Source organism: Streptomyces sp. ISL-87, assembly GCF_018614095.1.
Lineage (GTDB): Bacteria > Actinomycetota > Actinomycetes > Streptomycetales > Streptomycetaceae > Streptomyces.
The window spans coordinates 55,017-111,693 of record NZ_JAGGOY010000024.1 but is presented as its reverse complement, the minus strand read 5'-3'; the positions used below and the strand labels follow the sequence as shown (position 1 = coordinate 111,693).

Sequence of the window (56,677 nt, the reverse complement as noted above, 5' to 3'; positions counted from 1 at the left end):
CGCAGGAGCGTGCCGCGCGTGCGGAGTTCGCCCGCGCCGCCGGCCACGAGGTGCCCGCGCCGACCGGCCCGGACGCCGTGGTCGTGCCCCTGCTCGCCGGTCCGGACGCCGATCTGCTGCGCCGCTTCCGCCAGGCCCTGATGGACTCCCCGGCCGCCGCCGAGCTGGCCGACGTACTCGGCCCGCACCCGCTGCTGGCCGAGGGCCTGCACGTACGCCTGTCCGAGGCGGGTCTGGCCCGCGCCGACCGCGCCCGGCTGTTCACCGTCACCACCGCCGCCGACGGCATCGTCGTGGCCACCACCGGCGGCGAGGAGGCCGTCCAGGCCGCCGCGGTCACCGGCATGCTGCTGGCCGCCCGCCTCGCGGTGCCCGTAAAGGCGGCCGCGCTGGACCAGGAGGGCTCGGTGGCCGCGGTCGCCGAGCAGCTGCGCCTGGAAGGCTCGACGCAGCTCGCGCTGGCGCCGTACCTGATCGGGCCGGAGGCCGCCGAGGGGCTGCTGGACACCGCGTGCAAGGAGGCCGACTGCGCCGCCGCCGAGGTGCTGGGCGCGTACCCGGCGCTCGGCAAGCTCGCCGTCGCGCAGTACTCCGCGGCCCTCGGGATCACCCAGGGTGCCGCCACGAACTGACCCGCTCACGACACGCTACGAGGGCCCGCGCCCGGGATCTTCCGATTCTGGGCGCGGGCCCTCGTACGAGCCGGGCCGGACCGGCGGCCAGCGGCGCCGGGCGTCAGCCGTCAGCCGTCAGCCGAAGACCACGCAGGTCGCGGCGGGCACCGCCACCGAGCCCGCCCGGCGCGGCTGCCCGGTCAGCGGGTCGACGTCGAACCAGGTGACGTCCCCGGAACGCTCGTTGGCCGCGTACAGCCGGCGCCCCGAGGGGTCGGCGGCGAGATCGCGCGGCCAGCTGCCCCCGCACCCCACGGTGCCGGTGAGCTCCGGCTTCTCCGCCCCGCCCGCGAGCGAGAGGGTGGCGATGGTATCGGCACCGCGGATGGCGACCCAGACGAAGCGCCCGTCGCGCGAGGCGACGATCGCCGAGGGGTAGGCCCGTGCAGCCCCTGGATGGCCCCCTGAGGCGACCGGGACCTCACCGAGGATTTCCAGGTGTCCGCTCCCCGGATTCCAGCGGCAGACGGTCAGCTGCGGCTCCAGCTCGTGCAGGACGTAGGCCACCCGGCCCTCGGGGTGGAAGGCGAGGTGGCGCGGCCCGGTCCCGGCGCGCAGCGCGGTCTCGGAGTGGACCCGGAGGGCAGCGGTGGCCGGGTCCGGCGCGCAGACCCGTACCGAATCGGTGCCGAGGTCCACGCTGAGCACCCAGCGGCCGGTGGGGTCGGGCAGCGCCTGGTGGGCGTGCGGGCCCTCCTGCCGGTCGGCGTCGGGTCCCGAGCCCCGGTGCGCAAGGACCGAGGCGGGCCCCTCGATGCTGCCGTCGGCGGCGAGCGGGAGGACGCTGACGCTGCCGGAGGTGTAGTTGGCGGTGATCAGCCGGCGCCCGGCGACGCTGAGATGGGTGGGGCCGGCGCCGCCGACGTGGACGGCCGTGCCCAGCGGGACGAGTCCCTCGCCTGCGGTCCGGAAGACGCCGACCGCGCCCTGGCCGGTCTCGCTCACCGCGTAGAGCACCCCGGTGCGGCGGTCGTGGGCGAGGTACGAGGGGTCCCGGACGGCGTCGGTGGCCGCGAGCGGGGTCAGCGCGCCGGTGAGCGGATCCGCGGCCGCGGTGGTGATGCCGCGGCCGCCCCCCGAGGTGAACGAGCCGATGTAGGCCCGGTGTCCGCCGCCTTGGTCCGTGCTGTCGGCGCCGCCCACAGGATGCCCCTCTCCCTACCCGTCCCGGATCCGTCCTGAGCGACGTTAACAGAAGGTCTAGACCAAATCCCGTCCTTGGGCCCTTTCTTGTGCGCCCTCGTGGTGTACGTACGCCGTCGAGCTCTGCCGGTCCTCGTACGTGCGGTGGAAGACCGGGGTCGCGGAGCCGGAGATCGGCGGCACGATCCAGGACCAGTCGGCCCCCACCTCGCGCCCCTTGCGCTCCTCCCTTTCCATGTGACTGAGGAAGCGCCGCGACTCGGTGTGGTGGTCGGCGATGGTGACCCCGGCCCGGTCGAACGAGTGCAGCACCGCCCGGTTGAGCTCGACCAGCGCACGGTCCTTCCAGAGCGAGCGGTCGCTGGAGGTGTCCAGTCCGAGGCGGCGGGCCACGGCGGGGAGAAGGTTGTACCGGTCGGTGTCGGCGAGGTTGCGGGCGCCGATCTCGGTGCCCATGTACCAGCCGTTGAAGGGGGCGGCCGGGTAGTGGATGCCGCCGATCTCCAGGCACATGTTGGAGATGGCGGGCACGGCGTGCCAGCGCAGGCCCCAGTCCGCCCATCCGTCGCCGTCAGGATGCTCGATCGGCACTTCCAGCACGGCGTCGGCGGGGGTGTCGAACCACCGGGGCTTGTCATCCACGCCCTGGACGACCAGGGGGAGGAGGTCGAAGGGAGTGCCGGCGCCGCCGGCCCAGCCGAGGCCGAGCAGGGCCCGTGTGAGGGGGGCGTTGCGGGCGTCGCCGACCGTTATGGAGGGGTGGTCGCCGTAGCCGGCGTACCGGACCAGCTGCTCGCTCCAGATCAGCGGGCCGGGGCGGTCCGGGGTGTCGGGGGCGAAGACGGTGATCGTGGGGCGGACCCTGCCGCCGTTGGTCGCCTCACGCAGGTGCTCGAAGCACTCGGCGGCGATCTCGTCGGATTCGGTGAGCCCGCGGCGGTCGCGGACCCGCAGCGAGCTCCAATAGAGCCTGCCTATGCAGCGGTTGCTGTTGCGCCAGGCCACTCGGGCTCCGTGGACCAGCTCCTGCGGGGTGTGCCGATAGGTTCCGGTCTCCGCGAGCTCGGCCCGTACGGCGGCGAGCCGGGCACGCGGATCACCGGCCTCCGCGTTCTCCCGGTGGAAGAGCCGGATGAACTCCTCGGCCGCTTCCCATACTTGAGCGGTGATCGACTGCCGTTGCAGTATTTCCATTCCGGGCGGTTACCCCCTGTCCGGCCAGATCCACCCTGTACATGCCGGATGAATGTGCAGTGAACAATCACCCGTTGTACATGCCGCAGGTCAGCAGCGTGACGATGGCCAGCACGGAACACTCCACCGTGTGATCTTCACGGATTGGCCTGCGGCGAGGACCTGACGGGCCGTAGCATTCGCCGCAACGCTCAGGGGTAACCGGTCCCGTCAGGCGGGGAGCAGCGGGGACCGGGGGTCGGTGCGCAGCGGGGTCGCAAGGGCTGCGAGGGCGTGCTCCAGGCCGTGCAGGTGGGCCAGGGCGGGTTCGGCGGCGACCGGGTGGGGGGCGGGCGGAGTGTTGAGTTCCGCCGTGCCCCGCGGGGCGGTCAGCGCCTCGACGGCTGCCTCCACGCGCCAGCACGCGGCGGCCAGCCGGGCGTCGTGCGAGGCCTGCGGATCCGCGGCCACGACCACCAGCCCGCGGACCTCCCGGGCGCAGTCGTCGAGCAGGCCGAGGACCTGCCGGGCCCGGGCCTTGCGGGCGCGCAGCGGGCTCAGCGGGTGGACGAGGGGCGCGAGGGCCATCCGTACCCGGCCCAGCAGCAGTTCGAGCTCGGCGGCGTGCGGGGCGGGATCGGCCTCGGGGTCGCCGGCGAGGCGGTCGAGGGCGGCGGCGGTGGATGCCCGTACGCAGTGCAGGGCGCGCTGGATCCAGGCGTCGTTGGCGGCGTGGGTGGTCACCGGGAGGACGATCACGACGGCGAGGGCCGCGCCCAGCGCGCCGACCGCGGTCTCCTCGAAGCGCAGGAGCAGCAGTCCGGGATGGAGTACGCCGAGCAGCCCGTACAGCAGTCCGGCCATGACGGTCACGAAGAACATCATCCAGGAGTACGACGGCGCGGCGGTGTAGAAGATGCCGAAGACGCATACGGCGACCAGCGCGGCGGTGGGCGCGGGCGCGCCGTGCAGCGGGACGGCGATGAGCAGTCCCGCGGCGATCCCGATCACGGTGCCGAGGACCCGCCTGAATCCCCGCACCAGGGTCTCCCCGCGGGAGGTGGTGTTGACGAACACCCACCAGGCGGTGCCGACCGCCCAGTACCAGCGGTCCTCGGAGAGCACCTGGCCGATGGCGAGCGCGAAGGCGCAGGCGGCGGTGGCCTGGAAGGCCTGCCGGGTGGTGGGCCGCGCCAGCCCGGTCCCGGGGAGCCCGGGCGGGGCGGCGGCGGGCGGGGTCCGCCGCTCGATGGGCCACAGCACGAACCGAACGGCGCCGGCCGAGGCGAGCGCCAGCCCGACGGCGGCGTACAGCTCGGGCAGCTGACCGGGGACGGCGTGCAGGAACTGGGTAACGAAGAACATCATGAAGCCGAAGATCCCGAGCGCGTGCCCGCGCGGCCCCCAGCGGCGGGCGTAGACCCCGGCGAAGACGATGGCGAGGAAGGCGGCGTCGCGGGCGAGCGGCACCCCGTGCAGGGTGGTGGCCAGGGCCAGGACGGGGAAACCGGCGGCGGGCAGCAGGGCAGTGGTCACCCGCTGCGCGCGGACGCTGGAGTCGACGACGGTGAAGAGGGCGAGCAGGGCCGCCAGTCCCCCGGTGATGGAAGCGGTGAGGGAGAGCCCGCAGGACTCGGCGACGGTGACGGCGAGCGCGACGCCCATCACCGCTCGCAGCGAGTTCCTGAGTCTCATACGCCCCGGATCCGGAGCCACGAACATCCTCTTCACGGCGGTGTGCCGCCCCCCTTACGACGGTGCGCGCCGTCCCCGCGTCCGCCCGGGGTGGTGGGCGGCAGGCAGGCACGGCGAAGGCACCGCGGTCCGGACCGGCCTCATTGCCGTCCGGCGCTGCGCGGCGCCGAAAGTACATGGATGCGACACAGATAAACACCTGCCAGCCCAATGGCTCAACTCGGCGCCGCCGCACTGTGCCATTGGCTCAGCCGCGTGGCCAGTCTCTCGGCCAGAGGGAGGCCAACGGGCCAGGGCGGCGGGGAGGGGCCGTCACTCGGCGTGGTCCTGGGCGCCATCGCCGGCGCGGCGGACCCGGGCGAGGACGAGGACCGTGTCGTCGGTCGCGGTGTCGGGCAGCAGGTTCGAGAGGATGCGGTCCGCCGCCTCCTCCAGCGAGCCCAGGGGGCCGCGCAGCTGCTCGCGCAGGGCGTCCATGCCCGTGTCGATGTCCTGGCCCCGCGCCTCGATGAGGCCGTCGGTGTAGAGGGCCACGGTGGCGCCCTCGGGGATCTCCGCCTCGATCGACTCGAAGGCCACGCCGCCCACCCCCAGGGGGACGCCCAGCACATCGCCGATGGTGTCCACGGTGCGCCCGTCCTCGTGGCGGATCAGGGGCGGGGGGTGGCCGGCGCTGGCGATGCGGGCTCGGCCGGTGTGGGGGTCGTAGAGGATGTACAGGCAGGTCGCCAGCTCGATGCCGGCCTCCTGGGCGCAGGCGTCGAGTTCCGCGAGCACGGCCCCGGGGTCCCGGGTGTGCCGCGCGAGCGTCTTCGCGGTGATCCTCAGCCGGCCCATGGCCGCGGCGGCCGGGACACCGTGCCCCATGACGTCGCCGACGACGAGGGCGACCCGGTCGCCGGGCAGGTGGATCACGTCGTACCAGTCGCCGCCGACCTCGGTGACGCGGCTTCCGGGCAGGTAGCGGTGGGCGATGTCCACGTACGGGCCGGCCGCGGGTGCGTTGGGCAGGAGTGCGCGCTGGAGGGTGAGCGCGATGTCCTGGACCCGGCTGTACAGGCGCGCGTTGTCCAGGCACAGGGCGGCGCGGGAGGCGAGCTCACTCGCGAGGCTGAGGTCCTGCTCGGTGAAGGCGGGGCGGGCTGCCGAGCGGCCGAACATGGTGATGCCCTGGACCGTGCCGCGCGCGATGAGCGGGGCGATGAGGATGCAGGCCAGGCCGCTGTCCAGGAGCAGCTGCGCGCGTTCCTGGTGGATGACGGTGCGGGTCACGAACTCCTCGTTCACGGGGACCCAGAGCGGGCGGCCGGTGCTGAGCATCTGGTGGATGCTGGAGCCCGGCGGGTACCTCACCTGTTCGAGGCCGCTGACGAGTTCGACGGCGGGAGCGGCGAGCGTGGTGCCGGCCGCGATCCGCCGGGTGAACAGGGGCAGGCTCGGGTCGAACTCCGCGCTCTCGTCCATCCACTCCACGAGTTCCACGACGGAGCCGTCGCAGAAGTCCGGCACCACCGCCTCGACCAGCTCGCGCGCGGTGGTGTTCAGGTCCAGGGTGGTGCCGATGCGGGCGGCGGCCCGGTCCAGCAGCGCCAGCCGCTGCCGGGCGGCCGTCGCCTCCACGATGGCCAGCTCCCGGTCGGTCACGTCCACCAGCAGCCCGCCCACCCCGCGCCGGGTGTCGCCCACCCCGCTCAGCGGGAAGAAGCTCACCGACCTCACCTGGTCGCGATCCGGGTGGCCCGGGGTCCGCAGTCCCACGAGCGCGCCCACCACGGGCCGGCCCTCGTCTGCGACGCCCCGCAGCATGCGCTGGTAGGCGCCGTCGTCGGAGGTGATCATGATGTCCGCCATATGGCGTCCGAGGTGGTCGGCGAGGGGGATCCCGTCCATGTCGGCCAGCGCCTGGTTGAGGTGGACGTAGCGCAGTTCCTCGTCGAGCATGACCAGGCCGATCGGGCAGGTTTCGAAGAGGGCGTCGAGGAAGACGAGGTTGGTCTTCACCCGGTCGAGTTCGACGCCCCGGCTGGCCAGGGCCATCACCACGGAGCCGCCCTCCGCGCCGGTCACGGGGAAGACCCGGAAGCCGCAGTCGAAGACCGTTCCGTCCCGGTGCAGCGCGGGCAGCCGGACGCGCCAGTACCCGAGGGTCCGCGCGCGCTCGGTGAGGGCCTGGGCCGCGCCCGTGTCCTGCGCGGGGAAGAGGGCCGCCGCGGGGCGGGACAGTACCTCTTCGGCCTCGTGGCCGAAGAGGTACCGCGCGCCGGGCCCCCAGTAGCAGACCCGGTCCTCGTCGTCGATGCCGAACACGGCCACCGCCACGTGCTCCAGCAGGGACCCCGGTTCGGACCGGATCGGGCCGCGGTCCGCCTCGCCCCCCAGCCGGTCCGGTGGCATCGAAGGCCCCCTTCTGCGCGCGGAACGCGCCGGTGGCTGTACGGCGGCCGCGCGGCGGGCGCGGGCTGCCCCTTCAATTCTGCCTGTGATCCCCCGGCGGGACATCACGGCGGGCGAACGGGCGGCCCGTCGAGGTGCGCGGGGTTTCGCGGCTGGTGAGACTGGACCCATGACAACCAAGGCGGCACTCGAGGGCGGGCCGGACGATCTGCGGGAGCGGATCGTGCCGGTGCCCGCGCCGGGCGAGGATCTGAAGATCGCGCACCGTGGCGGATACGAGCACTTCAAAGCCACGTCGCGGGTCCAGGACGGCGGCCCGGAAGGACAGCTCCCCGTCTACGAGTGGTGGGAACGCACTGAAATCGCCGAGTAGCGGCTCGTAGCAGCCCGGGCAGCATGGCCCGGCAAGGAGGAAACGCCCGTGACCGACGACGAACCGCACGCCGAGCTGGACGAACGCTACAGCGACCGGGGGGCCACCTCCGTCCCGTGGCAGGAGGCCGTCGCGCTGCTGACGGGGGCCGAGCTGTACTGGCTGACCACCGTGCGGCCGGACGGCCGACCCCATGTGACTCCGCTGATCGGCGTCTGGGCGGACGGCGCGCTGCACTTCTGCACCGGCGGGGAGGAGCGCAAGGCGAAGAACCTGCGCACCAATCCGGCCGTGGTCGCCACCACCGGCTGCAACACCCTCCGCGACGGCTACGACGTGGTCGTCGAGGGCGATGCCGTGCGGGTCGAGGACGAGCCGCGACTGCGGGCGCTCGCCCGGGCGTGGGAGGCGAAGTACGGGGCCGAATGGCACTTCGACGTCCAGGACGGGGCGTTCGTCAACCCCGAGGCGGGGCAGGCGCTGGTTTTCGCGGTCGCCCCGCGCACGGCTTTCGGCTTCGGCAAGGGCGGGTCGTACAGCCAGACGCGCTGGCGGTTCTGACGCCCGCGGGCTGGGGTGGGGGCTGGGGCTCGGACTCGGACTCGGACTCGGACTGCGACTGGGACCGGGGGCAGGAATCGGCCCGTGCCGAGCCCTGCGGAAATCGGCTGGTAACGGGCCTGCTCGCGACCTAGCATGGCCCGCCGTGCCTAATCATGAACAGATCATCAAGCAGGCCCTGGGTCGGATCGACGCAGGGTACGTCTTCCCCGAGAAGGCCGTGGACATCGACGCCGCGATCCGGCGTCGGCTCGCGGCCGGCGAGTACGACGGCCTGGACGGGCCGGCGCTGTGCGAGACGGTCACCGCCCACCTCCAGGAGGTGTGCCCGGACAAGCACCTGCGGCTGCTTTGGGTCGAGGAGCCGCAGTCGCTGGAGCCGGAGGACCAGGACGCCGGGCGCGCCGCGTTCCTCGAGCTGCTCCGGGCCGAGAACCAGGGCGTGCGCCGTGTCGAGCAGTTGGACGGCGGCGTAGCGCTCGTCGACATCCGCCGCATCCCGGCCGCCGACGAGGGCGCGGCCGTGGTCGGCGCCGCCATGCGACTGGCCGCCAGCAGCTCCGCCCTCGTCCTGGACCTCCGCGAATGCCGTGGCGGCGCGCCCGAGGGGGCCGCCATGTGGTGCAGCTACTTCTTCCCCGACGACCAGGTCCACCTGAACGACATCTACGACCGCGCCACCGGGACAACCCGCCAGTTCTGGACGTCCGCCCACCTGCCCGCGCCCCGCTACCTCGACCGGCCGGTGTACGTGCTCACCAGCGCGATCACCTTCTCCGGGGGCGAGGACGTCGCCTATACCCTCCAGGCGCACGGCCGGGCCATCCTCGTCGGCGAAACCACACGGGGCGGTGCCCACCCCACGGACCGGCACGCGGTCACCGAGCACATACAGGTGACCGTGCCGACCGCCCGGACCATCAGCACGGTGACCGGCGGCAACTGGGAGGGGGTCGGGGTGGTTCCCGACGTTCCCGTACCGGCCGACCAGGCTCTCGACACGGCGCTCAAGGCCATCCGGGCCACAGAGGCACGGCCTAGCAGTTGACCGTGACGAGGAGGGTGCGGGCGGCGGGCGCCGTCGGGCCGGGCAGGCGGCAGCGGTGCGGCACGTTCCCGCGGTGGTGGGCGCTCTGGCCGGCGCGCAGGGTCAGCGGCTCCTCGCCCTCGACTTCCAGGACGATCTCGCCCTCCAGCACGTAGATCTCGCCCTCCAGCACGTAGAGGAAGTCCTCTCCGGGGTGCTCGAACCAGCCGCGCTCGCCCTGCCGCGGCTCGAAGTGGTGCTCGTACGCCTCCATCAGGCCGCTGCGGCCTCCGGGAATCAGCACGCACGCCACCTGGCCCGCGGCCTCGCTGACCCGGATCACCTGGGGGTCGCTTTCGTGGCTGACCGTGCCCGGGCGGCCGGGGGGCCGCAGGAAGGTACCGGGCATCACGTCCGCAGGCATGCCGTCCGCGCGGCAATGGCCGCGGGGCGGCGCCTGCGCTACGGCGCGGCGTCGCCCTCCGTCGGCACGCACAGTACGGGGATCCGCGAGAGGTTCAGCAGTTTGTGCGGGGTGGGGCCCAGCAGGGCGCCGCGGACCGGGTGGTCGCCCCAGCTGCCGACGATGATGACCCGCGCCCCGTGGCGTTCCGCGGCGTCGAGCAGGGCCTGGGCGGGCTTCTCGTCGACCACCTCGGCCGTCGACGGCACGCCCGCCTCGTCGGCGGCGGCCACGGCCCGCGCGAGGGCGCTGCGCCCCGCCTCGCGGACGGCTTCCCGGTGGGCGCGGTACTCCTCCCCGGTGTCGCCGGGGGCAGCGGTGCCGTAGACGAGGACGAGGTGCTCGCCGAAGGCGGAGGAGACTGCGAGCGCCACGCGCAGGGCCCGTTCCGCGCCGGGCGATGCGTCGTAGCCGAGGACCACCGTCATCGCGGGCTCCTCAGGACTTCTCGCCGTGGACGAGTTCCGGGTCCACCACCCCGCGCCGCTCCTGCCAGAACCTGCCGTCGCGCACCCGCCAGAAGCACATGATGAGCACGCCGGCGACGGCGATCGCGATCCCGATGACCAGCGGCGGTCCGAGGCCGAACCAGGAGACGCCGCTCGCTGAGTTCTCCGGGTGCGACATGTCCCGGACCGACTCGACCAGCAGCCAGGTCAGCAGGCCCGCCCCGACCAGCGGGCCGACACCGATGAGCAGGAAGTTGTGCAGGCTCTCCCGCAGGTGGCGGCGGTAGTAGAGCACGCAGGCCACGCCGGTGAGCGCGTAGTAGAAGGCGATGAGCAGGGAGAGCGCGGTCAGGGAGTCGAGGAGCGCGTTCTCGCTGATCTGGTTGACGACGAGGTACCAGCCGATGGCGATGCCGGCCACCCACCAGGTGCTCACGTCCGGGGTCCGGAACCGCGGGTGGATGTGCGCGAGCGGCGGCGGCAGCGCGTGGCGGCGGGCCATGGACAGGGCGGTGCGGGAGGCGGGGATGATCGTGGTCTGGGTGGAGGCGAGTGCGGAGGTGCAGACCGCGAGGAGCACCATCCAGTCCCAGCCGCCCATGACCTCGTGCGCGAGGACGGCGAAGAGGGCCTCCTCCTCGCCCGCGTTCTCGGCGAGGAAGGTGGTCCCCGCGTAGCCGACGACGGCGAAGCCGACGGACAGGTAGGTCACGAGCAGTACGACCGTCGACCAGATGCCCGCCTTGCCGGGCGCGGTGGCGGAGTGCTCGACCTCCTCGGTGAGGTTCACCGCGGACTCCCAGCCCCAGTAGATGAACACGCCGAGCAGCAGCCCGCCGGTGAGGGCGGCGCCGCCGGCGCCGAAGGGGTTGAGCCAGTCGACGGTCGGCTCGATCGAGTCGAGGGTGCTGTTGCCGGCGTAGACGCGGTAGATGGCGACGACCGCGAAGGCCAGCAGGAAGAAGACCTGGGCGAGGATGAGCACGTCCTGGACACGGGCCGACATCTCGGTGCCGATGACGCAGACGGCGGTCATGGCCAGGATCACCACGACGGTGAGGGTCTGCCGGATCACCTCGTTCGCGGCCCAGTCGTCGAGGCCGGCGGCCAGCAGGCCGAAGTGGACGGCGACATCGGCCAGTGAACCGATCACCAGTACGCCGGTCATGGCGATCGCCCAGCCGCCGAGCCAGCCCGTCCAGGGGCCCATGGCGCGTGTCACCCACGAGAAGGTTGTTCCGCAGTCCTGGTCGACCTTGTTGAGGTAGTAGAAGGCGGCGGCGATCAGCAGCATCGGCACGAAGGACGCCAGCATCACGCCCGGCGCGTAGATCCCGGACAGTGCCACGATCGGACCGATGACGGCGGCCAGCGAGTACGCGGGTGAGGTGGAGTTCAGGCCGATGACGAGCGCGTCGAGGAACCCGATCGCGTTGGCCTTGAGCCCTGCCTCGGGGATGCCTGTCGCCGGTCCGCCGCCCGCGCCGTCCTGGGCCATACACGCATCGTCACGCACCCGGCACCTGCACGCGATGCGGAAGCCGCTCAGGGGCGGGTGTTCCAGCCGGCGATCACCGGAAGGCCGTGCTCGGTGGACAGGATGCTGACCGTGCCGGTCTGGAGCAGGAAAAGGCGGCCGTCCGCGGGCGGCAGGCCCAGGTAGCGGGCGGTCAGGACGCGCAGGAAGTGGCCGTGGGCGACGAGGACGGCGTTGCCGCGGTCCGCGCGCAGCACCGGAGCCACCCGGGCCAGAGCGCGGTCGGCACGGGCCCCGACCTGGCCCGCGCTCTCGCCGGGGTGCTCCGCGTCGCCGGGCGGGACGCCGTCGGTCCACAGCGACCAGGCCGGCCGGGTCCGCCGGATCTCGGCTGTGGTGACGCCTTCGTAGCCGCCATAGTCCCACTCGTACAGGTCGGGATCGGTGGTGCCTGCGGTCAGCCCGGCGAGCTCGGCCGTGGCCACGGCGCGGCGCAGCGGGCTGGTGAGCACCAGGGCGGGGCGCCGGTCGCGGAAGAAGGGGGCCAGCGAGACGGCCTCCTCCTCGCCATTTGCGGTCAGCGGCACATCGGTCCGCCCGGTGTGCCGTCCGTTGGCGCTCCATGCCGTCTCGCCGTGCCTCACCAGCAGCAGGTCGCTCACCCTCCGGACGATATGCCCTCTGGCACACCGGTGCCGGGGAAAACTGGCCCGGTGTGTCGCTGTGGGCGACGGGCGCGGCCACCGAATCGGTGACTCCGCTTGCGCCTGGGCCATTGGTACAGTCGCGGTATGGCGGTGGACGAGCTCGACACCCGGATCCTGCGCCTGCTGATCGAGCAGCCGCGCACCAGCGTGCGCGAGTACGCCCGACTGCTCGGCGTCGCGCGCGGCACCCTCCAGGCCCGGCTGGACCGGCTGGAACGCACCGGGGTGATCACCGGGACGGGGCCCGTACTCTCGCCGGCCGCGCTCGGACACCCGGTGCTGGCCTTCGTGCACATCGAGGTCACCCAGGGACACCTGGACGAGGTGGGCGACGCGCTGGCCGCCGTACCCGAGATCATCGAGGCCTTTTCGATCACCGGCGGCGGCGATCTGCTCACCCGGGTGGCGGCCCGGGACAACGCTCACCTCGAAGACGTGATCCAGCGGCTGATCCGGCTTCCGGGCGTGGTCCGCACCCGTACCGAGGTGGCCCTGCGCGAGCGGGTCCCGCACCGCCTGCTGCCGCTGGTCGAGGCAGTGGGACGGGCAGCGCGCAAACACTGACAAGATGGTAGAGACACGTACACGACCGGCAGGACGGGCACAACGGATGATCTCCGTGATATTCGATCTCGACGGAACCCTCGTGGACAGCGAGCCGAACTACTACGAGTCCGGACGCCGCACCCTGGAGCGGCACGGCGTCCCCGATTTCACCTGGGAGCAGCACTCCCGCTTCATCGGCATCGGCACCCTGGAAACACTGGACCTGCTCAAGAAGCAATACCGGATCCAGGCGCCGCTGGAGCAGCTGCTGGCGGAGCAGAACGCCGCCTACCTGGAGCTGGCCCGCGCCGGGACCGAGGACTTCCCCGAGATGCGGAAGTTCGTGGAGCGGCTGCACTCCGAGGGCGTTCCGATGGCGGTGGCCTCCGGCTCCTCCCGCGAGGCGATCGAGGCCGTCCTGGCCGGCACCGGGCTGGACGCGCTGCTGACGACGGTGGTCTCCGCCGAGGAGGTCGCGCACGGCAAGCCGGCCCCGGACGTGTTCCTGGAGGCGGCCCGCCGGCTCGGCTCGGACCCCGCCGACTGCGTGGTCGTCGAGGACGCGGCGCCGGGCGCGCAGGCCGCCCGCGCGGCGGGGATGGGCTGCATCGCGATCCCTTACGTGAGGGACACCGCCGTCGACGCGGCCTTCGCGGGCGTGGGTCTGCTGTTCCGGGCCGGGCAGCGGGAATTCAGCGCGGACACCGCCTACGAGTGGGTCAGCGAGCACCCGGCTGCCTGAGCCCAACTGCCCCTGAAAACTGCCTCTTCGGACCTTTCGCCGTACCTAGGGTCGTCCCGGTACAGGACAGGACAGCGGCGGAATCCCGCCGCGCCACACCGGGAGAGGCCCCATGAAGAAGAACAAACTGGCAGCCGGCGGCGCCGCGGTCGTGATGGCCGCGGGGATCGTCATCACGGCGGTCGGCTCGGCCAACGCCGCGCCGACAACCACGGACCGCATCACGTCCGTGAGCCAGCTCCACGAGAGCCTCGCGCAGGCGGTCGCACAGGAGGAGGCCCTCGGACTGCAGGGCACGATCGGCGACCCCATCGGCCGTGAGGTGCTCCAGTCGCCTGACGCGATCGACGGCTGACGGGACGGGTGAGCACCGTGGGATCCGAGCAGACAGCAGCCACACCGTCGACCTGGTGCCCCAGCGGGGAGGCCCGGGCCCCGGAGTCCGTCGTCCTCGGCGTCCGCTCGGCGGCGGACGGCCGGGTGACCTACCTCGCCGACCCGGTCCCGGCGGCGGAGGTGCTCGGCTCGATCCCCGAGGGAATCGAGCCGACGCGGGTGCTCCGGTTCGCCTCGCACTGCGTCTCCAGCTGCGTCAACCGGCGGGGCGACGACTGCGCCCTGGTGGAACGGGTCCTGGCCCTGCCGGCCGCACCCGAGGCGCGCGCGGTCCCACGGTGCCACCTGCGCTCCCAGTGCCAGTGGTGGCAGCAGACGGGCGTGGACGCCTGCCACCGCTGCCCGGCCGTCACCACGGCCACCTTCCAGGAGGACGAACTGGCCACACTGGTCGCCGACCCGTCCACGACCCCGGAACAACTGGCGGCCTGGATCGCGGCGTCCGCCTGAGGGGAAGATCTCGCCTCAGCTCCGGGTTAGTAGAACCGTGAACTATTTTGTGGAGCGGGACACGGCTGGAGCGGACGCGGCGCAGGCGGTGGACGTGGTGGTCATCGGCGCTGGACAGGCGGGCCTGTCCAGCGCGTACCACCTGGCCCGGGCCGGGACGGAGCACGTGGTCCTGGATCACGCCCCCCGCCCGGGCGGGGCCTGGCAGTTCCGCTGGCCCTCGCTCACGTACGGCAAGGTGCACGGGATGCACGCCCTGCCCGGCATGGAGCTCGGCGGAGCCGACCCGCTGCGGCCGTCGTCCGAGGTGATCGGCGAGTACTTCGCCGCCTACGAGGAGCGCTTCGGCCTGCGTGTGCGGCGCCCGGTGGATGTCACGGCCGTACGGGCGGGCGCCGGCGGGCGGCTGCTGGTGGAGTCCCCGGCCGGCGCCTGGTCGGCGCGGGCCCTGATCAACGCCACCGGGACCTGGGACCGGCCGTTCTGGCCGCGCTACCCGGGCCAGGAGACCTTCCGCGGCCGCCAGCTCCACACCGCGAACTACCCGGGGCCGCAGGAGTTCGCCGGGGCCCGGGTGATCGTGGTGGGCGGCGGCACCTCGGCGGTACAGCACCTGCTGGAGGTTTCCGAGGTGGCCGCGGAGACCACCTGGGTGACGCGCCGGCCGCCGGCGTTCCGCGACGGGACCTTCGGGGAGGCCGAGGGCCGGGCGGCGGTGGCGCTGGTGGACGAGCGGGTGCGTCAGGGGCTGCCCCCGCAGAGTGTGGTCAGCGTGACCGGACTCCCCCTGAACGAGGCCGTCCGGAACGGTATCGCCTCGGGGGTGCTGGACCGGCGGCCCATGTTCGACCGCATCACCGCGAACGGGGCCGCCTGGGCGGACGGCCGGCGGGTGGAGGCCGATGTGATCCTGTGGGCCACCGGGTTCCGGGCCGCCGTCGACCACCTGGCCCCACTGCGCCTGCGCGAGCCGGGGGGCGGCATCCGCGTCGAGGGCACCAGGGCGGTGCGCGACGAGCGAATCCACCTGGTCGGCTACGGCCCGTCGGCGTCGACCATCGGCGCCAACCGTGCGGGGGGCGCCGCGGTCCGCGAGATCCGCCGCCTCCTTGCCCGCGAAACCCGCGAATCCCCGGAAGCGTGGGAAACGTTGGAAACCCTGGAAACGTTGGAAACCGCGGAAAATCGCGAAACCCACGAGCCCGCCGCGCTCTCCCGTACCTAACCGGCCTTGGAGCCCGCCTTGGCCCGCCCCGCGGCGCGGATCCGGTTGAACTCCGCCACGTGCTTCTTGTGCTCCTCGTACGTCACCGAGAAGCGCGTGTCCCCCGGCTTCACGGTGACGAAGAACAGCCAGGCGCCGGGCGTCGGCGCGACCGCGGCCCCCATGGCTTCGAGCCCCGGACTGTCGATCGGCGTGGGCGGCAGCCCCTGGCGCTCGTACGTGTTGTAGGGGTGGTCGAGCCGGGTCTCGCTCAGGGTGGTGTCCAGCGTGCTGCGGTTCAGCGCGTAGTTGATGGTGGAGTCCATCTGGAGCGGCATCGACTTGGCCAGCCGGTTGTGCACCACCCGCGCGACCTTGCCCATGTCGGCGCGGGTCTCGGCCTCCGCCTCGATGATGCTGGCCAGCGTGGCCGTCTGATACGGGGTCATGCCGTGCACCTTGCCGCCGTCCGCGACGGCCTTGGTGGCGAGCTTCTGGTTGGCCGTCTTCACCATGTACGCGAGGAGCGCGCCCGGAGTGGTCTTCGAGGTCACCGGGTAGGTCGCCGGGAAGAGGAAGCCCTCCGGATTGCCCTTCGCCTCGGCCGGCAGCGCCATCCCGGCCGTGGGGACGGCCGCTTTGGTGGAGCCCGCCGGGAGCCCCAGCTCCCGGTCGATGGCGGCGTAGACCTGCGGGGCCCGCCAGCCCTCGGGGATCACCAGCCGGCGCGGCTTCTCGGGCGGCGGTGCCTGTTCCCCGCTGGGCAGCAGCGGAATCAGGACCAGTGCCCCGAGCGCGGACAGGGTGCCGAAGAGGAGCGCCATCCGGCCCCGGCGGGTGAGCCGGGTACGGCGCTGTCGTGGCGGCCGGTGCTCATGACGCATGCCGGCACGCTAACCCGCGAGGCGGCACAATCCGGGCATCCCACCCGTATGCCAGTCATACGATCACACATTCACCGGGGTGGGCTCGTCGAGCCGGTCGCTCCCGGCGCCCCCCGGCGCTTGGGCGGCGTCCCGGTCCCGGCGGACCAGAGCGGCATACCGGCCCTCCGCCGCCAGCAGTTCCTCATGCGTACCGCGCTCGGCTATGCGGCCGCCGTCGAGGACCACGATCTGATCGGCGTCGCGGACGGTGGAGAGGCGGTGCGCGATGGTGATGGTGGTGCGGCCCTGGGAGAGGTTGTCGATCGCCCGCTGCACGGCGTGCTCCGTACGGGTGTCCAGAGCGCTGGTGGCCTCGTCGAGGATCAGCACCGGCGGGTCGCGCAGGATGGTGCGGGCGATGGCGAGGCGCTGCTTCTCGCCTCCGGAGAAGCGGTAGCCGCGCTCGCCCACCAGGGTGTCGTACCCGTCGGGAAGGGACGCGATGTGATCGTGGATCTGGGCCGCGCGGGCCGCATCCGCGATCTCCTCGTCGGTGGCGTCCGGCTTGGCGAAGCGCAGGTTGTCGGCGACCGAGGCGTGGAAGAGGTAGGTCTCCTGGGAGACCACGCCGATGGAGCGGGCCAGCGAGTCGAAGTCGAGGTCGCGCACATCCACGCCGTCGAGGGCGACCCGGCCGGCGGTGACGTCGTAGAGCCGGGGCACGAGGTAGCTCAGAGTGCTCTTGCCGGATCCGGTCGGGCCGACCACGGCGAGGGAGCCGCCGGCCGGGACGGTGATGTCGATCCCCGTCAGGGTGGGCCCGCTCTTGGCGTCGTACTCGAAGTGGACGTCCTCCAGCCGGATCTCGCCCTTGGCCCGGTCCAGCCGTACCGCGTCCTCGCGCTCGGTGATGTCCACCGGCAGGTCGAGGTACTCGAAGATGCGGGCGAACAGGGCGAGCGAGGTCTGGATCTGCACGCCGGTCGACAGCAGGCTCACGGCGGGCCGGAACAGCCCCTGCTGGAGGGTGACGAAGGCGACGAGGGTGCCGACGGAAAGCGAGGGGGCGCCGGTCTGCAAGGCGATGCCCGCGGCCCAGTAGATGAGCGCGGGCATGGCGGCCATGACGATGCCGATGGTGGACATCCGCCAGCGCCCGGCCATGCTGGAGCGCACTTCGAGGCTGACGAGCTTCTCGGACTCCTCGGAGAAGGACTGGGTCAGCGAGTCGGCGCGGCCCATGGTGCGGCCGAGCAGGATGCCGCTGACCGACAGGGACTCGGTGACCGTCGCGGCCATGGCGGCCATCTGCTTCTGCCGCTGCATGGTGATCTTCTTGCGCTCACGGCCGACCCGGCGGCTGATCCACACGAAGACGGGGAGCAGGAGCAGAGAAACGAGGGTGAGCCGCCAATCGAGTGCGAGCATCGCGACGACGGAGGCGATCACGGCCGTGAAGTTGGAGACGAGCGAGGTCGCGGTGGAGGTGACGGTGGCCTGCATGCCGCCGATGTCGTTGGCTATGCGGGACTGCACCTCGCCGGTGCGCGTGCGGGTGAAGAAGGCCAGCGGCATCCGCTGGAGCTGCGCGTAGACGGCGGTGCGCAGATCGTGCATGACGCGCTGGCCGACCGTGGTGGAGATCAGCGTCTGGAGGACGCCGAAGACGCTGGTCACGACGGCGGTGAAGATCATGCCGAGCGCGAGCAGGCTGAGCAGTCCGGTGCGGCCCTGGGGGATCGCGACGTCCAGGATCTCCTTGAGCAGGAACGGCGAGGCGACGCCGACCAGCGAGGAGGCGCCGACGAGCACGCCGACTACGGCCAGCCGGCCGCGGTAGGGCCGGAAGAGGCCCATGATGCGGCGCAGCTCACGCGGCTGGTCGGCCGGGGCCGGGCGGTTGGGGTCGAGCGAATCTTTCGATGGCGTCCACTTCGGTTCTTCGGGGCGCATGGGCCTCCTTCTGACGAGACTCGAATGAGCATAGCTCATTGTTACCTATGCTCACAATGAATCCGGTCCTGATACTGTTTCCCATTATGAGGACCGCAGCATGAGTACCGCTTCCGAGACCGACAGCACCGACGGTGTGCTCGCCGAGCAGTTGCTGCGGCTGACCCGCCGGCTCCACCGCATCCAGAAGCACCACATGGAGCCGCTCGGGATCACCCCGGCGCAGGGCAGGCTGCTGCGCACGGTCGCGCACCACGAGGGCGGGCAGCCGCCCCGGATGGCCGATCTCGCCGCCCGTCTGGAGGTCGTACCCCGCGCCGTGACCACCCTGGTGGACGGCCTGGAGGCGGCCGAGTGCGTACGCCGCGCGCCCGACCCCGCGAACCGGCGCGTCGTCCGGATCGAGCTCACCGAGACCGGCCGCGCCACGCTGCGCCGGCTGCGCAACGCGCGAACCGAGGCGGCAGAGGAGATCCTGGCTCCATTGACCGCCGAACAGCGCGAGGTGCTCGGCGGCCTGCTCAACGCTCTGACGGACGCCCCGGCGGAGCACCGCTGCTGAGTCCACCCGCCCGGCCAAGGGGGCCCGCATGCCGCTGCTGGAACCGAAGCCGGGAGCCCTGCGCCCCCACACCGTCAGCGGCCCCGCACCCGACCGGGTGCCCGAGCGGCTGGCCTCCGGCACCCCGGAGCTGCTGCGCACGGAGCTGACCGCGCTGCTGGGCGCCGAGAAGGTGCTGTGGAAGATCTCCGACCTGGTCCGCTACGCCTCCGACGCCTCCCCGTACCGGTTCGTGCCGCAGGTCGTCGTGATCGCCGAGGACATCGATGACATCTCCACCGTCCTCTCGTACGCCCACGGCCACCAGCGCGAGGTGGTCTTCCGCGCCGCCGGAACCTCGCTCAACGGCCAGGCCCAAGGAGAGGACATCCTGGTCGACGTCCGCCGCCACTGGGCCGGCGTCGAGGTGCTGGAGGACGGCCTGCGCGCCCGGATCCAGCCCGGCACCACCGTCCTGCGGGCCAATGCCGCCCTCGCCCGCCACGGCCGGATCCTCGGCCCCGACCCGGCCAGCGCCATCGCCTGCACCCTCGGCGGCGTCGTCGCGAACAACTCCTCCGGCATGACCGCGGGGACCACGAGGAACTCGTACCGCACGCTGTCCTCGCTCACCCTCGTACTGCCGAGCGGCACCGTCGTGGACACCGCCGACCCGCTGGCCGACGAGGAGCTGGCGCGCGCCGAACCGGACCTGTGCCACGGGCTGATGGACATCAAGCACGAGATCGAGGCCGACCCGGAGCTGGTGGCCCGGATCCGCGCCAAGTACGAGATCAAGAACACCACGGGCTACCGCCTCGACGCCTACCTGGACGGCACCACCCCCGTCGAGATCCTGCGCGGGCTGATGGTCGGCTCGGAGGGCACCCTCGGCTTCATCTCCGAGGTCGTCTTCGACAGCCTCCCGCTCGACCGCGAACTCACCACCGCCATGCTGTTCTTCCCGTCCCTGCCCGCCGCGGCAGCGGCCGTGCCCCGGTTCAACGAGGCGGGCGCCCTCGCCGTCGAGCTGATGGACGGCAACACCCTGCGCGCCTCGGTCAGCGTCGCGGGCGTGCCCGCCGACTGGGCCGGGCTGCCCAAGGACACCACCGCGCTGCTGGTGGAATTCCGCGCTCCGGACGAGGCGGGCCGCGCAGAGTACGAGAGGCGCGCCGCCGAGGTCCTCGCCGGGCTGGACCTGATCGCGCCGGTGCCCTCGGTCACCAACACCTTCACCCGCGACCCGAAGACCGTCAACGGCTACTGGAAGGCTCGCAAGGCCTTCGTCACCGCCGTCGGCGGAGCCCGCGCCTCCGGCACCACGCTGATCACCGAGGACTTCGCGGTACCGCCGTCCCGCCTTGCCGAGGCCTGCGAGGCCCTCCTCGAACTCCAGGCGGAGCACGGCTTCGACGCGGCCGTCGCCGGGCACGCGGCCCACGGCAACCTGCATTTCCTGCTCGCCTTCGACGCCGCCGAGCCCGCCGACGTCGAGCGGTACGCCGCGTTCATGGACGCGTTCTGCCGGCTGACCGTGGAGCGGTTCGACGGCTCCCTGAAGGCCGAGCACTCCACCGGCCGCAATATGGCACCCTTCCTCGAACTGGAATGGGGACCCCGGGCCACCGAGCTGATGTGGCGCACCAAGCGGGTCGTGGATCCGGACGGGGTGCTCGCCCCGCGGATCCTGCTCGACCGCGACCCGCACGGGCATCTGCGCGGCCTGAAAACGATTCCGCGGGTGGAGGCGGTGGCCGACCCGTGCATCGAGTGCGGATTCTGCGAACCGACCTGCCCCAGCGAGGACCTGACGACCACTCCGCGCCAGCGCATCGTGCTGCGCCGGGAGATGATGCGCCAACAGCCGGGCTCCCCCGTGCTGGCGGGGCTGCTGGACGCCTACGGATACGACGCGGTGGACACCTGCGCGGGTGACTCCACCTGCAAGCTCGCCTGCCCGGTCGGGATCGACACCGGCGCGCTGATGAGGGATTTCCGCCACCGCCGGCACAGCCCGCGCGAGGAGCGGGCCGCCTGGCTGGCCGCCCGGCGCTTCCGTACGGTCGAGGCGGCCGCCCGGCTGGCCGTGACCACCGCCGACAAGGTCACCGACCGGGTCGGGGACCGCCTGCTGGGGGCGCTCACCGGGGCCGCGCGCAAGGCCGTACGTCCGGACCTGGTTCCGCAGTGGCTGCCGCAGATCCCCGGCGCCGCCGCCCGGAAACCGCCCGCGACCCGGCGGGTGGGCGCGGCGGCCGTGTACTACCCGGCCTGCGTCAACCGGATCTTCGGCGGGCCCGCCGACCGGCCCGGCCCCTCCCTGCCGGAGGCGGTGGTGGCGGTCTCCGAGCGGGCCGGGAAGCCGGTGTGGATCCCCCGCGATGTGACCGGCACCTGCTGCGCGACGATCTGGCATTCCAAGGGCTACGAGGCCGGGAACCGGGTGATGGCCAACCGGATCGTCGAGGCCGCCTGGGGCTGGACGGCCGGCGGACGGCTGCCGCTGGTGGTCGACGCGTCCTCCTGCACCCTGGGCATCGCACACGAGGTGGTCCCGTTCCTGACCGACGACAACCGGGCGCTGCACGCGGATCTCACCATCGTCGACTCAATCGTGTGGGCGGCGGAGGAGCTGCTGCCGCACCTGGAGATCCGGCGCACGGTCGGCTCGGCGGTGCTCCATCCCACCTGCTCCATGCAGCACTTGGGTGACGAGGCGCAGCTGCGGGTGGTCGCCGAGGCCTGTGCGGAGGAGGTGGTGGTGCCCTACGACGCCGGCTGCTGCGCCTTCGCGGGCGACCGGGGCATGCTGCACCCGGAGCTGACGGCCTCGGCGACGGCGCGCGAGGCGGCGGAGGTGACGGCGCGTGAGTTCGACGCGCATCTGTCGGCCAACCGGATGTGCGAGGTGGGCATGGATCGCGCCACCGGGCGCAGCTATTACTCGGCGCTGCTCGAACTGGAGCGCGCGACGCGCCCCTGAGCAGGCGGTACGTCCACGGGCAGGGCCGTAAGCCTCACTGCGTGAGGCCTTGGCCAACGCAAAATCAATTGCCTTGGACCGGTCCGGAAGGCGAACCTTGCACGGTTTGAACCACTCGACCAGTCATGGGGCGTCATGCAGATCAGCGATCTTCCGTATCCGGACCCTGGGGTACCCGACGCTCGCTCCGGCCCCCGTTTCCTGCTGTGGCTGGGGCGGGGCCAACTCGGCGGACAGCTCAAGAGCCTGTGCTGGGGGATGCTGCACTTCTGCGGCATCGCCGGGCTGCCGTACGCGGTCGGCCTGGGTGTCGACGCGGTGGTCGACGGCGACGGGAACCGGCTGCTGCTGGTCGGCGCACTGATCCTGCTGATCGGCGCCGCCATCTCCGTCGGCGACTCGATGCTGCACCGGACCGCCGTCACCAACTGGATCACCGCTGCCGCCCGGGTGCAGCAGCTGCTCGCCCGCAAGACCGCCGAGCTGGGCTCCGCCCTGACTCGGCGGGTCGCGGCGGGTGAAGTGGTCGCGGTCTCCACCGGCGACGTGGAGAAGATCGGCTGGTTCGTCGAGGCGGTCTCCCGCTTCCTCGCCGCCGCCTTCGCCGTCGTCCTCATCTGCGTCGGCCTGCTGTTCTACGCGCCCGCAATCGGCGTGGTCGTGGCCGTCGGCGTGCCGGTGCTCGCCCTGGCCGTGCTGCCGCTGCTGCCGCGCGCCACCAAACGCGCCGACATCCAGCGGGAGAAGGCGGGCAAGGCCACCGAGCTGGCCTCCGACACCGTCGCGGGCCTGCGCGTGCTGCGCGGCATCGGCGGCGAGGAGCTGTTTCTCGGCCGCTACCGCGAGGCCTCGCAGGACGTGCGCAAGGCGGCCGTGCGCAGCGCCCGGATGTGGGCGCTGATCTCGGCGATCCAGGTGCTGCTCCCGGGCGCGCTGCTGATCACGGTGGTCTGGTACGGCTCCACGCTCGTGCTGGACGGCCGCCTGGCGGTCGGTGAACTCGTCGCGGCGTTCAGCGCGGTGGCCACGATGCTCTACCCGCTGCGGCACTTCGAGGAGATCGCCATGGCGTACTCCTTCTCCCGGCCCTCCGCCAAGCGGGCCGCCCGGGTGCTGTCCCTGACGCGTACGGACGCCGATGCGGAGCGGCCGACGGACGCCGAGGTTCCGGACGCGCCGGCTCCGGGGGGCGACCTGTACGACCCCGAGACCGGACTGCTGGCTCCGGCGGGCCGGTTCACCGCCGTCGTGTGCGGGGACCCGGACCTGGCGGGCCGGCTCGCGGAACGGCTCGGCGGCCACCCCATGGACGGCAACACCGGTCGCGCCGTCCTGCTGGGCGGGGTCGCGCTGGACGAGCTCGCGCTGGACACGGCGCGCACGCTGGTCCTCGTACAGGACAAGGACCCGGTGCTGCTGTCCGGGACGCTGAGCGAGCTGTTCGACGTACCGGGGTCCGGGTCGGTGGACTACGCGGCGGCGCTGGCCGCGGCCCAGTGCGCGGACGTCCTGGACGCGCTGCTGCAGTCGGCGCCGGACGGGGTGACCGACCCGATGCTGGCGCGGATCACCGAGCGCGGCCGGTCACTGTCCGGCGGGCAGCGCCAGCGGCTCGCGCTGGCACGGTCGCTGGTCACCGATCCGGAGGTACTGGTGCTGGACGAGCCGACCTCGGCGGTCGACTCGCACACCGAAGCGCGGATCGCGGACGGGATCGCGGCCCTGCGCGCGGGACGCACCACGGTGGTACTGGCGTCCTCGCCGCTGCTGCTGGACCGCGCGGACCGGGTCGTCCTCATCCACGAGGGCGCCGTCGCGGCGGTCGGAACGCACCGCGAGCTGCTGCACGGCGAACCCCTCTACCGGGCGGTCGTCACCCGCGAGACCGATGAGGAACAACGGGTCGCCCACCTTCACCTGGACCAACTCGGAGAAGTACTCACAGAGATCGAGGAATCCGCATGATCGGCGTGGCGCCGCCGCAGTACGATCCGGCGGCCCCCGAGTCGGCCGCGACCCTGCCCGTGGGCACGGCCGCGACCGTACGGGGCTATGTCCGCGACCTGTTCCTCCGGCACCGGCGGGCCTTCGTGGTGCTGGTGACGGTCAACGCGGTCGCGGTGATCGCGTCCATGGTCGGCCCGTACCTGCTGGGCGGGGTCGTGGACGATCTCGCTGCGGGGGCGCGCGAGCTCGATCTGGGGCGCGTGGCGCTGCTGTTCGCGCTGGCGCTCGCCGTCCAGACGTTCTTCGTCCGGCTGGTCCGGCTGCGCGGGGCGATGCTCGGCGAGGAGATGCTGGCCGACCTCCGCGAGGACTTCCTGGTCCGCTCGGTGGGTCTGCCGCCCGGTGTGCTGGAGCGGGCGGGCACCGGCGACCTGCTGTCGCGGATCACCACCGACATCGACCGGCTGGCCAACGCGATGCGCGAGGCCGTGCCTCAGCTGGCCATCGGCGTGGTCTGGGCGGGGCTGCTCTTCGGGGCGCTCGCGGTGACCGCGCCCCCGCTGGCGCTGGCCGCGCTGGTGGCACTGCCGGTCCTGGTCATCGGCTGCCGCTGGTACTTCAGGCGGGCGCCGTCGGCGTACCGCTCGGAGGCCGCCGGGTACGCGGCGGTCGCGGCGGCTCTCACGGAGACGGTGGACGCGGGCCGCACCATCGAGGCACACCGCCTCGGCCCGGGCCGGATCGCGATGTCGGAGCGGCGGATCAAGGAGTGGACGGCGTGGGAGCGGTACACGCTGTTCCTGCGGACGGTCCTCTTCCCCGTCATCAACGTCACCTTCGTGACGATCCTGGGCTCCGTGCTGATGATCGGCGGCTACTGCGTCCTCCAGGGCTGGATGTCGGTGGGGCAGCTGACCACGGGCGCGCTGCTGGCGCAGATGATGGTCGACCCGATCGGGCTGATCCTGCGCTGGTACGACGAACTGCAGATCGCCCAGGTCTCGCTGGCCCGCCTGGTGGGCGTCCGGGAGATCGAGCCCGACGCGGGTGACGCCGCCGTGTCCCCCGAGGGGCGGGCCGTGCGGGCGCAGGAGGTGCACTTCGGCTACCGCGAGGGCGTGGACGTACTGCACCAGGTGTCGATGTCCGTGCCGCCGGGCACCCGGATGGCGCTGGTCGGCCCCTCCGGCGCGGGCAAGTCCACGCTGGGGCGGCTGCTGGCGGGCATCTACGCGCCTCGGACGGGCGAGGTGACGCTCGGCGGAGCACGGCTGGCGCACATGCCGGCGGAGCGGGTGCGCGAGCACGTGGCGCTGGTCAACCAGGAGCACCACGTGTTCGTGGGCTCGCTGCGGGACAACCTCCGGCTGGCCCGGACGGGAGCCTCGGACACCGAGCTGTGGGCGGCGCTGAGCGCGGTGGACGCGGACGGCTGGGCCCGGGCCCTGGAGTCCGGGCTGGACACCGAGGTCGGCTCCGGTGGCAACGCGCTGACCCCGGCGCAGGCGCAGCAGATCGCGCTGGCCCGGCTGGTGCTGGCGGACCCGCACACGCTGGTGCTGGACGAGGCCACCTCGCTGCTCGACCCGCGGGCGGCGCGGCACCTGGAGCGCTCGCTGGCCCGGGTGCTGGACGGCCGTACGGTCATCGCGATCGCCCACCGCCTACACACCGCGCACGACGCGGATGTGATCGCGGTGGTGGAGGGCGGCCGGATCACCGAGCTGGGCTCCCACGACGACCTCGTGGCGGCCGACGGCGCGTACGCGGCGCTGTGGCGGTCCTGGCACGGGTGACGTGACCCGATGTTCCCGGAGCCGGGCCCCGGCCCCCGCAGCGGCGGGGGCCGGGGCCCGGCTCGTCCGGGGTCCGGCCGGCCAGCCGTGAAGGCGTCGTCTAGGAGTCTGATGAAGATNNGGGTGAATCGGTCGGCCGGAGCAAGATTTTCAAGAGCCTCCTAGATGAAGTCGAGGGCCGCGGCGCCGCCCAAACCGCCGAGCAGCATGAACACCGGCATGAGGACCTTGAGCTCCACCCAGCTGCCCGCGCGGAAACGCATCATCTTCGGCGGGCCGATCGGGTACCAGCGCTTCCCGGCGATGGGGAGGGGCCACAGGATCGGGCAGCCGGAGACGGTGAGCGCGTCGCCGATGTCGTGGACCAGCGCGCCGAGCAGGATCGGCAGGCCGAGCCAGAGGTACTCCTGGCCGGGGCCGGTGAACAGCCAGCCCGCGCCGTTGCCGGGCTGGTCGAGAACTCCGGCCAGTATCCAGGCGCTGGTCGCACCGAGCAGCCACACCAGGATGTCGCTGGACATCCGCGCGGCCCGCCACAGCAGGCCCTCGACGGCCAGGACCAGGTGGACGAAGAGCAGGGCCAGCACACCCCAGCGGTCGGCAGTGACTGCGAGCGCGGAGGAGCCGCCGCCGATCAGGACGGCCCAGAGCCAGGTGTGCGTCAGGGTGCGATGTCCGCCGGTGCGGCGGGCGTCCTTCGGGGCCCGGGTGGCCTTGTAGACGGCGTAGGAGATCTTGTCGACGACCTCGCACAGGCCCCGGGAGAGCGGTCCGAAGGCGCGCGAGATCGTCGCCGACTTGTGGTCGAGGTCGGGGGCGAGGGCGGCGCCGGCGCAGATGAGCGCGCCGACGACGAGGACCGGCCACGGCATCGGGTGTCCGGCGGCCGCGGTGGCGGCTCCCACCCCCAGCCAGGCCGCTGCCCCGGACAGTGAGTGCGCCGGACCCATCATGCTCGTTCCCGCCCCAGTTCTGTGGTGTTCGGGCCCTGTTGACGGTTTCATTCGGGCCCGGTCAACGGCACAGCGTACCGGCGGTGATCTTCCTCCCGTCCGCCGGTTCCCTGATCCGGGGGGAAGCCAGGCAAGATGGGGGGTGTGACCCTCATTGATCAGCTCCCGCCGACCGCCGACCCCGATGCCCTCTTCGAGGCTTTCTCCTCGTGGGCGGAGGACCAGGGCATCACCCTGTATCCGGCGCAGGAGGAGGCACTGATCGAGGTCGTCTCCGGGGCCAACGTGATCCTTTCCACGCCGACCGGCTCCGGCAAGAGCCTGGTCGCGGCGGGCGCCCACTTCACCGCGCTGGCCCAGGACAAGGTCACTTTCTACACCGCTCCGATCAAGGCGCTGGTTTCGGAGAAGTTCTTCGACCTGTGCAAGCTCTTCGGCACCGAGAACGTCGGCATGCTGACCGGCGACGCCTCCGTGAACGCGGACGCCCCGGTGATCTGCTGCACCGCCGAGGTGCTGGCCTCCATCGCCCTGCGCGACGGCAAGTACGCCGACATCGGCCAGGTCGTGATGGACGAGTTCCACTTCTATGCCGAGCCGGACCGCGGATGGGCCTGGCAGATCCCTCTGCTGGAGCTGCCGCAGGCGCAGTTCGTCCTGATGTCGGCGACCCTCGGCGACATGAAGCGGTTCGAGGAGGACCTGACCCGGCGCACCAGCCGGCCGACCTCGATGGTCCGCTCCGCGACGCGTCCCGTCCCGCTGTCGTACGAGTACGTCACCACGCCCATCACCGACACCATCACCGAGCTGCTGGAGACCCGGCAGGCCCCGGTGTACATCGTGCACTTCACCCAGGCCCAGGCGGTCGAGCGGGCGCAGTCGCTGATGAGCATCAACATGTGCACCCGCGAGGAGAAGGACAAGATCGCCGAGCTGATCGGCAACTTCCGCTTCACCACCAAGTTCGGCCAGAACCTCTCCCGCTACGTCCGGCACGGCATCGGTGTCCACCACGCGGGCATGCTGCCCAAGTACCGGCGGCTGGTCGAGAAGCTCGCGCAGGCCGGTTTGCTGAAGGTCATCTGCGGTACCGACACCCTCGGCGTCGGCGTCAACGTCCCGATCCGCACGGTGCTGTTCACCGCGCTCACCAAGTACGACGGCAACCGGGTCCGCACGCTGCGCGCCCGCGAGTTCCACCAGATCGCCGGCCGGGCCGGCCGGGCCGGCTTCGACACCGCGGGCTATGTGGTCGCCCAGGCGCCCGAGCACGTCATCGAGAACGAGAAGGCCCTGGCGAAGGCGGGCGACGACCCGAAGAAGCGCCGCAAGGTGGTCCGCAAGAAGGCCCCCGAGGGCTTCGTCGCGTGGTCCGACACCACCTTCGAGAAGCTCATCGCGGCCGACCCGGAGGCACTGACCTCGCGCTTCAAGGTCACCAACATCATGCTGTTGTCGGTCATCGCCCGCCCGGGCGATGCCTTCCAGGCGATGCGGCACCTGCTCGAGGACAACCACGAGCCGCGCAAGGCCCAGCTGCGGCACATCCGCCGGGCCATCGCCATCTACCGCTCGCTGCTGGACGGCGGCGTCGTGGAGAAGCTCGACACCCCGGACGCGGAGGGCCGCACCATCCGGCTCACCGTCGACCTCCAGCAGGACTTCGCGTTGAACCAGCCGCTGTCCACCTTCGCGCTGGCCTCCTTCGACCTGCTCGACCCGGAGTCCCCCTCCTACGCGCTGGACATGGTCTCCGTCGTCGAGTCCACCCTGGACGACCCCCGCCAGATCCTGGCCGCCCAGCAGAACAAGGAACGCGGCATGGCCGTGGGCGCGATGAAGGCCGACGGGATCGAGTACGAGGAGCGGATGGAGCGGCTCCAGGACGTCACCTATCCCAAGCCCCTCGAAGAGCTCCTCCTCCACGCCTACGACGTGTACAGCAAGAGCCACCCGTGGGTGCGCGACCACCCGGTCTCCCCGAAGTCGATCATCCGCGACATGTACGAGCGCGCGATGACCTTCACCGAGTTCACCTCCTATTACGAGCTGGCCCGCACCGAGGGCATCGTGCTCCGCTATCTGGCGAGCGCGTACAAGGCGCTGGACCACACCATCCCCGACGACATCAAGTCCGAGGACCTCCAGGACCTCATCGCCTGGCTGGGCGAACTGGTCCGCCAGGTCGACTCCAGCCTGCTGGACGAGTGGGAGCAGCTGGCGAACCCGGAGGTGGAGACGGCGGAACAGGCCCAGGAGAAGGCCGACCAGGTCAAGCCGGTCACCGCGAACTCGCGCGCCTTCCGCGTCCTGGTCCGCAACGCCATGTTCCGCCGGGTGGAGCTGGCCGCCCTGGACCACGTCAACGTGCTGGGCGAGCTGGACGGCGACTCCGGCTGGGACGCCGACGCCTGGGGCGAGGCCATGGACGGGTACTGGGACGAGTACGACGACCTCGGCACCGGCCCGGACGCGCGCGGCCCGAAACTGCTGATGATCGAGGAGGACGCCGAGCACGGCCTGTGGCGCGTCCGCCAGACCTTCGCCGACCCCAACGGGGACCATGGCTGGGGCATCAGCGCCGAGGTCGACCTCGCGGCCTCCGACGAGGAGGGCCGGGCAGTCATCCGGGTCACCTCCGTCGGTGAACTCGGAGCCCTCTGACAGACCCCCGCAAGCGACCGGCTCCGCCGGACCCGACAGTGGAGAACCTCTGATGACGAACCCAGCCGAGAGACTGGTCGATCTGCTCGACCTGGAGCAGATCGAAGTCAACATCTTCCGCGGCGCCAGCCCGCAGGAGTCCCTCCAGCGCGTGTTCGGCGGGCAGGTCGCCGGCCAGGCGCTGGTGGCCGCCGGCCGCACCACCGAGAGCGACCGCCCGGTCCATTCGCTGCACGCGTACTTCCTGCGCCCCGGCATCCCCGGGGTGCCGATCGTGTACCAGGTGGAGCGGGTGCGCGACGGGCGTTCCTTCACCACGCGCCGCGTCACCGCGGTCCAGCAGGGCAAGACCATCTTCAACTTGACCGCCTCCTTCCATCACCCGGAGGAGGGCAGCATCGAGCACCAGCTGCCTCCTCGCCTCGACTTTCCGCACCCGGACACGCTCCCCAAGGTCGCGGACGAGATCCGCGAGCACCTGGGCGAGCTGCCCGAGGCACTGGAGCGGATGGCCCGCCGCCAGCCCTTCGACATCCGGTACGTGGACCGGCTCCGCTGGACTCCGGAGGAGCTCAAGGACGCCGATCCGCGCAGCGCGGTGTGGATGCGCGCCGTCGGCCCGCTGGGTGACGACCCGCTCGTGCACACCTGCGCCCTGACCTACGCCAGCGACATGATCCTCCTCGATGCCGTGCGCATCCCGGTGGAGCCCCTGTTCGGCATGCGCGGTTTCGACATGGCCTCGCTGGACCACGCCATGTGGTTCCACCGGCCGTTCCGCACGGACGAGTGGTTCCTGTACGACCAGGAGTCACCCATCGCGCACGGCGGCCGGGGCCTGGCCCGCGGCCGTATCTACGACCTGGAGGGCAGACTGCTGGTCTCCGTCGTCCAGGAAGGCCTCTTCCGTCCCTACCCGTCCCGGTCCTCGAAGCCGGCCGAGCCGTCCCCGAAGAGCTGAGCCCACCCATGCCCACCCCGGCCCTCCCCTGCCCCTGCGGGCTGCCCGCCGCCTACCCGGACTGCTGCGGCCGGTCCTGGCACCCGACCACCCGCCCGGCCCGGCTCGACCTGGACCCCGGGCAGCGCTGGGAGCGGCTGGAGATCCTCGCCACCGAGCGCGGCGGGATGTTCGAGACGGAGGGCTCGGTGGAGTTCCGGGCGCACTACCGCGAGGGCCGGCACACCGGGTCGCTGCACGAGCACAGCGGTTTCTCCCGGGAGGGCGGGGCCTGGGTCTACGTCGGCCCCCTCTCCCCCGTCGACTTCGACTGACCTCGGGCGCCGCTCAGGGCGAAGTCCAGGCTGGTGCGGTACCAGTCGATCTCGTCCTGCGGCCCAGCCCGCAACAGCCGCATCGCCACGGCCGCGGCCTCCGGGATCTGCGGGTGCCCGTACGGCGGGGGCGGGGCGAGCGCGGCGAGCACGATCCGCTCCGCCGGATCGGGCACGGCCTCCCGCACCTCGTCCTCCGGGAGTGCGGAGGCCAGGACGGCGGCCCGCTCCCAGGGGTCGGCGGTCCGTCTCAGCAGCAGTCCCACATGCCGCTCGCGCCACTTCCGCGGGCGCAGATCCGCCTTGGCCGCCATCAGTTCCCGGTCCTGCTCAGGAGCGATCCCGCGCAGTATTCCGGGTTCCCTTGCGGCGAACTCCCGTAGCTCCGCCGCCAGATAGAGCCACACCACGGCCCGGTACCGGTTGATCCGGTAGCCGACCGGAGTGACATGCCCGCAGCGCGCGAGCCGGGTGAACCGGCTCGGGCTGATGCGGAGCACCTCGGCCGCGGCGTCGGCGCCGGCCACGGCCTCGACCCTCGCCCTCAGTTCCTCCGGGAAACCCGCGGCCGACCTGACCCTGTCCAGCTCGGCCCGTGTGAAGCGGGCGGCGCCGCCAGGTGTCCGTGGGCCGGCGCGCACCATCCCGAGCTGAACGGCCCGGGCCAACTCGGCCCGGCGCAGCCCCAGTTCCCCCGCGGCCTGCGCCCCGCCCACCAGAAGCGCCGGCGGCGCGGCCCTTCGTACATCCACGTTCCCGGCCATGTCCCTGGCCACGACCCCGGCCTTGTCCGTGGCCACGACCCCAGCCTTGCCCCCGGCCACGACCCCTGCCATGACCACGGCCCCCACGGCCGTCTGCGTCCCGACGTTCATCACAGTCCTCCCCCACGAGCGGCGATCACTCTGTGTAAAGACCGTAACTCAGAGCAACGACACCTCGCGAGGCCTGTGGATAACTCCCGCAGAGGGAGGGGGGATCAGCCTCCGGTGATCCGCCGCTCGGCGACGCCCAGATGTTCCCCCACCCGGTTGACCAGCAGCGTCATCTCGTACCCGACCTGACCTATGTCCGCCTCGGACGCGCTCAACACGCACAGGCAGCTGCCCGCCCCCGCCGCCAGGACGAACAGCACCCCGTCGTCGTACTCGACCATGGTCTGCCGTACCTCGCCTGCCCGGAAGTGGCGCCCCGAGCCCTTCGCCAGACTCTGCAGTCCGGCGGCGACGGCCGCGAGGTGCTCCGCGTCCTCCCGCTCCAGCCCGGCGCTCGCGCCCGTCACCAGGCCGTCGTTGGACAGCACTACTGCATGCCGGACCTGTGGGACCCTGCGCGTCAGGTCGTCCAGCAGCCAGTCGAGCTGCTTGTCCAGTGCCATTTCCAGCCCCTCCCCGTTGACGCGGCCGACATGGCCGCGCCCACCCCCGCGTGTCGTGCCGCAAGCCTTCCCCACCAGCCGCTTTCCGGCAAGGAGGATGTCCCCACGGCGAAGAAGATGACGCAAGAGGAATGGCGGTGGTTCGTCTCCCACTGGGGTCGCCCTCTGCGTGGACGATGACCGGCCGCCGTTCTCCTACGTCGTCCTCCAGGGCCGCACCGCCCGATCCCGATCCCGATCCCGGTCCTGTTCCCGTTCCCGTTCCTGTTCCCGGTCCCGTTCCCGTTCCCGGTCCCGTTCCCGGTCCCGTTCTCACACGGAATCCGCCTGCGGTCCCACCGACTCGAGCAGCCGGGCGGTGTGCACCCGCCCGGCGTACTCGACCAGCCGGATCAGCACTTCCTTCCCCGAGTCCTTGTCCCGCGCGTCACACAGCACCACCGGTGTCCCCTGCTCCAGGTCCAGCGCCCGCGCCACCTCGTTCGCCCCGTAACGCCGTGCTTCCGTGAAGCAGTTGACGGCCACCACGAAGGGAATGCGACGGTGCTCGAAGTAGTCCACCGCCGGAAAGCAGTCCTCCAGCCGCCGGGTGTCCGCGAGTACCACCGCGCCCAGCGCGCCCTGTGACAGCTCGTCCCACAGGAACCAGAACCGGTCCTGCCCCGGTGTCCCGAACAGGTACAGCGATAGCCCGGACCGGATCGTGATCCGCCCGAAGTCCATGGCTACGGTCGTGGTGGTCTTCTGGTCCACCCCGCCCGTGTCGTCGACCAGTTCGCCCGCCTCGCTCAGCAGCTCCTCCGTCCGCAGCGGGCGGATCTCGCTGACCGCGCCCACCAGCGTGGTCTTCCCGACCCCGAAGCCGCCCGCCACGAGTATCTTCAGCGCGAGCGCGGCCAGCTCCTCATCCGCTCCGGTGGATCCTGCGGATCCGGCGGGCCCGTTGTCGTGCAGTCCCATCACAGCGCTCGCAATCCTTCGATGACTTCACGCAGAATCCGCTCGTCCGGCAACTGGGCAGGCGGCACCGGGCGGCTGACCTTGACGTGCCCCGCCTCCAGCAGGTCCCCCAGCAGGACCCGCACCACACCCACCGGCAGGTCCGCGTCGGCGGCGAGTTCCGCCACCGACTGGGTCTCGGCCCGGCACAGCCCGAGCAGCGCCCGGTGCTCCGGGCCGAGCAGCGACTCGTCCGCCGCGTCGGTGCCGTCCGCGCCTTCGGAGGTCAGGGCGACCAGCGCGATCAGGTCGAACCGGACCCCGTGGGGCCCCGGTTTCGTCCGCCCGCCGGTCATGGCGTACGGGCGCACGAGCGGGCCCGCCTCGGCGTCGTACCACTGGCCCTCCATCCGGCGGACCGCCGTCCTCAACCGGCGGCCGGCGGCCGCGCCGAGAACCGGGGCGGGGTGTACAGGTGCTCCCCGACCCTCTTCACCAGCCGGGCCATCTCGTAGGCGATCAGCCCGATATCGGCGCTGGCGGCGCTGAGAACGGCCAGGCAGGAGCCGTCCCCCGCGGCCGCGACGAAGAGGAACCCGTCGTCCATCTCCACCATCGTCTGGCGCACGCCCCCGGAGTGGAAATGCCGGCCCGCGCCCTTGGCCAGGCTGTGGAACCCGGAGGCCACGGCGGCCAGATGCTCGGCGTCCTCCCGGCTGAGCGCGCTGGAGGCGCCCACGGCCAGCCCGTCGTTGGACAGGACCACGGCGTGCCGGACCTCGCGGACCCGGACGACCAGGTCGTCCAGCAGCCAGTCCAGCTCGCCGGACCGGCGGACGCCCTCAAGGTCGATTCTCTGGGGTTCGATCATCACTGTTCTCCTTCACTGCCCGCGTGGGCAGAGTTCTCCTGGGTGCCGCGGGCCCAGCCGGCCCGGTAGGCCGCCATCCGGTCCCGGGCCTGTTCCGGGCTGCGCCCCGGCGGGTCCTCGGGTCTCCGCGCACCGGCCGGGGCCTTCGGGGCGGGAGCCTCGCGCAGTTGCGGGACCAGGCTGGCCTGCCGTACCCGGCGTGGCAGTTCGGACACGGAGGCCGCGGGGACCCCGGGGGCGGCCGCGGCGGGGGTGACGGACGCCGCGGGGACGGTCGCCGACACCGCTTGTGTACGAGTGACCGCGCCGCCGGGGCCGCGCGGCCGGAGCGCCGCCACCGGGGCCGGGCGCGCCTCCTCCGCTTCGGTGCTCCGGTCCGGGACCGGTGTCCCCGCCGGGGTCCCGCGCCCGTCGTCCCGTACGACACTCATGGCGGCCGGCCACGGGGCCTGCCGTTCCGGTCCCGCCGGGACCGGGACCGGGACCGGAGCCGCGGCACGGGGCTCCGCGGAGCCGGCCGTGATCGCGCCCTGGAGCAGGGAGTTCGGCAGCAGCACCACGGCGGTGGTGCCACCGTAGGGTGAGGTGCGAAGGTGCACTTTCACACCGTGCCGGGCGGAAAGCCGGCTGACCACGAAGAGCCCGAGCCGGTCGCTGTCGAAGAGGTCGAGCGCCTCGGACTGCTCGATACGGCGGTTGGCCTCGTTGAGGGTTTCCCGGCCCATGCCGAGCCCGCGGTCCTCGACCTCCAGGACGTAGCCCGCCCCGACGGGCTCGCCGCTCACCCGGACCTTGGTGTGCGGCGGCGAGAACTGGGTGGCGTTCTCGATGAGTTCGGCGAGCAGGTGGGTGAGGTCGGCGACCGCCGCGCCGGTGACGGCGGCCTCGGCGAGCTGGCGGACCTCGACGCGCGGGTAGTCCTCGATCTCCGAGACGGCGGCGCGTACGACATTGGTCAGCGGAATCGGCATCCGCCAGGCGCGGCCCGGGGCGGCCCCCGAGAGGATGATCAGGCTCTCCGCGTGGCGGCGCATCCGGGTGGTGAGGTGGTCGAGCCGGAACAGGTCGCCGAGCTCGCCCGGGTCGTCGGCGCGCCGCTCCATCGAGTCGAGCAGGGTGAGCTGCTTGTGCACGAGGACCTGGCTGCGGCGGGCGAGGTTGACGAAGACGCCGCTCACCCCGCTGGCGAGCTCGGCGCGTTCGACGGCGGCGCTGAGGGCGGCCCGGTGCATGGTGGCCAGGGCCTCGCCGACCTGGGTGACCTCGTCCTCGGCGGGCGGACCGGGCGGGGTCTCGGCGTCGACGTCGATGTCCTGCCCGGCGCGCAGCCGGTCCATGGCGTGCGGGAGTTTGCGGTGGGCGATCTCCAGGGCGGTGTTGCGCAGCGAGACCAGTTCCACGACGAGTACGCGGCCGATCCGGACGGAGATGAAGAGCGCGGCGGCGACGGCGGCCAGGCCCAGCAGGACGGCGGCTCCGGCCGGGCTGAGCGCCCCCTCGGAGAAGGAGTCGGCGCGGTCGGCGGCCGCGGCGTGCGCGGCCTCGTCGATCTCGCGCAACGAGGCGCTGATGCTGGTGTACGCGGTGTCCCAGCCGACGGGGATGCCGCCCGACTCGCGGCCGGTGCCGGCGGCGAGGGCCCGGTCCTCGGCGCCGGTGAGGTCGGCGTAGGCGGCGCTCTTCGCCACGGACTGCCAGGTGTCCTGCTGGGCGGTGGGCAGGTCACGGGCGGAACCGGCGGTCAGGGCGCGGCGTGTCTCGATGGTGCCGGTCAGCCGGCGAAGCGTTTCGGCGGTACGCGGGCCCGGTACGGCGAGCAGGGCGTCCTCGCGGGAGAGCAGTTCCCCGGCCTCGGCGAATTCCAGCAGGACCCGTGCCTCGGAGCCGAGTTCGGCGTCCTGGCCGCCGGACAGGGCGCCGTCGACGGCGCGGGCGGAGTCGACCACGCGCGTGTACACCTCGTAGGCGGCGTACGGGGCGGACCGGCGGTCGGCGATGTCCTTGCGGGCGGAGCCGAGGGCTTCGGCGGCGGCGACGAAGGCGCCGAGCCGGACCACCACCTCGGTGCGGTAGTCGCCGGAATCGGCCACGGTGTGGCTGTCGCCGAGGCGGAGCCGCCGGACCGCGGCGTCCGTGCGCCGGGCCTGCTGCTCCAGGGCGGCGGCCTGGTCCGCGGCGGGGTCGGCGAGCATGCGGACCGCGGCGCGGCGTTCTGCCTGGAGTTCGGTGACGGCGGCGGCGACGGGGGTGCGTATCTGCTCGTCGACCCGCTGGACGCGGCTGAGGCGGGAGATCTCCTGGGCGGTGCTGACGGTGGCGAAGGCCCAGAGGGCCAGCAGTGAGACCACCGGGACCATCAGCAGCGAGACGATCTTCGCGCGGACGGTGCCGGGGCGCAGGCGCAGGCGCCGCCTGCCGAGCGGGGCGGCGGCCGGGGCGGGTCGGGGGGACTCGTGCGCGGGCGGTTCCTCGGCGGGTGGCCCGGCGTGTGCCCGGCGGCCGCGCGCCGGGGGCGCGGGCAGCCGCGGCGCCGCTGCTTCCGGTTTCCTGCGGGGTCTGCGCATGGGCTCCTCGTTCCGGGGCGGTACGTACAGGTGCGGTGTTCAGGCGCGGCGCTCAGTGGGGCTCAGCGGGAGGACTCAGCGGGGGGACTCAGGGGCCGCTCAGTGGGTGGCGGCGTGTCCGGCCGCCAAGTGCTGCACGGAGGCCGAAGCGGCGAGTTCCTCGGCGGTCGGGGAGAGGGCGACGAAGGCGGAGGTGATGAACAGGTAGGACCCGAGCCCGACGGCGAGCGGGAAGATGAACTGCATCGCGGTGACGCCGGGGAGGGCCGCGTCCGAAGGGGCGACGCGGACGGCGACGGCCAGCATTCCGGTGTAGTGCATGCTGGTGACGGCGGCGCCCATGACGAGCGAGGCGACCGCGACGGCCACCGGGGCCTTGATGTTGAGAGCGGCCCAGAGGGCAGCGGTGGCCGCGACAACCGCGAAGGCGACGGACAGGCCGACGGTGAGCGGCTTGTAGGAGATGTCACCGTGCAGCCTCAGGGCCGCCATGCCGAGGTAGTGCATGCTGGCGACGCCGAGACCGGTGGTCAGGCCGCCGAGGATGAGGGCCCGGCCGCGCTCCTTGCCGTAGCCGACGGCGAAGACTCCGGCCCCCACGACCAGCATGGCGACGAGCAGACTGAGGATGGTCAGCGGCACGTTGAAGTGGATCTCGGTACCGGTGACGTTGAAGCCGAGCATCGCGACGAAGTGCATCGTCCAGATGCCGGAACCGATGGCGGAGGCTGCCGTGATGAGCCAGTTGCGGCGCGAGGATCCGGTCGCGGCGAGCGCGCGGACGGTGCAGCGGAGCCCGAGGGCAGCGCCGATGGATGCCATCACGTATGACAGCACGGGGGTCAGCAGGCCGTAAGCGGCGTGGTCCAGGTGTCCCATGGCCACGGGACGCTAGTCCGGGTGAGGGCACGAACAAGGGGCGCATTTCGAAAGCCGCTGGAACTGCTGGAATATGACAGAGATACGTTCGTCTTCGATCACGCCACGTGCCACCTTGCACACGGCCCACATAGCCCACACAGCCCGTCCAGCCCGCACAGCCCGGACGATCCGCGCGGCCGGGCCGGTGGGGGATCATGGGCACATGAGCGAAGACCACACACACGTGCAGGAGTTCTTCGGGGCACGCGCTGCCGACTGGGACCGCAAGTTCCCGGAAGACGGGCCCGCCTTCGCGACCGCCGTCGCCGAGTTCGGACTTCGGCCCGGGGACCGCGTGCTCGATGCCGGCTGCGGTACCGGCCGGGCCCTGACCGCGCTGCGGGCGGCCGTCGGGCCCGCCGGGACGGTGCTCGGCGCGGACCTCACTCCGCAGATGCTGGCGGCGGCGCAGCGGGCCGGGCGGGCGTCGGAGGGTGCGCTACTCCTCGCGGACGTGGCCCGGCTCCCTCTGCGCGACGAGGCACTGGACGCCGTGTTCGCCGCCGGGCTGATCGCCCACCTGCCCGACCCGGAGGCGAACCTGCGCGAACTGGCCCGGGTGGTGCGCCCCGGCGGCCGGCTCGCGCTCTTTCACCCGATCGGGCGAGCGGCCCTGGCGGCCCGCCACGGCCGCGAGCTGACCCCGGAGGACCTGCGCGCCGAGCACAACCTCGGCCCGCTGCTGTCCGCCTCGGGATGGGAGATGACCTCGTACGCCGACGAGGACGACCGGTTCCTGGTGCTGGCGGTACGTCGCCCCTGACCCACGAGGGCGTCCGCAGGCTTACGGGAACTTACCCGGACGTACGGGATGAGGGCCGTCGCCGTCACGCCGGAGGCTGGGCATCGGCTCCGGCCGGGCGGCGCGGATGCGGTACGGGGCAGCCGCCCAGGCCGGGCACCGGGAAGGTGCCGAGCTCACCCACGTCGTAGCCGTTGGGGTAGCCCTTGATCTCCGGGTTCTGCCGGGCATAGTGCGGGGCCTTGCGCGGGGGCAGCAGCCGGACCGCGCGGCCACGCAGCTTCAGGGCCCCGCGGACCAGCCGCTGGACCCCCGGGCGAGGGCTCTCGTAGCGGAAGGCGGACAGCAGCGGCTCGTCAAGGAGGGCGAGGCTCGCACCGCGGACGGCGGGGGCGAGGGGCGCCGGGTACCAGGAGGCCATCAGGTCGATGGTGGAATCGGCGACCTTGCGGCCGCCCTCGTCCCAGCCGAAGTGGGCCTCCTCGTAGGCGTCCAAGGTCGCCTCGAACTCCTCGTAGGAGCCCGGGATGTCCGTGATGCCCATGTGCCGGCCGAGGGTGGCGTAGTAGTTCGCGGAGGCCCGGCGCTCGTGGTGGGTCATCGGACGCCAGCCGTACGCGTCCAGCCAGCGCGCCGGAATCACCACGAAAGTGCACAGGACGTAGCGCATGTCCTCGTTGCCGATGCCGTAACTGCGGTGCATCTGGTTGACGCGGCGGATCGCGGTGCGCGCCGTGTCGCTTTCGAAGCCGTGCTCCACGACCGCGTCGAGGAGCAGCGCAGTGTCGTCGTAGCGCTTCTGCGACCGGTCGGTGAACTCGGCGGTCTCGGCCAGCAGGCGGCCGATGCTGGGGACGGCGTACGTCCGGAAGAGCGCTAGCTCAAGGGCGCGGGTGAAGTCCCAGGGGAATTCGTAGGTGGCGGTGAGCCGGTAGATGGCGAGGAAGTCCTTGTCGGGGTCGAGCCGGAGGATCTCCCTGAGCCGGTCGTAACGCTGCACCGGTCTCCCTTTCTGTGGCGGGTGCCCAACTCTACGTGCAGGTAGCGGGCTTGAAAATCGTCTCCCGCGCGCTCTCGACGTGACGGTTACCCGCTGGTTAGTGTGCGCCGACGAGAGAGCGACCGGGAGGCTACGTGTCTGACGAGGAGGATGGCGGCTCACTGTACGTGCTGACCGCCGTACTGCTGACCCCCGCGCAGTTCCCGAGCATCCTGGGCGACGACTTCCCGGAGGCCTGCTCGCTGCTGGGCGTACCGCCGGCTGCGGACGGGTACGGGCTGGTGCTCGGCCAGGACGAGGAGGGCGCGCGCTGGACGGTCGTCGTGGACGACGTCTCGCTCGTGGCCTCGGCCATCGCCTCCTGGGACTGCGGGATGGAGTACGACCTGTCCCCCGACGAGCGGACGATCGTGGTCTCGCTGGCGGGCTGGCCGCTGGAGCTGACGGTGGCGACGCCGGGGATCCCCGAGCCGCACGACCCCGAGCAGGGCGCCGACGGCACCGGGCGGGTACCGCTGGCGCCGCCCTCGGCCGATGCGTGGGGGCCGGTGCAGAGGAGGATGGGCGCGGACCAGATCGCCCGCGAGTGGAGCGACTGGCGCGACCGCGTCGCCACGGACGGTGGGGCGGCGGCCGCCGCGCACCCCGGGCTCGCGCGGGCACTCAGGGAGGCGTTCGAGTACACGGAGAAGCCGCCGCCGCCCGGCCGGGTGCGGTCCTCCTTCGCGGGAGAGGGTTCGCGGACGCTGCGAGTGGACGGGCCGGGCTGGTCGCTGGTCGCCCGTACGGACGACACGGCGTTCGTTCTGCTGGACGAGGAACCGAGTGAGGTCCTCGCGGTCCCCCATGATGGGGACCCGGAATTGCCGGAGCTGCCGGAACTGCTGGCGGCACTGGACCGCTTGGCGGTACGGCCGGCCTGAACAAGGGGGATATACATGCTGGTGGAATCGGACTCGGTTGGTGTGGTCGTGGGCGGCCGCGCGGAGGCGGTCGACGACGACTGGGGGCGGGAGGCGGCGGTGATCCGGCTGGACGGCGGGCGGTTCGGGCCGGAGGCCCTGTACGGGCTGGCGGACTTCTCGCACGTCGAGGTGGTCTACCACTTCGACCGGGTGCCTGCGGAGAAGGTCGAGACGGGCGCGCGGCATCCCCGGGGCAACCCGGACTGGCCGCTTGTCGGCATCTTCGCCCAGCGCGGCAAGAACCGGCCGAACCGGCTGGGCGTCTCCCGCTGCCGGGTCGTGAAGGTGGACGGCCTGGAGATCCACGTCGAGGGCCTGGACGCGGTGGACGGCACCCCTGTGCTCGACATCAAGCCGTACATGGCGGAGTTCGGACCGCGTGGCGAACTCCGCCAGCCGGAATGGGCGACGACCCTGATGCGCGACTACTACTGACCGCGGACGCCCTGCCCCCGATCCCGGGATCGGACGCCATCCCGGGATCGGACGCCGTCCCGGGGTCAGACGCCGTCGAGCCGTGTGTGCGGGCGCGGAGGCAGGGCCACCACGGTCTGGTCGCAGGGGTGGATCGTCGAGGTCGGGGCCGCCCCGGCCGCCGTCAGCGGCCGATCTGCTTCCTTGATATACCCCGGAGGCGACGCCGCTGAGAGGAGTCCAGCAGCAGATACGCAGCCGCCGGCACCCCGATCAGGACCAACAGGCCGGCCCAGAACCCGACTGTCGCGAACAGCACGATGGCTGCCACGACTCCGGCAACCGCGATCTTTCCGCTCGTGGACATGTGCGGACACCTCCTCCTGCGTGGGTCACTACCCCTCTCAACGTGCCGCCCCCGCCATGCGTTCCCCCAGCCGCACAGACGCCGGAAGGGGCCTGCGACCCGTGCGCTACCCCCGGTAGTCACATTTGAGCAATGTGTGCTCCCCGAGGTCGTCGCGGACTGGCCGACGCAGCGCTTGTCGGTGCCGCGGGCCGGAACGACGATGGGGCGCTCCAGGTACCGCGGCACCACGGGAGGGTGACATGGGCGGTCCGTCGGTGGCGCTGCCGGGCGGGGCCGATCCCGCCGAGCGAACCCGCGTACTGCGGCAGGCGCACACCGCGTTCACGCAGGACGGCCGGGTCGAGTCGCCGGTCCGGGCCGTGATCGCGAAGTCGTGGCGGCGGTGCGTGCGGGCCCGGGTCAGCCCGGAGTGCACTCCCCGGGTGGAGCTGGCGGAGGCGGAGCTGAGCGAGTACCGGGAGCGGCATCCCCTCGCCCGGGTGATGCCCGTGTTCCGGGACCTGGTCGGGGCGTTCGCCGCGAACGGGGCGCACCTGCTGGCGGTGTGCGACGCGCGGGGCAGCCTGCTCTGGGTCGAGGGCGAGGCGGGGACCCTGCGGCGGGCCGAGGACCTCGGCTTCGTCCCGGGTGCCCACTGGGCGGAGACGGCGATGGGCACCAACGCGCCGGGCACGGCGGTCGCCGTCGGGGAACCCGTCCAGGTCTTCGGGGCGGAGCACTTCAGCCGTCGGGTCCACCCGTGGACCTGCGCGGCGGCCCCGGTCCGCGACCCCCGTACCGGCGGACTGCTGGGCGCGGTCGACATCACCGGCGGCGACGGCCTCGCCCACCCCCACTCACTGGCCTTCGTACAGGCGGTGGCCCGGGCGGCCGAGGCCCAGCTGGCCCTGCTGGCCACGGCCTCGCCGGCCCCGGCCGACCCTGCGGCGGCCCGCGACACACTGACCGCGCTCGGCCGCGACGAGGCGCTGCTGGTGAGCGGGGGCCGCGAGATGCCGCTCGGGCGGCGCCACAGCGAGATCATGGCGCTGCTCGCGCATCACCCGGAGGGGTTGTCGGGCGAGGAGCTGGCGGTCGCCCTGTACGAGGACGAGTCCGTCTCCGCTGTCACCCTCCGCGCGGAGATATCCCGGCTGCGCGGCCTGTTGGGCGCCCGGAGGCTCCTCTCCCGCCCCTATCGCACCGCCGCCCCGCTGGACGCGGACTTCACCGCCGTGACCCGGTATCTCGCGGCGGGCGCCGTCTCGGCCGCCCTGAACCGGTACCCGGGGCCCCTGCTGCCCGCCTCCACCGCGCCCGGTATCGCCCGGCTGCGCCGCCGGATCGAGGACCAGGCGCGGGCCGCCGTGATCGCCCGGGCGGACCCGGGCCTGCTGACGGACTGGGTGTGCAGCCCTTGGGGCGCGGACGACGCGGGGGTGTGGCGGGCCCTCGCCGAGGTGCTGCCGCCCGAGGGGCGCCCGGCCGCACTGGCCCGCGTACGCTCCCTCGACCGCGAGCTCGCCGCCGAACCGGCCCTCGTAGCAGGTCGGCCCGAGCGGCCGCGGCGCGCAACGTACCCGCAACCTGCCCGCTCCTAGCCTCCTCACCGAGCGCTGTCCGACGGCGGCCGGCGCCCGGCAAGGGGAGGACATCATGGCCCGCTACGCTGCGCCCGGTACCGAGGGGGCGCTCATGTCGTACGCGTCCCGCTACGGCCACTTCATCGGCGGTGAGTACGTAGAGCCCGCCCGTGGCCAGTACTTCGCCAACCCCTCCCCCGTCAACGGCCAGACCTTCACCGAGGTGGCGCGCGGCACGGCCGAGGACGTGGAGCGGGCGCTGGACGCCGCGCACGCCGCCGCGCCCGCCTGGGGGCGCGCCTCGGTCGCCGAGCGCTCCTCCATCCTGCTGCGCATCGCGGACCGCATGGAGCAGAACCTGGAGGCCCTGGCCGTCGCGGAGACCTGGGAGAACGGCAAGCCGATCCGCGAGACCCTCGCCGCCGACCTGCCTCTGGCCATCGACCAGTTCCGCTACTTCGCGGGAGCCCTGCGCGCCCAGGAGGGCGCGCTCAGCCAGATCGACGACGACACCGTCGCCTACCACTTCCACGAACCGCTGGGCGTGGTCGGCCAGATCATCCCGTGGAACTTCCCGATCCTGATGGCGGTGTGGAAGCTGGCTCCGGCGCTGGCGGCCGGGAACACGGTGGTGCTGAAGCCGGCCGAGCAGACCCCCGCGTCGGTGCACTACTGGCTGAGCCTGGTGGCGGACCTGCTCCCGGCGGGCGTGGTGAACATCGTCAACGGCTTCGGCGAGGAGGCCGGTAAGCCGCTGGCCTCCAGCCCGCGCGTGGCGAAGATCGCCTTCACCGGGGAGACGTCCACGGGGCGGCTGATCATGCAGTACGCGGCGGAACACCTGAAGCCGGTCACCCTCGAACTCGGCGGCAAGAGCCCCAACTTGTTCTTCGACGACATCTGGACCACCGACGACGAGCTGCGCGACAAGGCGCTGGAGGGCTTCACGATGTTCGCCCTCAACCAGGGCGAGGTCTGTACGAGCCCGTCCCGCGCGCTGATCGAGCGCGGCCGGTACGGGGACTTCCTCGACGCGGCCGTCGCCCGCACCGAACTCATCGTTCCGGGCCACCCGTTGGACACGGAGACGATGATCGGGGCACAGGCCTCCGAGGAGCAGCTCAAGAAGGTCCTGTCGTACGTGGAGATCGGCCAGCAGGAGGGCGCGAAGATCCTCACAGGCGGCCAGAAGCAGGACCTGGGCGGTGAGCTGGCGGGCGGCTTCTACGTCCAGCCGACCATCTTCGAGGGCGACAACCGCATGCGGATCTTCCAGGAGGAGATCTTCGGCCCGGTGGTGTCCGTGACGTCCTTCCAGGACTTCGACGACGCCGTCCGGATCGCCAACGACACGGCGTACGGCCTGGGCGCGGGCGTCTGGACCCGCGACATCAACACCGCTTACCGCGCGGGCCGCGCGATCCAGGCGGGCCGGGTCTGGACGAACTGCTACCACGCCTACCCGGCCCACGCCGCCTTCGGCGGCTACAAGCAGTCGGGCATCGGCCGCGAGACCCACAAGATGATGCTGGAGCACTACCAGCAGACGAAGAACATTCTTTGCAGCTACTCCCCCAAGAAGCTGGGTTTCTTCTAAGGAGAGCAACAGGGTCGCCCGGCACGGCATTTGAGGGCCGGGCAGCCTGCCTCCCCCTCAGCAAACCGCAAAACGATCTCGGCCGATTTGCCACCGTTCACCCCTGTCCGCCCCTCCCCTTGGTCAACTCTGCCGGACCAGTCACGGACCAAGTCCGCGCTCACGGTCCCCCAGCCTGCGCCGGACCGGCACATGGAACTGTTCCGGCAGCCACCGCCGGTCCCCGGGACGCGATGCTCGCCGGCTGCGACCGGTTCGGCATGCCCGAGCAACTGGGGCGCTTCCCCCTACGGCCTCGGACTCCTGCACGGCATCGACCACTTCATCCCCGAGGAAACAGCTGTCTGTCCGCACGGACCCGGTGCGTCATCGGGACAGCTGAGGCGTGAACTCTCCGGCCGGTCCGAGGTTGGCAGCTCCATCCAACCAAGATCCGGACCTCTCGCGGACCATCACCCGACGGCACGCGGGTACTCGTGCTCGCCGACGTCGCGGGGAGTTGCCGGCGTGGCTTGTGCGAGCAGTCCGTCGACGAACGTGCGGAGTCCGTGGGGGTAGATGTCCCGTGCGGCCAGTTCGGCCCACTGGCTGCCGAGGGCGGCCAAGTGGGGCACCTGGGACGCGTCGAAGGCGTCGCGGAAGGTGAGGGGCTGGTCGTCGGCCCGTCGGCGGGCGGTGCGGGCGCGGACAAGGACCTCGCCGACGGTGTAGTACCAAATACTGCGGAAGACGTCGACGGTTTGTGCGGGTGTGCATCCGCAGTCGTCGGCTCCGGCCACGATGGCTTCGACCATCCACAGCGCCGATTCGTCGAGCAGGCCGACGAACCCGTCGACCGAGAGGACCTCCGCGGCCCAGGGCCAGGCCGCGAGGGCGTCGTGCATCGCGGTGGCGGCCGCGACGATGCGGTCCCGTGGGTCACTGGGCAGCTGGGGCCGCTCGATCTGGTCGAGGTGGTGATTGAGCATCAGGAGCAGCAGGTCGTCCTTGTTCCGGATGTGGTGGTACAGGGTCGTCGCCCCGATGCCGAGCTCAGCGGCCAGCCGGCGGACCGTCAGCTTCTCCCAGCCGTCCTGGTCGATGAGTTGGCGGGCCGCCGCCAGGATCTGCGCACGTGAAGTCACGGGTGGTCGGCCGGTGCGGCCGTGCGGTGCGGGCGTTCGGGACATTGCCCCATCATGCCGTCCCGCCTTCCTCCGCCGCGAAACCGGTGCGGATTCGGCCTTTCGAGTTCACAGCGGCTGGTCCCCGATGCTACTTTCGGAACATGTTCCGAAAGTCAGAGTTAGCGCTGAGGACGAAGTCTGTGATGACGAATGGTTCGGGTGCTCGGCCAGGGCTCACGCTCGCCGCGGTGGCCGTCGTGCAGTTCATGGTGTCGCTGGACCTCTCGGTCGTGAACGTCGGACTCCCACAGATTGCTGCGGGCCTCGGCTTCAGTGCAGCGGGCCTGACCTGGGTGATCCACGCCTACGCCCTCACCTTCGGCGGGCTGCTCCTGCTGGGCGGCAAGGCCGCCGACCGGTACGGCCGCAAGCGGGTCCTGCTGCTCGGGCTCAGCCTGTTCGGCCTCGCCTCTCTCCTCGGCGGCCTCGCCCAGGAACCCGGGCATCTGGTGGCCGCCCGAGCCGCACAGGGCATCGGGGCCGCCGCGCTGGCTCCGGCCGCACTGGCGCTGCTGACCGAGACGTTTCCCACGGGCAAGCCCCGCATCCGGGCCTTCGGAGTATGGAGCGCGATGAACGCCGCCGGAGGCGCCCTCGGCGTCCTGCTGGGCGGCCTGCTCACCCAGTACGCCAGCTGGCGCTGGGTGATGTTCGTGAACGTACCGATGGCCGCTTGCGCGCTGGCCCTGGCCCGGCGCGGCATCGCCGCCGGCCCGCCGACCGCGCGCGACGGCCGTCCGGACGTACTCGGCGCCGTCCTGGCCACGGCGGGCATGACCCTGCTGGTGTTCGGCGTCGTCCGCACCGATCAGTACGCGTGGACCTCACCGGTCACCCTGACGACCCTGGCGGTCGCCGTCGCGCTGCTGGCCGCGTTCGTCTACGTCGAGCGGACCACCACCCGCGAACCACTGGTCCGGCTCGGCCTGTTCGCCAACCGCTCGGTCGCCGGCGCGAACGCCTACAACCTGCTGGTCGGCGCGGCCATGGCCTCGGCGTTCTACTTCGTGTCCCTCTACCTCCAGCAAGTCCTCGGGACGGGGCCGGCGCTTACCGGACTCATGTTCCTGCCGTTCGCGCTCGGAGTGATCGCCGGTTCCGTACTCGCCGTCAAACTCGGCTACCGAATCGTTCCCCGCACTCTGCTGGTCACCGGCGGACTCCTGACCGCCACCGGGTTCGCCTGGTTCGGCCTGATCAGCCCCAACGGCGCCTTCACCACCGACGTCCTGGGACCCTCGGTCCTCGCCGGCATCGGCTTCGGACTCTGCCTCGCACCGGTCGTCTCCATCGCCACCGCCGGCGTCGCGCCCCACGAGACCGGCACCGCCTCAGGCCTGCTCAACAGCTCACGCCAGATCGGCGCCTCCCTCGGACTCGCCGCCCTCGGCGCCGCGGCCCACCACCGCACCGGCCGGACCGCCACACCCGAGGCCCTCAATGACGGATACGCGCTCGGACTGACCCTCGGCGCCGCGCTCCTGGTCGCCGCCGTCCTCATCGCCCTCGCAGTCCTGCGTCGACCCGGTCCGTCGCCACAGGTCGAGCAGACCGATGACCGTGATCGGCTCCCCGCCCGTCTGACGAAGGCGGGGAATCGATGACCACCACCGACCTTGCCCGGGCGATGGAGCGATCCACACCACCACCGGATGCCGATTCCGCGGTGGGACAGAACATGGCCGGGCTGCTGCGCCCTCATGCCCGGAGTTTCGCTGCCATGGTGATCCTGCAGGTCATCGGCGCTATCGCGGGCCTGGCGCCGCTCCTGGCAGTCGTCGAGCTGGGGCGCATTCTGCTGGCGCCCGGCCCGATCGATCACGGTCATGTGCGGACCGTCGTGATCGCGGGTGCGGTCGGCTTGTTCGTCCGACTGCTGTTCACGGCCACGTCGTCCGGGATCGGGCACGTTCTCGACGGTCAGGTGCAACTGTCGTTTCGTCGGCAACTGGCCGCGCGGCTGGGGCGGGTACCGATCGGCTGGTTCTCCCGGCGCCGGACCGGCGAGCTGGCGAAGGTGGTGGGAGAGGACGTGAGTGCCGTGCATCCGTTCATCGCCCACACCCCCGGCGAGCTCGTCTCCGCATTCGTGGTGCCGCTGGTCTCGCTGATCTACCTGTTCGCCATCGACTGGCGGATGACGCTGATCACGCTGATACCGGTGGTGCTGGCCGTGGCGCTGGTCCCCCTGATGATGACCCCTACCCGGCTGCGCGAGCAGGAAGAGTTCGACGCGGCCATGGGGCGGATCGGGAGCTCGGTCGTCGAGTTCGTCCAGGGCATCTCGGTGGTCAAGGCGTTCGGCGGGAGTGAGCGCGTCCACCGTAGATTCCTCACGGCCGTAGACGATTTCACCGGCAGCTTCTTCCGGATGGTGCGCGGTCTCTCCGGGATCGCCGCCGGGATGCAGGTGGCGCTGTCGCCGCCGTTCGTGCTGCTGGCCGTGCTGATCGGCGGCGCGTCTCTGATCACGACCGGTGACCTGGCACCGGCCGATCTGCTGCCCTTCCTGCTGCTCGGACTGGGCCTGACCGCTCCCGTGGCCGCCCTCGGCCACGGCTTCGACGACATGCAGGCAGCCCGGCGCGCGGTCGGCCGGATCCGGGACGTGCTCGAGGTGCGGTCGCTACCGGAGCCCGCGCACCCGGTCGCACCACAGGGGCACCGGGTGGAGCTGCGTGACGTCTGGTTCGGCTACGAAGCCGATCACGAGGTACTGCGCGGGATCGACCTGGTGCTCGAGCCGGGGACGGTCACCGCGATCGTCGGCCCGTCGGGAAGCGGAAAGTCCACGCTGGTCCAACTGTTACCGCGGTTCTTCGACCCGACCCACGGTTCGGTCTCCCTGGGCGGCGTCGATCTGCGCGAGCTCGGCAGCCGGGAGCTCTACCGGACGGTCTCCTTCGTCTTCCAGGACGTCCGGCTGCTGCGCGCGTCGGTCGCGGACAACATCGCGCTGGCGGCACCGCATGCCGACCTCGACGACGTGGTGCGTGCCGCCCGGCTGGCGCATATTCATGATCGGATTCTTGAGCTGCCGCGCGGATACGAGTCGGTGGTCGGTGAAGATGCCGGGCTGTCGGGTGGCGAGGCACAGCGGATCTCGATCGCACGCGCACTGCTCACCGACGCGCCCGTTCTCGTGCTCGACGAGGCGACCGCCTTCGCCGACCCGCAGACCGAACAGGCGGTGCGCCGGGCACTGGCGACGCTGGAGGGTGACCGGACGATCCTGGTCATCGCCCACCGCCTGGAGACGATCGCCGACGCCGACACCGTCGTGATGCTGGACAACGGGTCGATCGTCGAGCGCGGCAAGCCCGCCGAACTACTGGCACGGAACGGAAGGTTCGCCGCGTTCTGGCAGTCCCAGCGGTCGGCGATCGCCGACCGGACCGAAACCCACGATGGCGTACCGCAAGGAGGCGAGCCCCGATGATTCGAATGCTGCTGCGCGTGCTGGGCCATGAGTACGCCCAACCGGTGCGTCGCACCGTGGCCCTGATGACGACGGCCGCGGTAGTAGAGGGTCTGTCCTACGCGCTGCTGGTTCCCGTGCTGCGGGCACTGTTCGGGAGCACGCCCGAAGACGCCTGGCCGTGGGTGATCGCGTTCGGGGCCGCAGTCGCGGTCTACGCTGCACTCCGCTATGTCGGCGACCTGTCCGGTTTCCGCGCCGGGACCACGCTGTTGCGGGGCACGTATCACCGTCTCGGCGATCATCTGGCCCGACTGCCCATCGGCTGGTTCAATGCAGGCCGCCTCGGGGAGGTGTCCGTCCTGGCCAGCCGCGGCGTCCTCCAGGCGATGAGCGTGATCGCGCATCTGCTGGCACCGTTCATCTCCGCCTTGGTGACTCCCCTGGTGATCGTCGCCGTGATGCTCGCCTTCAATTGGCAGATGGGTCTGGCCGCGCTGGCCGCCGTACCGATCGTGGCGGCGATCCAGATCCGGACGGGACGCTCGATGGCCGCCACCGACGCGGAGCGCCACGCACGCGACCACGAGGCCACCGGGCGAGTCATCGAATATCTCCAGGCCCAGCCGGTGCTGCGCGCCGGCGGCCGGACCGTCGAACGCTTCCGGCTGCTCGACGACTCCTTGCAGGAAGTCCAGCGCGCGTCGCGCCGTTCCACGCTGTCGGCGCTGCCCGGCGCAGTGGGTCTGGCCCTCGCGGTGCAGACGATGTTCACCGTTGTGCTGGCCCTGGGCACCTACCTCGCGCTGGGCGGGAACATCGGTGCTGCGGAGGTTCTGGCGATCCTGGTGCTGGCCGCCCGGTGCGCGGATCCGCTGCTGTCGCTGTCGGACATCGGTGGCCAACTCCGCGGCGCACGTTCCGAGCTGGCAAGACTCGACACGGTACTGCGTACCGAGCCGCTGCCCGAACCTCGCGAACCGATCCGGCCGGAACGTCATGACCTGGAGTTCCGATCCGTCACCTTCCGGCACGGCGACCGTACTGTGGTCGACGACGCGTCGTTGTTCGTGCCGGACGGACAACGACTGGCCATCGTCGGACCGTCGGGTGCGGGCAAGAGCACCTTGCTGCAGCTGCTCGCGCGGTTCTACGACGTGGACGCGGGTGCGGTGCGCGTGGGAGGAGTGGACGTACGCGCGATCAACACCGAGGTGTTGATGGCGCAGATCTCCTTCGTCTTCCAGGATGTCTACCTCTTCGACGGCACGATCGAGGAGAACGTGCGTCTCGGTCGCCCCGACGCCGACGAAGCCCAGGTGCGGGCGGCTGTGACCGCGGCGCGATTGGACGACGTGATCGAGCGGCTGCCCGGCGGCTGGACGACGAACGTCGGCGAGGGCGGCGCACTGCTGTCGGGTGGTGAGCGCCAGCGTGTCTCGATCGCGCGAGCGCTGCTGAAGAATGCGCCCATCGTGCTGCTGGACGAGGTGACCTCCGCACTGGACCCGGTGAACGAGACCGCTGTCCACGAGGGCATCGAGCACCTGATGGCGGGCCGGACGGTGGTGATGGTCGCGCATCGGATGCGGACCGTACGACGCGCCGATCGCGTCGTCTTTCTGGACCGCGGCCGGATCGTGGAGGAAGGCAGCCACGACGAGCTGCTGCACCGGGGTGGCCGCTACGCCGATTTCTGGAACATTGCCCTGGCACCGGCAGCGAGTGAATGAGTCGGTTGTACGAACGGCAGCGGCGGGCGTACCCGGGCGGTGCGGGCGCGTGGCGGGTCGAGGTGGAGGCAGCGCCGTGCCGCCTGGTGATCGCCGGGATGATCGGCGCTGCCCGGGAGCACGCGCACGCCGCGGTGCAGGTGCTGGTGTGCGGGTCCGGCCGGGTGCTGCTGGGCGACGGGCGGACCGAACTGCCCGTGCAAGCGGCCGTCGTGCCCGCCGGGCACGCGCATCGCGTACGCCCGGCGCCGGGGCCGCCGCCGACGGGGGTGATGGTCTACCTCGACGCGGACACCCCCGCCGGACGCGCCCTGCACGCCACCGTGGCCCGCGGCGGCGTGGCTTGCTGGGCTGCCGCGGCATCCGTGTTCGCCTGGGCCGGTTCGCCGCCGGGCGCCGTGTCGGCTGCGGGCGTGCTACGGGCGCTGGACCGGTTCGGCGCCGCCGCCCCCGGGGAGGCGCGGCACCCGGCCCTGGCGGCGGCGCTGGCGGTACTGCCTGGCGCGGTAGCGGACGGACCGGTGCGGGTGGGCGATGTCGCCGCGCGGGCCGGGGTGTCGGCGAGCCGGCTGGGGCACCTGTTCGCCGAACAGCTGGGCTGGTCGTTCCCGGCGGCGGTGCGGTGGGCGCGGCTGCACGCTGCGATCGCCGCGGCGGGCGGCGGGGCGAACGCCACCGAGGCCGCGCACGCCGCCGGGTTCGCGGACAGCGCCCACCTGACCCGCGTGTTCAAGGCCATGTTCGGCATCACCCCCTCCCAGGGTCTGGCCGCCGCCCAATGGACGCCGACGGCCGGCCCGGACAGGTAGCGGTCCGGTAGCGGATCCGTTCAAGCCCGCCCGACACCACGACCGCGAGGCTGTCGGTATGCCAACAACCATTGCCCCGCCCGTTCTTGCCATCGCCCGCTTCCTGGTCCGGTACGCGTACCTGCCGTTCATGCTCCTCGGCGTCAATGGCGCCGCGATCTGGCTGGTCGCCGCCGACGCCCCCAAGCTGTGGCTGCTGGCGGTCGTGGCGTTCGCGGTGGGCTGCTCGTTCGCCGCCGAACGCGTGCTGCCGTACCGGCCCGCGTGGAACACCCCGCGCGGGGACGGGCGCCGCGACACCGCCCACGCGTTCGTCAACGAGGTGTTCACCCTCGCCGGACTCGCCGTCGTGCCCGCCGCCGCCGCGCTCGCGCCGGCCCCGCAGGCGTGGCCCGACAACTGGCCGCTGTGGTGCCAGGTGCTGCTCGCCATCGCCGTCGCCGACCTCGGGCTCACCCTGGCGCACCGGGCCAGCCACCACGTCGGCTGGCTGTGGCGGCTGCACGCGGTCCACCACAGCGTCACACGCTTCTACGGCTTCAACGGCCTGATGAAGCACCCCCTCCACCAGACCCTGGAGACCCTCGGCGGCGTCACCCCGCTGCTGCTGCTCGGCATGCCCCTCGACGTAGCCTCCGTCCTCGCCACCGCCGTCGCCGTCCAACTGCTGCTCCAGCACTCCAACGCCGACTACCGCACCGGCCTGCTCACACCGGTCCTCGCCCTCAACCAGGGCCACCGCTTCCACCACCTGAAATGGGCCGGCATCGGCGACGTCAACTTCGGCCTGTTCACCCTCGTCTGGGACCACGCCATGGGCACCTACACCTACGACCCGGACCGGCAGTTCACCTCCGACGACCTGGGTATGGCCGCCAAACCCCACTACCCGAACACCTACCTCGCCCAACTCGGCGAACCCTTCCGGCCCGACGCACCGCGCACCGGCGCCCGCCCCTGACAGCGCGCGCCTCTCCCCGCTGTCGCTGTGCGTCTCGGTGACCTCGTCCGCCTGTTGTTCCTGATGCGGGTAAGGGCATTTGCCCCTTCGTCGAGAGTGAGAGCAATCCCCGTGCGTACGGGGTCGGCCCCGCAAGCGCGCCAGCCAAGATCCGGACCATGCCCGGACCGAGGCCCGCAGATTACATCCGAATGCACCCGTTCTTGCAGGTCAGCGCCACCAGAGGCTTGTACCACCAGCACACGAAGAACCTGCTGGTCAGCTACTCCCCCAAGAAACTGGGCTTCTTCTAGACCCGACGAGACCCGGCTACTCCGCGTCGTCTCTCTTCTTGCCGGCGGCGGCCAGGGTTCCGCCCAGGAGGGCCGCGCCCAGGGGCCATGAACGCATGTGCACGGGAAGCGTCACGCAATGATCGCCGACCCGCATGACCAGGCCCTTGTCCACCAGATAGCGTGCGGCGGCGGCATGTCCCGGGTTCCGGGTCATGTCGGCCCACGTACATCCCTCCAGACCTTGGAGGAGCACATCGATCACGGTGGGATCGTCCACGATGATCTCGCCGCTGGATTCGGGCCGCTGGTCGACGACGGACAGGAATTTCGGGCCCTTGCGGAAGTAGAGGAGACCGAAGTTGCTGGCCGACCGCCACTCGTCGACGGACGGAGTTCCCTGCCCCAGCACGGTGATGCGCTCGGGAGCGGGCAGGTGATCGAGCCGGGGGATCAGGTCGAGCTGTTCCGGGGCCAGGGTCAGTGACCACGTGACCTGAGCACCGATCGAGGAACATTCGCGAAGCAACGCGATGATCCGCACGATCACGTGACCGGGGAGTGCCGAGAGGTCGACGGGCTCGGCCAGCCGCACCCCGGCGACCGGCACCCGGGGCAGGAGCGCCGCCAGCTCGATGGCAGCGGGTAGTTCGGCCCAGTCGGAGCCGAGGGTGAGGGTCGTGGACGCAGGCCGGCCACCGACCGCTCCGCGTGCCTCGTCCGAGCCTCGTGACCTGAGTTCAGCGATGTCCATCAGCGCGCTCATAGTGATGCCGCCACCTCCTTGCCGCCGACCAGCTTTCGGCGGTACGGGTCAACCTCAAGTGCGACGCTCACGTAGCGTCCCTCTTCCTCGAAGACCAGGCCACGATCGACGAAGTAACGGAGCATCTCCTCGAGCTGCTCGTCCCCGACGACGTGCCCGCTCTCGGCAAGCCGGCGGCGTATGCCCTCGCGGGCGGCGCACTGGAACATGCCGAGGTACACATTGCTCTGGACCTCGTCCAGCTCGATCTCTTCCTCCGGCCAGCTGGCACGGCGGTCTTCGAGGGTCACCCGGCCCCGGTCATCGGTCCAGTAGGAGAGGAGGCTCTTCGGGTACGCCTTCGTCCATTCCTCGGCTGCCTGCTTCAGCTCGTCCTCTATGGTGCCCGAAATTCCCTGGACGGAGGTGTCGAAGAAGAAGACGAGGTCGTACAGCTCGTTCCGGGGCACCTTGTAGATGTAGTCATAGATTTCGGACGGCCGGCGGAACATGAATCCTTGGGTGGGGTCCTCGAAGTGCGGACTGAACCGCTCCAGCGCGATGCGCCAGGCTCCGGTCGGCGGCTGCAGGTGCTCGATTGCGGCAAATTTCTTGAGCATCCTGCGGTAGTCGTCCGCGGTCTCACCGGGAAAACCGTAAAGGATGTTCCACGTCACGTTGAGACCGAGGTCCTGGCCGTCCCGCAGCATCCGTACGTTGTGCGCGCCACTGACGCCCTTGTCCATGAGGCGCAGCACATGACTGCTCAGGCTCTCGATACCGGGCTGAACGTAGAGGACATTAGCCTCCTTCAGCCTGCTCAATTGACCTTTCGTCATGTTGGACTTGATCTCGTAGTGGATTCTCAGATCGCAGTCGAGAGCAGCTATCTCAGGCATGGCCGTATTGAGATACTTCATGTCGAGGATGTTGTCCACCATGACCAGGTCGAGGACGTGGTAGCGCTCGGCGAGATCCTTGACTTCCTGGGCGATGCGCCCAGGGGCCTTGCTCCGGAAATCGATGTTCGATCCGTTCAGGCCACAGAACGTGCACTGATGGGCCTCGCCCCACCAGCAACCGCGGGACGTTTCCAGCACCGCCATCGGACGGACGTGGTGCCGGATGGGTGACTTCGCGAGTGCCTGGAAGTAGCTGTCGTAATCGGGTGCGGGCACCATGGCGAACGGCAGTGCCCCCTTGGCCGGGTCGTTCACCACCGTCTGCCCGTCGCCGTCCCGCCAGCTGAGCCCCGGAACGTCGGCGACGCTCTCGCCCTTGGCGATGCGGTTCAGCAAGGCGGGCAGGGCACGCTCGCCCTCACCGCTGACCACGAAGTCGAGTTGCTCGAAATTCCGGTGCAGCGCGGGACCCTGCGCTCCGTCGCAGTTGCTGCCGCCGAGCACGGTGAGGATGCCCGGTACGAGTTTCTTCAGCTCCCTGGCCAGTGCGAGGGACGGCACGTTCTGCATGAACGTGGTCGTGAACCCGACCACGTCCGGCGGATCGGCCGCGATCTCGGCCGCGAGATCCCGGACGAACCCTCGGGAGTACTTCTGCATCTCGACGGGAAGTGCCGGGTCCACGTCCCGCGCCTCGAGGAACTCGGCGTACTCATCGGCCTGATAGGTGTCGACGTCGTACAGCGCCGGAGTGAACACCCAGTCACCCACGCCGTGGAACACCTGATCCGCGGTGTTCCCGTAATCCTCCGGCGTGATGGAGCCGTTGCTCTCACGCATCAGGCATTCTGCCCAGCGGAGATTGGCGTACAGCTCATCGACGGTCCAGCCGGCGGCCTGTTTGCGGACGCACGGCCCCAGGATTCCCAGTGCGCTGGATGGGGTGTCCAGCCCTTGCCATGGCATGGCGATCATCAGAATTTTCACAGGATGCCTAACCCTAGAATGTCTGTCGCTATACGGGGACGGGCCGGTCGACTCCCCCGAGGTTACTCGGAATAGGCGGGCGGGGAAGGCGCCGGGAATAAATTCAGGTAGTACTCAAGCCGTAGTCCATGAATTTCAGAACCAGTTTCCACGGTCCCGTCGGCCGAGCGCTCTCAGCAGTATTCGGTGTGCCTCGGCCTCGCCCACCGAGATCCGTACACCCTGCCCCGGAGAGGCCCGGACCTTGACCCCCTCCGCTGCCGCGACCTCGGCGAAGGACTGCGCGGCCGAAGTGAGCGGGAGCCAGACGAAGTTGGCGTGAGAAGGCAGGACCGGCAGCCCCAACTCCCTCAGGCCTGCGGTCAGCTCCGCCCGTGCCGCGGTCACTGCGGCCAGGCGTTCACGCAGTTCGGGCCCGCTGCGCAAGGACAGGATCGCGGCTCGTTCCGCGAGGCGCGTCACTCCGAAGGGAATCGCCGTCTTGCGGACGGTGGCCATGACCTGCCGTGGCCCGGCCGCATAGCCGACCCGCAGGCCGGCAAGGCCGTACGCCTTGGAGAAGGTTCGCAGTACCACGGTCTTGCCGTGCGCGCGCAGCACCTCCGGCTTGCCCGGAGGATCGCCGCCGCGTTCGAACTCCACGTAGGCCTCGTCGAGGACCGTGACCACGTGATCCGGCAAAGAATGCAGGAAAGCGTGCAACTTCCCCTGATCGATGATGGTTCCGGTCGGATTGTGCGGGGAGCACAGGATCACCACTTTGGTCCGCGCATTCACCCGGGTGCGGATCTCGTCGAGATCGTGATGCCCGGAGGCGGTCAGCGGCACGTGAACGCTGGTGGCGCCGGAAATGGCGACCAGCAGCGGATACGCGTCGAATCCCGGCCATGCGTAGACGACTTCGTCGCCGGCACCACACAGTCCGAGGAGGATCTGCTGGAGCACACCCGCACTCCCGGGGCCGACGGCGACCTCATCGGTGGAGACGCACAGGTGCCTGGCGATCTCCTCGGTCAGGTCCCGTGCCGTCGGGTCGGGATAGCGGCCGAGTCGCGACAGGTCTTCCTCGATCCCGGCGAGCACGGTGGCCAGCGGGGGATGAGCCAGTTCGTTGCTCGAAAGGTCGAAGGTGATGCGCGAGCTGCCGTCGGCGTTCGCCGACTCTTTGGCCCGGTAGGCCGTCATGTCCTGCAGCGTGCTGCGTTCTGCGAAGCTCACGTTCGTCACGGGCGACTCCCGGTGATCTGGCGCATGGCGAGCAGCTCGTAGAGCATCTCGTGGACCGGAGCGCTCAGGCCCGCCCGGCCGGCCAGGCGAACCACGGCCCCGGTCCACGCTTCGAGCTCCGACGGCCTTCCCGCCAGGATGTCCCGTTGCAGCGAGGAGGTGACGTCGGGCGACTGGCGGTCCATGAGCTCCGTCGCCGTGTCCACGGAATCCGCCGGCAGTTCGATCCCGAGCTTGATCCCGGTCTCATATATTTCCCCCATGCCGGCGATCAGCATGTTCCGGGTTCCGGGTCGCGACCGGAGTTCGCCGATGGTCGCGCCGCCGGTGGCGGCTCCAAGGCTGCCGATCGGTGCCACCAACAGAAACTTCGCCCACAAGTCGGCCCAGATGTCGCTCGGCTCCGGCACGGTCACCGAGGCGTCACGCAGCACCTCGCGCAGTCGTGTCACCCGGTCGGACACACCGCTGTCCCACTCTGCGAAGCCCAGTGCACCGGGGGGACCCACGTGCCTGATCTCGCCCGGACCAACCGTCGTGGCGACGACTCTGACCAGGCCGGGGAGTACCCGATCGCGGCCGATGGCGGCTGCTACCTGCTCAGGAGCCTCCACTCCGTTCTGCACCGTGACGACGGCAGTGGTCTCGCCGACCAGTGGGCCCAGGGTGTCGATGG

Annotated in this window: 51 protein-coding genes (2 of these 51 only partly in view); 26 read left to right on the top strand and 25 right to left on the bottom strand. The window is 71.5% G+C overall.

Translation table 11 applies throughout. The features are described 5' to 3' along the window. On the top strand, positions 1-632 hold the 3' portion of the coding sequence (locus J7I97_RS09495) for a sirohydrochlorin chelatase (protein WP_214932736.1). The gene continues 283 nt to the left of window position 1, outside the view; the window shows 632 of its 915 coding nt (coding positions 284-915); the start codon falls outside the window, past its left edge; its stop codon occupies positions 630-632. Between the two features lie 117 nt (positions 633-749). Here the strand turns inward: J7I97_RS09495 and J7I97_RS09490 are convergent, their stop codons facing one another. The 4 genes from J7I97_RS09490 to J7I97_RS09475 form a co-directional block, all read right to left on the bottom strand. After that, entirely contained in the window at positions 750-1,817 is a 1,068-nt protein-coding gene (locus J7I97_RS09490) for a lactonase family protein (protein ID WP_214932734.1), read from the bottom strand. Positions 1,818-1,874: 57 nt separating this feature from the next. After that, entirely contained in the window at positions 1,875-3,011 is a 1,137-nt protein-coding gene (locus J7I97_RS09485; RefSeq protein WP_214932732.1) for a nitric oxide synthase oxygenase, read from the bottom strand. 210 nt (positions 3,012-3,221) lie between these two features. Further along, positions 3,222-4,712, bottom strand: coding sequence for an FUSC family protein (locus J7I97_RS09480; RefSeq protein ID WP_214932765.1), 1,491 nt, complete (start codon positions 4,710-4,712; stop codon positions 3,222-3,224). Positions 4,713-4,997: 285 nt separating this feature from the next. Next, positions 4,998-7,079 carry a SpoIIE family protein phosphatase gene (locus tag J7I97_RS09475; RefSeq protein ID WP_214932730.1) on the bottom strand — a complete coding sequence of 694 codons (2,082 nt, stop codon included), beginning with the start codon at positions 7,077-7,079 and terminating at the stop codon, positions 4,998-5,000. A gap of 169 nt (positions 7,080-7,248) precedes the next feature. Between J7I97_RS09475 and J7I97_RS09470 the strand changes: the two genes are divergently transcribed. The 3 genes from J7I97_RS09470 (at position 7,249) to J7I97_RS09460 (ending at position 9,061) form a co-directional block, all read left to right on the top strand. Next, the gene (locus tag J7I97_RS09470) at positions 7,249-7,452 is read left to right on the top strand and encodes a DUF5988 family protein (RefSeq protein WP_214932728.1); all 204 of its coding nucleotides are present in this window, start codon (positions 7,249-7,251) and stop codon (positions 7,450-7,452) included. 48 nt (positions 7,453-7,500) lie between these two features. Continuing rightward, on the top strand, positions 7,501-8,013 hold the full coding sequence (locus tag J7I97_RS09465) for a pyridoxamine 5'-phosphate oxidase family protein (protein ID WP_214932727.1): 513 nt from the start codon (positions 7,501-7,503) through the stop codon (positions 8,011-8,013). Between the two features lie 145 nt (positions 8,014-8,158). After that, positions 8,159-9,061 (top strand): S41 family peptidase, encoded by a 903-nt coding sequence (locus J7I97_RS09460; protein ID WP_214932725.1) that lies wholly within the window; start codon positions 8,159-8,161, stop codon positions 9,059-9,061. On the opposite strand, the gene J7I97_RS09455 is transcribed toward J7I97_RS09460, so the two are convergent. From J7I97_RS09455 to J7I97_RS09440, 4 genes are read right to left on the bottom strand one after another with little or no spacing between them, the layout of a single operon-like run. Next, positions 9,051-9,464 (bottom strand): cupin domain-containing protein, encoded by a 414-nt coding sequence (locus tag J7I97_RS09455; RefSeq protein WP_251058623.1) that lies wholly within the window; start codon positions 9,462-9,464, stop codon positions 9,051-9,053. The genes J7I97_RS09460 and J7I97_RS09455 overlap by 11 nt on opposite strands. Before the next feature lie 38 nt (positions 9,465-9,502). Continuing rightward, the gene (locus J7I97_RS09450; RefSeq protein ID WP_214932723.1) at positions 9,503-9,931 is read right to left on the bottom strand and encodes a universal stress protein; all 429 of its coding nucleotides are present in this window, start codon (positions 9,929-9,931) and stop codon (positions 9,503-9,505) included. Positions 9,932-9,941: 10 nt separating this feature from the next. Continuing rightward, positions 9,942-11,450 carry an APC family permease gene (locus tag J7I97_RS09445; RefSeq protein WP_214932721.1) on the bottom strand — a complete coding sequence of 503 codons (1,509 nt, stop codon included), beginning with the start codon at positions 11,448-11,450 and terminating at the stop codon, positions 9,942-9,944. 47 nt (positions 11,451-11,497) lie between these two features. Beyond that, the gene (locus tag J7I97_RS09440) at positions 11,498-12,091 is read right to left on the bottom strand and encodes a histidine phosphatase family protein (protein ID WP_214932719.1); all 594 of its coding nucleotides are present in this window, start codon (positions 12,089-12,091) and stop codon (positions 11,498-11,500) included. A 129-nt stretch (positions 12,092-12,220) separates the two neighbouring features. On the opposite strand from J7I97_RS09440, the gene J7I97_RS09435 reads away from it, so the two are divergent. From J7I97_RS09435 to J7I97_RS09415, 5 genes are all read left to right on the top strand, one after another. After that, positions 12,221-12,700, top strand: a complete 480-nt coding sequence (locus J7I97_RS09435; protein WP_214932717.1) for an Lrp/AsnC family transcriptional regulator — start codon at positions 12,221-12,223, stop codon at positions 12,698-12,700. Between the two features lie 46 nt (positions 12,701-12,746). Continuing rightward, positions 12,747-13,424: an HAD family phosphatase gene (locus J7I97_RS09430; protein WP_214932715.1), complete on the top strand. Its 678-nt coding sequence runs from the start codon at positions 12,747-12,749 to the stop codon at positions 13,422-13,424. Positions 13,425-13,536: 112 nt separating this feature from the next. Continuing rightward, on the top strand, positions 13,537-13,779 hold the full coding sequence (locus tag J7I97_RS09425; RefSeq protein ID WP_214932713.1) for a hypothetical protein: 243 nt from the start codon (positions 13,537-13,539) through the stop codon (positions 13,777-13,779). Between the two features lie 17 nt (positions 13,780-13,796). Further along, entirely contained in the window at positions 13,797-14,270 is a 474-nt protein-coding gene (locus J7I97_RS09420) for a hypothetical protein (RefSeq protein WP_214932711.1), read from the top strand. A 37-nt stretch (positions 14,271-14,307) separates the two neighbouring features. Next, a complete protein-coding gene (locus J7I97_RS09415) occupies positions 14,308-15,495 on the top strand; it encodes an FAD-dependent oxidoreductase (protein WP_308369375.1) in 1,188 nt (395 codons plus the stop codon). On the opposite strand, the gene mltG is transcribed toward J7I97_RS09415, so the two are convergent. Next, a complete protein-coding gene (gene mltG, locus J7I97_RS09410) occupies positions 15,492-16,358 on the bottom strand; it encodes an endolytic transglycosylase MltG (protein ID WP_214932709.1) in 867 nt (288 codons plus the stop codon). The genes J7I97_RS09415 and mltG overlap by 4 nt on opposite strands. A gap of 63 nt (positions 16,359-16,421) precedes the next feature. Continuing rightward, complete coding sequence (locus J7I97_RS09405) at positions 16,422-18,293, bottom strand: ABC transporter ATP-binding protein (RefSeq protein WP_214932707.1); 1,872 nt, start codon at positions 18,291-18,293, stop codon at positions 16,422-16,424. 100 nt (positions 18,294-18,393) lie between these two features. Here J7I97_RS09405 and J7I97_RS09400 point away from each other — a divergent pair, with 100 nt between their 5' ends. The 4 genes from J7I97_RS09400 (at position 18,394) to J7I97_RS09385 (ending at position 25,563) form a co-directional block, all read left to right on the top strand. After that, a complete protein-coding gene (locus J7I97_RS09400; RefSeq protein WP_214932701.1) occupies positions 18,394-18,855 on the top strand; it encodes a MarR family winged helix-turn-helix transcriptional regulator in 462 nt (153 codons plus the stop codon). Between the two features lie 28 nt (positions 18,856-18,883). After that, the gene (locus J7I97_RS09395) at positions 18,884-21,820 is read left to right on the top strand and encodes an FAD-binding and (Fe-S)-binding domain-containing protein (protein WP_214932699.1); all 2,937 of its coding nucleotides are present in this window, start codon (positions 18,884-18,886) and stop codon (positions 21,818-21,820) included. A 135-nt stretch (positions 21,821-21,955) separates the two neighbouring features. Then, positions 21,956-23,785: an ABC transporter ATP-binding protein gene (locus tag J7I97_RS09390; RefSeq protein WP_214932696.1), complete on the top strand. Its 1,830-nt coding sequence runs from the start codon at positions 21,956-21,958 to the stop codon at positions 23,783-23,785. Then, positions 23,782-25,563 carry an ABC transporter ATP-binding protein gene (locus J7I97_RS09385; RefSeq protein ID WP_214932693.1) on the top strand — a complete coding sequence of 594 codons (1,782 nt, stop codon included), beginning with the start codon at positions 23,782-23,784 and terminating at the stop codon, positions 25,561-25,563. Before J7I97_RS09390 ends, J7I97_RS09385 begins: the two co-directional genes overlap by 4 nt. A 161-nt stretch (positions 25,564-25,724) precedes the next feature. Here the strand turns inward: J7I97_RS09385 and J7I97_RS09380 are convergent, their stop codons facing one another. Beyond that, the gene (locus J7I97_RS09380) at positions 25,725-26,516 is read right to left on the bottom strand and encodes a metal-dependent hydrolase (RefSeq protein ID WP_214932691.1); all 792 of its coding nucleotides are present in this window, start codon (positions 26,514-26,516) and stop codon (positions 25,725-25,727) included. 144 nt (positions 26,517-26,660) lie between these two features. Between J7I97_RS09380 and J7I97_RS09375 the strand changes: the two genes are divergently transcribed. Genes J7I97_RS09375 through J7I97_RS09365 form a run of 3 tightly spaced genes read left to right on the top strand, consistent with a single transcriptional unit; the run spans position 26,661 to position 30,458 of the window. Then, positions 26,661-29,183: an RNA helicase gene (locus J7I97_RS09375; protein ID WP_214932689.1), complete on the top strand. Its 2,523-nt coding sequence runs from the start codon at positions 26,661-26,663 to the stop codon at positions 29,181-29,183. Between the two features lie 52 nt (positions 29,184-29,235). Then, positions 29,236-30,144 carry an acyl-CoA thioesterase II gene (locus tag J7I97_RS09370; protein WP_214932687.1) on the top strand — a complete coding sequence of 303 codons (909 nt, stop codon included), beginning with the start codon at positions 29,236-29,238 and terminating at the stop codon, positions 30,142-30,144. A gap of 8 nt (positions 30,145-30,152) precedes the next feature. Beyond that, positions 30,153-30,458 (top strand): YchJ family protein, encoded by a 306-nt coding sequence (locus J7I97_RS09365; RefSeq protein ID WP_214932685.1) that lies wholly within the window; start codon positions 30,153-30,155, stop codon positions 30,456-30,458. Here J7I97_RS09365 and J7I97_RS09360 read toward each other — a convergent pair. From J7I97_RS09360 to J7I97_RS09330, 7 genes are all read right to left on the bottom strand, one after another. Beyond that, complete coding sequence (locus J7I97_RS09360; protein WP_214932683.1) at positions 30,422-31,333, bottom strand: DUF6397 family protein; 912 nt, start codon at positions 31,331-31,333, stop codon at positions 30,422-30,424. The two genes, J7I97_RS09365 and J7I97_RS09360, sit on opposite strands and share 37 nt — an antisense overlap. 104 nt (positions 31,334-31,437) lie before the next feature. Then, the gene (locus tag J7I97_RS09355; protein ID WP_214932681.1) at positions 31,438-31,836 is read right to left on the bottom strand and encodes a roadblock/LC7 domain-containing protein; all 399 of its coding nucleotides are present in this window, start codon (positions 31,834-31,836) and stop codon (positions 31,438-31,440) included. A 312-nt stretch (positions 31,837-32,148) separates the two neighbouring features. Next, positions 32,149-32,796 carry an ATP/GTP-binding protein gene (locus J7I97_RS09350; RefSeq protein ID WP_251058622.1) on the bottom strand — a complete coding sequence of 216 codons (648 nt, stop codon included), beginning with the start codon at positions 32,794-32,796 and terminating at the stop codon, positions 32,149-32,151. Next, positions 32,796-33,185, bottom strand: a complete 390-nt coding sequence (locus tag J7I97_RS09345; protein WP_214932679.1) for a DUF742 domain-containing protein — start codon at positions 33,183-33,185, stop codon at positions 32,796-32,798. Before J7I97_RS09345 ends, J7I97_RS09350 begins: the two co-directional genes overlap by 1 nt. Positions 33,186-33,202: 17 nt before the next feature. Beyond that, a complete protein-coding gene (locus J7I97_RS09340; protein ID WP_214932677.1) occupies positions 33,203-33,646 on the bottom strand; it encodes a roadblock/LC7 domain-containing protein in 444 nt (147 codons plus the stop codon). Further along, a complete protein-coding gene (locus tag J7I97_RS09335; RefSeq protein ID WP_214932675.1) occupies positions 33,646-36,210 on the bottom strand; it encodes an ATP-binding protein in 2,565 nt (854 codons plus the stop codon). The genes J7I97_RS09340 and J7I97_RS09335 overlap by 1 nt, the downstream gene beginning before the upstream one ends. 99 nt (positions 36,211-36,309) lie before the next feature. After that, positions 36,310-37,089, bottom strand: a complete 780-nt coding sequence (locus tag J7I97_RS09330; RefSeq protein WP_214932673.1) for an MHYT domain-containing protein — start codon at positions 37,087-37,089, stop codon at positions 36,310-36,312. Between the two features lie 205 nt (positions 37,090-37,294). Here J7I97_RS09330 and J7I97_RS09325 point away from each other — a divergent pair, with 205 nt between their 5' ends. Then, positions 37,295-37,894 carry a class I SAM-dependent methyltransferase gene (locus tag J7I97_RS09325; RefSeq protein ID WP_214932671.1) on the top strand — a complete coding sequence of 200 codons (600 nt, stop codon included), beginning with the start codon at positions 37,295-37,297 and terminating at the stop codon, positions 37,892-37,894. A gap of 64 nt (positions 37,895-37,958) precedes the next feature. Here the strand turns inward: J7I97_RS09325 and J7I97_RS09320 are convergent, their stop codons facing one another. Then, positions 37,959-38,873 (bottom strand): oxygenase MpaB family protein, encoded by a 915-nt coding sequence (locus J7I97_RS09320; protein WP_214932669.1) that lies wholly within the window; start codon positions 38,871-38,873, stop codon positions 37,959-37,961. A 134-nt stretch (positions 38,874-39,007) separates the two neighbouring features. On the opposite strand from J7I97_RS09320, the gene J7I97_RS09315 reads away from it, so the two are divergent. Then, entirely contained in the window at positions 39,008-39,796 is a 789-nt protein-coding gene (locus tag J7I97_RS09315) for a hypothetical protein (RefSeq protein WP_214932667.1), read from the top strand. A gap of 15 nt (positions 39,797-39,811) precedes the next feature. Next, entirely contained in the window at positions 39,812-40,273 is a 462-nt protein-coding gene (locus J7I97_RS09310) for an SAM-dependent methyltransferase (protein ID WP_214932665.1), read from the top strand. Positions 40,274-40,436: 163 nt separating this feature from the next. On the opposite strand, the gene J7I97_RS09305 is transcribed toward J7I97_RS09310, so the two are convergent. Continuing rightward, entirely contained in the window at positions 40,437-40,619 is a 183-nt protein-coding gene (locus J7I97_RS09305; protein WP_214932663.1) for a hypothetical protein, read from the bottom strand. Between the two features lie 242 nt (positions 40,620-40,861). On the opposite strand from J7I97_RS09305, the gene J7I97_RS09300 reads away from it, so the two are divergent. Beyond that, the gene (locus J7I97_RS09300; protein WP_214932662.1) at positions 40,862-42,202 is read left to right on the top strand and encodes a helix-turn-helix domain-containing protein; all 1,341 of its coding nucleotides are present in this window, start codon (positions 40,862-40,864) and stop codon (positions 42,200-42,202) included. A 55-nt stretch (positions 42,203-42,257) separates the two neighbouring features. After that, positions 42,258-43,781 carry an aldehyde dehydrogenase family protein gene (locus J7I97_RS09295; RefSeq protein ID WP_214932660.1) on the top strand — a complete coding sequence of 508 codons (1,524 nt, stop codon included), beginning with the start codon at positions 42,258-42,260 and terminating at the stop codon, positions 43,779-43,781. A 452-nt stretch (positions 43,782-44,233) separates the two neighbouring features. Here the strand turns inward: J7I97_RS09295 and J7I97_RS09290 are convergent, their stop codons facing one another. Then, on the bottom strand, positions 44,234-44,950 hold the full coding sequence (locus tag J7I97_RS09290; protein WP_214932658.1) for a TetR/AcrR family transcriptional regulator: 717 nt from the start codon (positions 44,948-44,950) through the stop codon (positions 44,234-44,236). 140 nt (positions 44,951-45,090) lie between these two features. Between J7I97_RS09290 and J7I97_RS09285 the strand changes: the two genes are divergently transcribed. From J7I97_RS09285 to J7I97_RS09265, 5 genes are read left to right on the top strand one after another with little or no spacing between them, the layout of a single operon-like run. Then, the gene (locus tag J7I97_RS09285; protein WP_214932656.1) at positions 45,091-46,551 is read left to right on the top strand and encodes an MFS transporter; all 1,461 of its coding nucleotides are present in this window, start codon (positions 45,091-45,093) and stop codon (positions 46,549-46,551) included. Further along, positions 46,548-48,386, top strand: a complete 1,839-nt coding sequence (locus J7I97_RS09280) for an ABC transporter ATP-binding protein (RefSeq protein ID WP_214932654.1) — start codon at positions 46,548-46,550, stop codon at positions 48,384-48,386. Before J7I97_RS09285 ends, J7I97_RS09280 begins: the two co-directional genes overlap by 4 nt. Next, positions 48,383-50,098 (top strand): ABC transporter ATP-binding protein, encoded by a 1,716-nt coding sequence (locus tag J7I97_RS09275; RefSeq protein WP_214932651.1) that lies wholly within the window; start codon positions 48,383-48,385, stop codon positions 50,096-50,098. Before J7I97_RS09280 ends, J7I97_RS09275 begins: the two co-directional genes overlap by 4 nt. Beyond that, positions 50,095-50,907, top strand: coding sequence for an AraC family transcriptional regulator (locus J7I97_RS09270; RefSeq protein ID WP_214932649.1), 813 nt, complete (start codon positions 50,095-50,097; stop codon positions 50,905-50,907). The genes J7I97_RS09275 and J7I97_RS09270 overlap by 4 nt, the downstream gene beginning before the upstream one ends. A gap of 58 nt (positions 50,908-50,965) precedes the next feature. Then, positions 50,966-51,868: a sterol desaturase family protein gene (locus J7I97_RS09265; RefSeq protein ID WP_251058621.1), complete on the top strand. Its 903-nt coding sequence runs from the start codon at positions 50,966-50,968 to the stop codon at positions 51,866-51,868. A 309-nt stretch (positions 51,869-52,177) separates the two neighbouring features. On the opposite strand, the gene J7I97_RS09260 is transcribed toward J7I97_RS09265, so the two are convergent. The 4 genes from J7I97_RS09260 to J7I97_RS09245 form a co-directional block, all read right to left on the bottom strand. Further along, positions 52,178-52,906, bottom strand: a complete 729-nt coding sequence (locus tag J7I97_RS09260) for a DUF5825 family protein (protein ID WP_214932647.1) — start codon at positions 52,904-52,906, stop codon at positions 52,178-52,180. Further along, positions 52,903-54,774 carry a RiPP maturation radical SAM C-methyltransferase gene (locus tag J7I97_RS09255; RefSeq protein ID WP_214932644.1) on the bottom strand — a complete coding sequence of 624 codons (1,872 nt, stop codon included), beginning with the start codon at positions 54,772-54,774 and terminating at the stop codon, positions 52,903-52,905. The genes J7I97_RS09260 and J7I97_RS09255 overlap by 4 nt, the downstream gene beginning before the upstream one ends. A 135-nt stretch (positions 54,775-54,909) precedes the next feature. Beyond that, the gene (locus J7I97_RS09250) at positions 54,910-56,001 is read right to left on the bottom strand and encodes a histidinol-phosphate transaminase (protein WP_214932642.1); all 1,092 of its coding nucleotides are present in this window, start codon (positions 55,999-56,001) and stop codon (positions 54,910-54,912) included. After that, a protein-coding gene (locus J7I97_RS09245) for a 2-dehydropantoate 2-reductase (RefSeq protein ID WP_214932640.1) crosses the window boundary here: on the bottom strand, positions 55,998-56,677 show its 3' portion. Its footprint extends 268 nt past the window's final position; the window shows 680 of its 948 coding nt (coding positions 269-948); the start codon falls outside the window, past its right edge; the stop codon is at positions 55,998-56,000. Before J7I97_RS09245 ends, J7I97_RS09250 begins: the two co-directional genes overlap by 4 nt.

Bases quoted from the DNA above. Each gene is read 5' to 3' on its own strand.
- J7I97_RS09450 (WP_214932723.1), bottom strand. From the start codon at position 9,931: ATGACGGTGGTCCTCGGCTACGACGCATCGCCCGGCGCGGAACGGGCC.
- J7I97_RS09435 (WP_214932717.1), top strand. From the start codon at position 12,221: ATGGCGGTGGACGAGCTCGACACCCGGATCCTGCGCCTGCTGATCGAG.
- J7I97_RS09455 (WP_251058623.1), bottom strand. From the start codon at position 9,464: ATGCCTGCGGACGTGATGCCCGGTACCTTCCTGCGGCCCCCCGGCCGC.
- J7I97_RS09355 (WP_214932681.1), bottom strand. From the start codon at position 31,836: ATGGCACTGGACAAGCAGCTCGACTGGCTGCTGGACGACCTGACGCGC.
- J7I97_RS09295 (WP_214932660.1), top strand. From the start codon at position 42,258: ATGGCCCGCTACGCTGCGCCCGGTACCGAGGGGGCGCTCATGTCGTAC.
- J7I97_RS09405 (WP_214932707.1), bottom strand. From the start codon at position 18,293: ATGCGCCCCGAAGAACCGAAGTGGACGCCATCGAAAGATTCGCTCGAC.
- J7I97_RS09350 (WP_251058622.1), bottom strand. From the start codon at position 32,796: ATGGGACTGCACGACAACGGGCCCGCCGGATCCGCAGGATCCACCGGA.
- J7I97_RS09365 (WP_214932685.1), top strand. From the start codon at position 30,153: ATGCCCACCCCGGCCCTCCCCTGCCCCTGCGGGCTGCCCGCCGCCTAC.
- J7I97_RS09430 (WP_214932715.1), top strand. From the start codon at position 12,747: ATGATCTCCGTGATATTCGATCTCGACGGAACCCTCGTGGACAGCGAG.
- J7I97_RS09485 (WP_214932732.1), bottom strand. From the start codon at position 3,011: ATGGAAATACTGCAACGGCAGTCGATCACCGCTCAAGTATGGGAAGCG.
- J7I97_RS09345 (WP_214932679.1), bottom strand. From the start codon at position 33,185: ATGGAGGGCCAGTGGTACGACGCCGAGGCGGGCCCGCTCGTGCGCCCG.
- J7I97_RS09475 (WP_214932730.1), bottom strand. From the start codon at position 7,079: ATGCCACCGGACCGGCTGGGGGGCGAGGCGGACCGCGGCCCGATCCGG.
- J7I97_RS09395 (WP_214932699.1), top strand. From the start codon at position 18,884: ATGCCGCTGCTGGAACCGAAGCCGGGAGCCCTGCGCCCCCACACCGTC.
- J7I97_RS09285 (WP_214932656.1), top strand. From the start codon at position 45,091: ATGACGAATGGTTCGGGTGCTCGGCCAGGGCTCACGCTCGCCGCGGTG.
- J7I97_RS09370 (WP_214932687.1), top strand. From the start codon at position 29,236: ATGACGAACCCAGCCGAGAGACTGGTCGATCTGCTCGACCTGGAGCAG.
- J7I97_RS09300 (WP_214932662.1), top strand. From the start codon at position 40,862: ATGGGCGGTCCGTCGGTGGCGCTGCCGGGCGGGGCCGATCCCGCCGAG.
- J7I97_RS09270 (WP_214932649.1), top strand. From the start codon at position 50,095: ATGAGTCGGTTGTACGAACGGCAGCGGCGGGCGTACCCGGGCGGTGCG.
- J7I97_RS09305 (WP_214932663.1), bottom strand. From the start codon at position 40,619: ATGTCCACGAGCGGAAAGATCGCGGTTGCCGGAGTCGTGGCAGCCATC.
- J7I97_RS09260 (WP_214932647.1), bottom strand. From the start codon at position 52,906: ATGAGCGCGCTGATGGACATCGCTGAACTCAGGTCACGAGGCTCGGAC.
- mltG (WP_214932709.1), bottom strand. From the start codon at position 16,358: ATGCGTCATGAGCACCGGCCGCCACGACAGCGCCGTACCCGGCTCACC.
- J7I97_RS09480 (WP_214932765.1), bottom strand. From the start codon at position 4,712: ATGTTCGTGGCTCCGGATCCGGGGCGTATGAGACTCAGGAACTCGCTG.
- J7I97_RS09425 (WP_214932713.1), top strand. From the start codon at position 13,537: ATGAAGAAGAACAAACTGGCAGCCGGCGGCGCCGCGGTCGTGATGGCC.
- J7I97_RS09280 (WP_214932654.1), top strand. From the start codon at position 46,548: ATGACCACCACCGACCTTGCCCGGGCGATGGAGCGATCCACACCACCA.
- J7I97_RS09265 (WP_251058621.1), top strand. From the start codon at position 50,966: ATGCCAACAACCATTGCCCCGCCCGTTCTTGCCATCGCCCGCTTCCTG.
- J7I97_RS09470 (WP_214932728.1), top strand. From the start codon at position 7,249: ATGACAACCAAGGCGGCACTCGAGGGCGGGCCGGACGATCTGCGGGAG.
- J7I97_RS09290 (WP_214932658.1), bottom strand. From the start codon at position 44,950: ATGTCCCGAACGCCCGCACCGCACGGCCGCACCGGCCGACCACCCGTG.
- J7I97_RS09445 (WP_214932721.1), bottom strand. From the start codon at position 11,450: ATGGCCCAGGACGGCGCGGGCGGCGGACCGGCGACAGGCATCCCCGAG.
- J7I97_RS09360 (WP_214932683.1), bottom strand. From the start codon at position 31,333: ATGAACGTCGGGACGCAGACGGCCGTGGGGGCCGTGGTCATGGCAGGG.
- J7I97_RS09275 (WP_214932651.1), top strand. From the start codon at position 48,383: ATGATTCGAATGCTGCTGCGCGTGCTGGGCCATGAGTACGCCCAACCG.
- J7I97_RS09380 (WP_214932691.1), bottom strand. From the start codon at position 26,516: ATGATGGGTCCGGCGCACTCACTGTCCGGGGCAGCGGCCTGGCTGGGG.
- J7I97_RS09330 (WP_214932673.1), bottom strand. From the start codon at position 37,089: ATGGGACACCTGGACCACGCCGCTTACGGCCTGCTGACCCCCGTGCTG.
- J7I97_RS09340 (WP_214932677.1), bottom strand. From the start codon at position 33,646: ATGATCGAACCCCAGAGAATCGACCTTGAGGGCGTCCGCCGGTCCGGC.
- J7I97_RS09325 (WP_214932671.1), top strand. From the start codon at position 37,295: ATGAGCGAAGACCACACACACGTGCAGGAGTTCTTCGGGGCACGCGCT.
- J7I97_RS09400 (WP_214932701.1), top strand. From the start codon at position 18,394: ATGAGTACCGCTTCCGAGACCGACAGCACCGACGGTGTGCTCGCCGAG.
- J7I97_RS09390 (WP_214932696.1), top strand. From the start codon at position 21,956: ATGCAGATCAGCGATCTTCCGTATCCGGACCCTGGGGTACCCGACGCT.
- J7I97_RS09310 (WP_214932665.1), top strand. From the start codon at position 39,812: ATGCTGGTGGAATCGGACTCGGTTGGTGTGGTCGTGGGCGGCCGCGCG.
- J7I97_RS09335 (WP_214932675.1), bottom strand. From the start codon at position 36,210: ATGCGCAGACCCCGCAGGAAACCGGAAGCAGCGGCGCCGCGGCTGCCC.
- J7I97_RS09385 (WP_214932693.1), top strand. From the start codon at position 23,782: ATGATCGGCGTGGCGCCGCCGCAGTACGATCCGGCGGCCCCCGAGTCG.